At 68.2% G+C, this 47821-nt stretch carries 49 protein-coding genes and 1 pseudogene; 16 read left to right on the top strand and 34 right to left on the bottom strand.

Going from position 1 to position 47821, the window contains the following annotated elements; genetic code table 11:
• The 11 genes and pseudogenes from ACFXKA_RS37065 to ACFXKA_RS37115 form a co-directional block, all read right to left on the bottom strand.
• A pseudogene (locus ACFXKA_RS37065) lies at positions 1-425 on the bottom strand (phosphoenolpyruvate carboxykinase); the annotation flags it as partial.
• 99 nt (positions 426-524) lie between these two features.
• Complete coding sequence (locus ACFXKA_RS37070; protein ID WP_379430939.1) at positions 525-854, bottom strand: ArsR/SmtB family transcription factor; 330 nt, start codon at positions 852-854, stop codon at positions 525-527.
• Positions 855-946: 92 nt separating this feature from the next.
• Complete coding sequence (locus ACFXKA_RS37075) at positions 947-2410, bottom strand: NADH-quinone oxidoreductase subunit C (RefSeq protein WP_379430972.1); 1464 nt, start codon at positions 2408-2410, stop codon at positions 947-949.
• Between the two features lie 20 nt (positions 2411-2430).
• Positions 2431-3897 (bottom strand): proton-conducting transporter membrane subunit, encoded by a 1467-nt coding sequence (locus tag ACFXKA_RS37080; protein WP_379430940.1) that lies wholly within the window; start codon positions 3895-3897, stop codon positions 2431-2433.
• Positions 3897-4559, bottom strand: a complete 663-nt coding sequence (locus tag ACFXKA_RS37085) for a hypothetical protein (RefSeq protein ID WP_379430941.1) — start codon at positions 4557-4559, stop codon at positions 3897-3899. The genes ACFXKA_RS37080 and ACFXKA_RS37085 overlap by 1 nt, the downstream gene beginning before the upstream one ends.
• Positions 4556-5521 (bottom strand): NADH-quinone oxidoreductase subunit H, encoded by a 966-nt coding sequence (locus ACFXKA_RS37090; protein ID WP_354848346.1) that lies wholly within the window; start codon positions 5519-5521, stop codon positions 4556-4558. The genes ACFXKA_RS37085 and ACFXKA_RS37090 overlap by 4 nt, the downstream gene beginning before the upstream one ends.
• On the bottom strand, positions 5518-7545 hold the full coding sequence (locus tag ACFXKA_RS37095; RefSeq protein ID WP_379430942.1) for a proton-conducting transporter membrane subunit: 2028 nt from the start codon (positions 7543-7545) through the stop codon (positions 5518-5520). Before ACFXKA_RS37095 ends, ACFXKA_RS37090 begins: the two co-directional genes overlap by 4 nt.
• Positions 7488-7964 (bottom strand): oxidoreductase, encoded by a 477-nt coding sequence (locus ACFXKA_RS37100; protein ID WP_354848340.1) that lies wholly within the window; start codon positions 7962-7964, stop codon positions 7488-7490. The genes ACFXKA_RS37095 and ACFXKA_RS37100 overlap by 58 nt, the downstream gene beginning before the upstream one ends.
• A 146-nt stretch (positions 7965-8110) precedes the next feature.
• Positions 8111-8461 (bottom strand): zinc ribbon domain-containing protein YjdM, encoded by a 351-nt coding sequence (locus tag ACFXKA_RS37105; RefSeq protein ID WP_354848337.1) that lies wholly within the window; start codon positions 8459-8461, stop codon positions 8111-8113.
• A 29-nt stretch (positions 8462-8490) separates the two neighbouring features.
• Complete coding sequence (locus ACFXKA_RS37110; protein ID WP_379430943.1) at positions 8491-9300, bottom strand: alpha/beta fold hydrolase; 810 nt, start codon at positions 9298-9300, stop codon at positions 8491-8493.
• 159 nt (positions 9301-9459) lie between these two features.
• Entirely contained in the window at positions 9460-9663 is a 204-nt protein-coding gene (locus ACFXKA_RS37115) for a hypothetical protein (RefSeq protein ID WP_354848332.1), read from the bottom strand.
• A gap of 705 nt (positions 9664-10368) precedes the next feature.
• On the opposite strand from ACFXKA_RS37115, the gene ACFXKA_RS37120 reads away from it, so the two are divergent.
• The gene (locus ACFXKA_RS37120) at positions 10369-11064 is read left to right on the top strand and encodes a cupin domain-containing protein (protein ID WP_379430944.1); all 696 of its coding nucleotides are present in this window, start codon (positions 10369-10371) and stop codon (positions 11062-11064) included.
• A gap of 6 nt (positions 11065-11070) precedes the next feature.
• Here ACFXKA_RS37120 and ACFXKA_RS37125 read toward each other — a convergent pair whose 3' ends face one another.
• Together ACFXKA_RS37125 and ACFXKA_RS37130 are read right to left on the bottom strand one after the other, a co-directional pair.
• Positions 11071-13014: a glycoside hydrolase family 15 protein gene (locus tag ACFXKA_RS37125; protein WP_379430945.1), complete on the bottom strand. Its 1944-nt coding sequence runs from the start codon at positions 13012-13014 to the stop codon at positions 11071-11073.
• Between the two features lie 49 nt (positions 13015-13063).
• Complete coding sequence (locus ACFXKA_RS37130; RefSeq protein WP_354848324.1) at positions 13064-14020, bottom strand: LysR family transcriptional regulator; 957 nt, start codon at positions 14018-14020, stop codon at positions 13064-13066.
• 64 nt (positions 14021-14084) lie between these two features.
• Between ACFXKA_RS37130 and ACFXKA_RS37135 the strand changes: the two genes are divergently transcribed.
• From ACFXKA_RS37135 to ACFXKA_RS37180, 10 genes are all read left to right on the top strand, one after another.
• Positions 14085-15218, top strand: coding sequence for an XdhC/CoxI family protein (locus tag ACFXKA_RS37135; RefSeq protein WP_354848321.1), 1134 nt, complete (start codon positions 14085-14087; stop codon positions 15216-15218).
• Between the two features lie 80 nt (positions 15219-15298).
• Positions 15299-16189, top strand: a complete 891-nt coding sequence (locus ACFXKA_RS37140) for a xanthine dehydrogenase family protein subunit M (RefSeq protein ID WP_354848318.1) — start codon at positions 15299-15301, stop codon at positions 16187-16189.
• Between the two features lie 2 nt (positions 16190-16191).
• A complete protein-coding gene (locus ACFXKA_RS37145; protein WP_379430946.1) occupies positions 16192-16710 on the top strand; it encodes a (2Fe-2S)-binding protein in 519 nt (172 codons plus the stop codon).
• Complete coding sequence (locus ACFXKA_RS37150; RefSeq protein WP_379430947.1) at positions 16707-19097, top strand: aerobic carbon-monoxide dehydrogenase large subunit; 2391 nt, start codon at positions 16707-16709, stop codon at positions 19095-19097. Before ACFXKA_RS37145 ends, ACFXKA_RS37150 begins: the two co-directional genes overlap by 4 nt.
• A 17-nt stretch (positions 19098-19114) precedes the next feature.
• Positions 19115-20008: an XdhC family protein gene (locus ACFXKA_RS37155; RefSeq protein WP_379430948.1), complete on the top strand. Its 894-nt coding sequence runs from the start codon at positions 19115-19117 to the stop codon at positions 20006-20008.
• A complete protein-coding gene (locus ACFXKA_RS37160) occupies positions 20005-20598 on the top strand; it encodes an NTP transferase domain-containing protein (protein WP_379430950.1) in 594 nt (197 codons plus the stop codon). Before ACFXKA_RS37155 ends, ACFXKA_RS37160 begins: the two co-directional genes overlap by 4 nt.
• Complete coding sequence (locus tag ACFXKA_RS37165) at positions 20595-21482, top strand: MoxR family ATPase (RefSeq protein WP_354848305.1); 888 nt, start codon at positions 20595-20597, stop codon at positions 21480-21482. Before ACFXKA_RS37160 ends, ACFXKA_RS37165 begins: the two co-directional genes overlap by 4 nt.
• 13 nt (positions 21483-21495) lie before the next feature.
• On the top strand, positions 21496-22146 hold the full coding sequence (locus tag ACFXKA_RS37170) for an SRPBCC family protein (protein WP_379430951.1): 651 nt from the start codon (positions 21496-21498) through the stop codon (positions 22144-22146).
• Positions 22143-23339 (top strand): VWA domain-containing protein, encoded by a 1197-nt coding sequence (locus ACFXKA_RS37175; RefSeq protein WP_379430952.1) that lies wholly within the window; start codon positions 22143-22145, stop codon positions 23337-23339. Before ACFXKA_RS37170 ends, ACFXKA_RS37175 begins: the two co-directional genes overlap by 4 nt.
• Positions 23340-23548: 209 nt before the next feature.
• On the top strand, positions 23549-24277 hold the full coding sequence (locus ACFXKA_RS37180) for an enoyl-CoA hydratase/isomerase family protein (RefSeq protein WP_379430953.1): 729 nt from the start codon (positions 23549-23551) through the stop codon (positions 24275-24277).
• Between the two features lie 137 nt (positions 24278-24414).
• Here ACFXKA_RS37180 and ACFXKA_RS37185 read toward each other — a convergent pair whose 3' ends face one another.
• The 9 genes from ACFXKA_RS37185 to ACFXKA_RS37225 form a co-directional block, all read right to left on the bottom strand.
• Positions 24415-25635: an RNA polymerase sigma factor gene (locus ACFXKA_RS37185; protein WP_379430954.1), complete on the bottom strand. Its 1221-nt coding sequence runs from the start codon at positions 25633-25635 to the stop codon at positions 24415-24417.
• A gap of 1 nt (position 25636) precedes the next feature.
• On the bottom strand, positions 25637-25978 hold the full coding sequence (locus tag ACFXKA_RS37190) for a YciI family protein (RefSeq protein ID WP_379430955.1): 342 nt from the start codon (positions 25976-25978) through the stop codon (positions 25637-25639).
• Entirely contained in the window at positions 25975-26577 is a 603-nt protein-coding gene (locus tag ACFXKA_RS37195; RefSeq protein WP_379430956.1) for a dihydrofolate reductase family protein, read from the bottom strand. The genes ACFXKA_RS37190 and ACFXKA_RS37195 overlap by 4 nt, the downstream gene beginning before the upstream one ends.
• A gap of 174 nt (positions 26578-26751) precedes the next feature.
• Positions 26752-27084: a DUF732 domain-containing protein gene (locus ACFXKA_RS37200; protein WP_354848287.1), complete on the bottom strand. Its 333-nt coding sequence runs from the start codon at positions 27082-27084 to the stop codon at positions 26752-26754.
• 97 nt (positions 27085-27181) lie between these two features.
• On the bottom strand, positions 27182-28186 hold the full coding sequence (locus ACFXKA_RS37205; protein ID WP_379430957.1) for a hypothetical protein: 1005 nt from the start codon (positions 28184-28186) through the stop codon (positions 27182-27184).
• On the bottom strand, positions 28183-28542 hold the full coding sequence (locus tag ACFXKA_RS37210; RefSeq protein WP_354848281.1) for a RidA family protein: 360 nt from the start codon (positions 28540-28542) through the stop codon (positions 28183-28185). Before ACFXKA_RS37210 ends, ACFXKA_RS37205 begins: the two co-directional genes overlap by 4 nt.
• Positions 28539-29636 (bottom strand): alpha-hydroxy acid oxidase, encoded by a 1098-nt coding sequence (locus ACFXKA_RS37215; RefSeq protein ID WP_354848279.1) that lies wholly within the window; start codon positions 29634-29636, stop codon positions 28539-28541. The genes ACFXKA_RS37210 and ACFXKA_RS37215 overlap by 4 nt, the downstream gene beginning before the upstream one ends.
• The gene (locus ACFXKA_RS37220) at positions 29633-31135 is read right to left on the bottom strand and encodes an amino acid permease (protein WP_379430958.1); all 1503 of its coding nucleotides are present in this window, start codon (positions 31133-31135) and stop codon (positions 29633-29635) included. Before ACFXKA_RS37220 ends, ACFXKA_RS37215 begins: the two co-directional genes overlap by 4 nt.
• 222 nt (positions 31136-31357) lie before the next feature.
• Complete coding sequence (locus tag ACFXKA_RS37225; protein WP_379430959.1) at positions 31358-32524, bottom strand: hypothetical protein; 1167 nt, start codon at positions 32522-32524, stop codon at positions 31358-31360.
• A 119-nt stretch (positions 32525-32643) separates the two neighbouring features.
• Between ACFXKA_RS37225 and ACFXKA_RS37230 the strand changes: the two genes are divergently transcribed.
• Entirely contained in the window at positions 32644-33225 is a 582-nt protein-coding gene (locus ACFXKA_RS37230) for a TetR family transcriptional regulator (RefSeq protein ID WP_354848271.1), read from the top strand.
• Positions 33226-33231: 6 nt separating this feature from the next.
• On the opposite strand, the gene chrA is transcribed toward ACFXKA_RS37230, so the two are convergent.
• From chrA to ACFXKA_RS37245, 3 genes are all read right to left on the bottom strand, one after another.
• Positions 33232-34371: a chromate efflux transporter gene (chrA, locus tag ACFXKA_RS37235; RefSeq protein ID WP_379430960.1), complete on the bottom strand. Its 1140-nt coding sequence runs from the start codon at positions 34369-34371 to the stop codon at positions 33232-33234.
• Positions 34372-34452: 81 nt separating this feature from the next.
• Complete coding sequence (locus ACFXKA_RS37240; RefSeq protein WP_379430961.1) at positions 34453-35376, bottom strand: hypothetical protein; 924 nt, start codon at positions 35374-35376, stop codon at positions 34453-34455.
• 388 nt (positions 35377-35764) lie between these two features.
• Positions 35765-36187 carry a hypothetical protein gene (locus tag ACFXKA_RS37245; protein WP_379430962.1) on the bottom strand — a complete coding sequence of 141 codons (423 nt, stop codon included), beginning with the start codon at positions 36185-36187 and terminating at the stop codon, positions 35765-35767.
• Positions 36188-36354: 167 nt separating this feature from the next.
• Between ACFXKA_RS37245 and ACFXKA_RS37250 the strand changes: the two genes are divergently transcribed.
• Together ACFXKA_RS37250 and ACFXKA_RS37255 are read left to right on the top strand one after the other, a co-directional pair.
• Positions 36355-36990, top strand: a complete 636-nt coding sequence (locus tag ACFXKA_RS37250; RefSeq protein ID WP_379430963.1) for a hypothetical protein — start codon at positions 36355-36357, stop codon at positions 36988-36990.
• Positions 36991-37061: 71 nt separating this feature from the next.
• Entirely contained in the window at positions 37062-37718 is a 657-nt protein-coding gene (locus ACFXKA_RS37255) for a hypothetical protein (RefSeq protein ID WP_379430964.1), read from the top strand.
• 62 nt (positions 37719-37780) lie between these two features.
• On the opposite strand, the gene ACFXKA_RS37260 is transcribed toward ACFXKA_RS37255, so the two are convergent.
• A complete protein-coding gene (locus ACFXKA_RS37260; protein ID WP_379430965.1) occupies positions 37781-38794 on the bottom strand; it encodes an NADP-dependent oxidoreductase in 1014 nt (337 codons plus the stop codon).
• 133 nt (positions 38795-38927) lie between these two features.
• On the bottom strand, positions 38928-39251 hold the full coding sequence (locus tag ACFXKA_RS37265) for an antibiotic biosynthesis monooxygenase (protein WP_354848251.1): 324 nt from the start codon (positions 39249-39251) through the stop codon (positions 38928-38930).
• Between the two features lie 291 nt (positions 39252-39542).
• Between ACFXKA_RS37265 and ACFXKA_RS37270 the strand changes: the two genes are divergently transcribed.
• A complete protein-coding gene (locus tag ACFXKA_RS37270) occupies positions 39543-40793 on the top strand; it encodes a lipopolysaccharide biosynthesis protein (RefSeq protein ID WP_379430973.1) in 1251 nt (416 codons plus the stop codon).
• Here the strand turns inward: ACFXKA_RS37270 and ACFXKA_RS37275 are convergent.
• The 7 genes from ACFXKA_RS37275 to ACFXKA_RS37305 form a co-directional block, all read right to left on the bottom strand.
• Positions 40769-41983 (bottom strand): Ig-like domain-containing protein, encoded by a 1215-nt coding sequence (locus ACFXKA_RS37275; protein WP_379430966.1) that lies wholly within the window; start codon positions 41981-41983, stop codon positions 40769-40771. The genes ACFXKA_RS37270 and ACFXKA_RS37275 overlap by 25 nt on opposite strands.
• 160 nt (positions 41984-42143) lie before the next feature.
• Positions 42144-43046, bottom strand: coding sequence for a metallophosphoesterase family protein (locus tag ACFXKA_RS37280; RefSeq protein WP_379430974.1), 903 nt, complete (start codon positions 43044-43046; stop codon positions 42144-42146).
• A gap of 68 nt (positions 43047-43114) precedes the next feature.
• Positions 43115-43612, bottom strand: a complete 498-nt coding sequence (locus ACFXKA_RS37285; RefSeq protein ID WP_379430967.1) for a cupredoxin family copper-binding protein — start codon at positions 43610-43612, stop codon at positions 43115-43117.
• A gap of 114 nt (positions 43613-43726) precedes the next feature.
• The gene (locus ACFXKA_RS37290) at positions 43727-44422 is read right to left on the bottom strand and encodes a Rieske (2Fe-2S) protein (RefSeq protein ID WP_379430968.1); all 696 of its coding nucleotides are present in this window, start codon (positions 44420-44422) and stop codon (positions 43727-43729) included.
• Complete coding sequence (locus ACFXKA_RS37295; protein ID WP_354848240.1) at positions 44419-44991, bottom strand: sigma-70 family RNA polymerase sigma factor; 573 nt, start codon at positions 44989-44991, stop codon at positions 44419-44421. Before ACFXKA_RS37295 ends, ACFXKA_RS37290 begins: the two co-directional genes overlap by 4 nt.
• Before the next feature lie 161 nt (positions 44992-45152).
• On the bottom strand, positions 45153-46301 hold the full coding sequence (locus tag ACFXKA_RS37300) for a TDT family transporter (RefSeq protein WP_379430969.1): 1149 nt from the start codon (positions 46299-46301) through the stop codon (positions 45153-45155).
• Positions 46302-46418: 117 nt separating this feature from the next.
• Positions 46419-46985: a DJ-1/PfpI family protein gene (locus tag ACFXKA_RS37305; protein ID WP_379430970.1), complete on the bottom strand. Its 567-nt coding sequence runs from the start codon at positions 46983-46985 to the stop codon at positions 46419-46421.
• A gap of 347 nt (positions 46986-47332) precedes the next feature.
• Between ACFXKA_RS37305 and ACFXKA_RS37310 the strand changes: the two genes are divergently transcribed.
• A partial coding sequence (locus ACFXKA_RS37310; protein ID WP_379430971.1) for a DUF1254 domain-containing protein occupies positions 47333-47821 on the top strand: 489 nt, incomplete at its 3' end.

Raw genomic sequence — 47821 nt, forward strand, 5'->3', positions numbered from 1 at the left:
TATTTCGGCTCGGCGGCATCCAGCGGGCCCATGCAGAAGGCGATCACGTACATGGTGCGCCCGGCCATCGCCCCACGGTAGTGCTCGGTCATGACGGTGCGCATGTCGACCGGATCCACCCAGTTGTTGGTCGGCCCGGCGTCGGCCTCGTTCTCCGAGCAGATGAAGGTCCGATCCTCCACCCGTGCCACGTCATCGGGATCGGAGACGCACCAGAACGAGTTGGGTTTGGCCGAGAGCGGAACGAAGGTGCCGTTGGCCACCAGCTCGGCGGTGAGCCGATCCCATTCGCCGCGAGACCCGTCGCAGTAGACGATGCGCTCGGGCGCGGTCAGTTCAGCGACCTCGGCGACCCAGGCCAGGATGTCCTCGTGGTCGGTCGGCGCCTGCACGGTCCCGGTGACGGTGATGGACTGTTCGGTCACGGCGACTATCTCCTTCGCGAAACTACTAGGTAATGAGTTTAGAAAACCTGCAATTAGTGACGGCGCACACACCCACCCATTGGGGGTGCGCGGGTTCGATCAGGCGGACTGTTCCAGGGCTTCGGCCTGCCCGGCCACGACGCCGGTAAGAATGGCCCGGGCGGCCGCGAGCAGTTCTGCGACCTCGGGGGAGGTGAGCTCGTAGGTCACTGAAAGTCCCTCGCGGCGGGCCGTGACCAGACCGGCGCGGCGCAGGATGGACAGCTGCTGCGACAGGTTGGCCGGTTCGACGCCGATCTCGACGAGCATTTCGGCGACGGGGCGGTCACGCTGGCTGAGCAGTTCGAGGACGCGGATGCGTACGGGGTGGCCGAGAGTTTTGAAGAAGTCGGCTTTCATCTGGTAGAGCGGCCGTTGCTGTTCTGGCATGTGCGCCACTCCTTCCACTGTGGCGGAATTCGTACCTATGACCGCCTTCTGATTGCAGAGTTTAGCAAACAGCGCAATCGCCTGGAGTCGAGCTATAGGTCGTTTCCCGCGTAGGAGAGGTTGAAACTCTTGTTGACCAGCGGGAAGTCCGGGACGATCGTCTCGCTCATCGCGACCGGCAAGGCCGGCCAGTTGAACCACGACGGGTCGACGATCTTGGCGCGCGTCAGCCGTCCGGCCGCGTCGACCTCCACACGGTGCACGATGGTGCCGCGCCAGCCCTCTACGATCCCGACCCCGCTGGCCGGCCTCTGGTGGTTCGGTGGCGCCGTGAATTCGAATGGGCCGCCCGGTGATTCGGCCAGCGCGGTGACAAGGGCGATGGATGCGGCGAATTCGTCTCGGCGCGTGGTGAAGCGGGCGAGCACGTCCCCGGTATCGGCGCGGACCTCGGTGACGGGCAGCTCGACGAAAGGATGGTCCAGGCGCGCGTCGGTGGTCAGACCGCTGGCGCGCGCGGGGTAGCCGAGGCAGCCGAGCGCACGGGCGTCGTCACCGGTGAGGATGCCGGTGCCGGCGAATCGGTCGAAGACCACCCCATTCCGCAGGGTGAGTTTGGCGATTTCGGCGAGATCGGTTGCCAGCGAACGCAACTCGCGCGCATCGGGCATCGCGCGCAGTGCAACTCCACCCGGCGCGATCGCGCCACGCAGCAAGCGATGCCCGGTCACGGCGGCGTTCATCCGCAGCACACGCTCGCGAATGCGCAGGGCGTGGGCGTTGGCCAGTCCGTATCCGACGTCATTGGCCAGCGCGCCGAGGTCGGTGGCGTGGTTGTAGAGCCGCTCCATCTCGACCAGCATCGCGCGCAGCCGATGAACGTCGTCGGGCACGGTGATCGCGCAGGCTTCCTCGACCGCGAGGCTGTGGGCCAGCGCGTGACCGGCGGAGGTGTCGCCGCTGACGCGCTCGGCGAGATCGACCGCGCCGGTCGCGGCCCGTCCGTGGAACAGCCGCTCGATGCCGCGATGGACGTACCAGAGGCGGGCCTTGAGCCGCACCACGGTCTCCCCGACGACGGAGAACCGGAAATGGCCGGGTCCGATCATCCCCGCGTGCACCGGGCCGACCGGGATCTCGTACACACCGCTGCCGCCGACGGTGAGGAATCGCAGTTCACCGGCCCCTTCGAAAACCGGCCTGTCCTGTGCGTCCGCGCGCATGGGGTACCAGTCATCGGGCCAGTGCGCGTGCCTGACCAGGCGGCGTGGGCGCGGATGGCCGAGCAGGCGAATACCGTAGAGGTCCATCATTTCCCGCTCGAACCGGCCTGCCGGAAACGACATGTACGCGAGTGACGGGAGCGCCGGATCATGCGCGGGCAGAGGGCATTCCAGCTCCACCCGGCGGTCCGGCCGTCCCGCGAGGAACAGGTACACGACGCGCAGCCCGCCGTCGCCGTCGTCATGGGCGGCGACCAGCCCCAATCGGTGGCCGTCCACGAACAGGTCTTCGGCGGCGTCGCGGAGTTCGCCGGGTGTGACGACGCGGCGTATCCGCTGGGCCTGATCTGAAGTCACCGCGACATCACCTTCTCGGCGGCGGTGGCGAACAGGTTCGTGAGCGGTCCGGCCGTGACGCCGAGTGCTATCGAAAGCGCCACTCCCGCGACCAGCGCCAGTGCCATCGAGACGGGCACCGCGATGGCGGGCGCGCCCTCGGGAACGTCGCCGAGCAGGATGCGACTGGCATTGCGCACCAGGGCGGCGAACGCGATGGCGATCAACAGCAGCGCGAAGCCCAGCACCCACGCCAGGCGCGCGTCGGCCAGCGACCGGGCGATGGCCAGTTCACTGGCGAACATCGCGAACGGCGGCAAACCGAGCAGCACGACGCTCCCCACCGCGAAGGCCACGCCGATCAGCCGGGATCGGGAAGCGACGCCGGTGATGGCGGCGATAGCGGTGGACTGGTGGGCGGCCTGCAGTGGGCCGGTGGACAGGAACAGCACGGTCTTGCCGATCCCGTGGGCGAGGACGTGCAACAGCAGCGCCGCGATCGCCAGCCGGGTTCCCGCCGCGGCGGCGATGGCGATCAGGCCCATGTTCTCCATGGACGAATAGGCCAGCAGCCGTTTGAGATCCCGGGTGACCGTGAGCATGGACGCTGCGATCAGCAGCGTGGCCAAGCCGACGATCAGCAGACCGCCGCGCAGATATCCGGTACCGGTGGCCGCGTCGACGATCGGTTTGATGCGCAGAACGACGGACAGCGCTACCGCCAGCAACACCCCGCTCATCAAGGCCGACACCGGTGCCGGCGCTTGGCTGTGGGCGTCGGCCAGCCAGGTATGGAACGGCACCAGACCTGCTTTGGCGCCGTAGCCGATCAAAAGCAGTCCGCCGGCCAAGCGGGTGACGCTCGGATCGAGATGGCTTGCGTACATGAGCAATACGTTGAGATCCAGCGCTTGCTCACTGGATGCTCCGGCGTGGCGGTCGGCGAAGTACAGCAGCACTGTGCCCAGGAAGGCGACGATGATGCCGACCGAGCAGATCACCGTGTACTTCCAGGTGGCCTCGAGCGCGGTCCGAGTGCGCCGATGCCCGACGAGGAATGCGGTGACCACGGTGGTGGCTTCGACGGCCACCCAGATCACGCCGATATTGTTGGCGCACACCGCGAGTGCCATCGCTGCCAGGAACGCGGGCACCAGCCCAGCGTAGGTGCGTGCCCCGCGCGAATCGGTGTGGCCGTGCGCGAGTTCGGCATCGATATAGTCGGTGCCGGCGCAGGTTGCGAGAGCGCCGACGACGCCGATGACGAGCAGCATGGTCACCGACAGCGCGTCCGCCCGCAGCAACCCGTCGGCCATGACGTGCGTCTGCCCGTGTAGCCGGCCGCCCAGGACTGCCCCGCAGGCCAGGATCGTGAGCGCGCTGAGCGTGGTGAGAACGGCTGTGCCGCGCCGCCATCCGGCGAGGGCGCCGATTGCGGCCGCGCCGACGGGCGCGAGGATCGCGGTGAGGATCAGGGCTGTCATCAGTCGTGCAGCTCCTGTAGCTGGTCGAGGTCGGCGTCGCCGAACGCCCGGCGCAACCTACCGGTGAGGACGCCGATGATGGCGACCGCGAAGAACACATCCAGGGATGCGCCCAGCTCGACGATCAGCGGAACACCGGCGGTGAGCAGGAACGCCGTGGCGGCGATCCCGTTGTCCAGCATGAGGAATCCGGCCGCCTGCGAGACGGCGTGGCGGCGGGTGGCCATCACCAGCAGCGCGATCAGGATGACCGCGAACGCCGCCGGGACCGCGGCCGACTCGGGGGTCGTCTCGAGGTTCACCAGCGGCCGGGTGACGCCGAACGCTGTCACCGTCAACGCGGCCGCGATCAGCAGTGAGGCCGCGGTGTTCACCAGTGGCGTGGCCTCCCGGTATTCGCGGCGCTCGGCGCCGATCGCCCGCGCCAGCAGCCACGGCAGCACCCCGGCGCGCAACACCAGGACAGCCGTCCCCACCCCGAGCAGCGGGCCGTCGCAGTGGTGGATGCCCTGCACGATCGGGATGATCGCCAGCGCGGCGCCCTGCGCGCCGAGCAGCCAGGCGATCGCGCGCAGGTCGCGGCGCCACACCACGAACACCGCCGCGAGTACCAGTGCACCCGCGGCGAAGTCGAGCACACTCGCGTATCCGGCCTCGCTCACGCTCCTCCTCGGGAGGTGAAGAAGCTGGCGGCGGTGACCGCCAGCAGCGCCAACAGGAAAGAGCCCGCCAGCAACTCGGGTACCCGGAACAGTCGGAGCTTGGCGATGAACACCTCCGCGAAGGCGAGCAGCATCGCCAGCACCGATACCTTGACCGCGATGGCGACCACGCCCACGGCGACGGCGATCACGCCGGGCTGACCGCCCGCGATTCCCCATGGCAGGAACAGGTTCGCCAGCAGGGCGAGCAGCACGGTCAACCGCATGGCCGACGCCCACTCGACCAATGCCATTCTGGGCCCGGCGTATTCGAGCACCATCGCCTCGTGCACCATGGTCAGCTCCAAGTGGGTGGCCGGGTTGTCAACCGGTAGTCGCCCCGTCTCGGCGATAATCACGACCACCAGTGCCGCCGCGGCCAGGACCGCGCTCAACGACAGCACCTGGCCGGGGTGATCGAGGGTATTCGCCACCAGCGCACCGAGATTCGACGAGCCGCCGGGAATCGACAGCGCGAACACCGACAGCAGGATGGTTGGCTCGACCAGCGCCGCGATCACCGTCTCCCGGCTGGCCCCCATCCCGCCGAACGCGGTGCCGGTGTCGATGCCGCCCAGCGCCAATGCCACCGTGCCGACGAACAGCAGTCCCACCACGGCGAACAGATCGGCCGTCCCGTCCAGTGGCGACCCGGTCGCCACCAGCGGCGCGACCGCGGCGATCACCAGTGTCGTCGCCGCCAGCACCAGCGGCGCGGCGGCGAAGACGAGCGTGGTGCCGACCGGCGTGATCGACTGTTTGCTCAGTTGTTTGCGCAGATCTCGCCATGGTTGCAGGATCCCGGCCCCGGCCCGCCCTTCTGCCCGCGCGCGGACCTGCCGCATGGCGCCGAGAACCAGTGGCGCACCGGCGATGACGCCACCGATCTGCACGGCCCCGGCCGCATACGCTGTCGCGCTCACCGTGAGACCACCAGGACGATCAGCACTCCGAGCGCGCCATAGGCGAGGTACAGGTGCACGTTGCCGGTGTGCGCGCGAGCAACCGTCAGCGCCGCCAGTCGGATCGCCCGGACGACGGGACGGTACAGCCGGTCCTCGACCGCGTCCGCGATCCGCGCGCGATAGGCGACCTTCTCCACCAGATACCGGGACTCGGCCAGAGGCGTGACCTCGATATCGGTGTCCGGGCGCAGTACGTCGTCGAACACCCGCTGCAGCGGCTCCGCGAATGACGTTGCCGTGTACTGCATCCGCGCGGTCGGCTGATCCGCGCCGCACGCCCACAAGGGCAGCTCCGCCGACGCCGGGTTGTTCCGCGCACGCCACCGCATCAGGACCGCGACCGCCACGACGGCGACGACGACCACGGCGGCGATCCCGGCGGGCGCGATACTGCCCGCGAGCCCCGGCAGGCGAATCGTCCAGCCCAGACCGGTGAATTCGTTCATCCGCGACGCGGGCAGGGAACCGGTCACGGCACGAATCGCCGGCCCGGCGACCAACGGCAGCACGGCCAGGACCACGCATGCCCCGGCGGCGACCGTCATCCCCGCCGTCATCGACGCCGAGGACTCGCGAGCCTCGGCGGCCTGCGGTGAGCGCGGTCGGGCGAGGAATCCGATGCCGAACGCCTTCACCATCGTCGCCACACCCAAACCGGCGGTCAGTGCGGCCGCGCCGACCGCCAGTGGAGCCGCCAACGCCACCACCGAATCACTCTGTGTCCGTGTGTGGATCAACGACTGGATCAGCAGCCATTCGCTGACGAAGCCTGCGCCCAGCGGCAACCCGGACGCTCCGAGCGCCGCGATGCCGAACAGCGTTGTGGTGGCGGGCATCCGCCGCGCCAGCCCGCCGAGCCGGTCCAGATCCCGCAGTCCGGTCGCGGCCAGCACCGAACCCGCGGCGAGAAATCCGAGGCATTTGAACGCCGCGTGTGCGATCAGATGCAGCATCGCCGCCGCCATGGCCACGGTGGCGGCCGAGGTCGCGCCCGCGTCGGAGAACAGGGTCGCGGTCCCCAGCGCGAGGATGATCAAGCCCATGTTCTCGGTGGTCGAAAACGCCAGCAGTCGTTTGAGATCCGACTGCACCGACGCCTGCAACACCCCGTACACGGCGGTCACGCCGCCGACGATCATCAGCGTCAGACCCCACCAGCGCGGACCCGGGCCCAGCAGCTGCAGATCGAAGCGGACGATGCCGTAGACCCCGAGATTCACCATTGCCGCGCTCATCAGCGCCGACACCGGGCTCGGAGCTTCGGGATGCGCGCGCGGCAACCACGCGTGCAACGGCACCAGCCCGGCCTTGGAACCGAAGCCCGCCACGGTCAGCGTGAATACGACCGCTCGCGCTCCTTCGGAGACGCCGGTGAGCCGGTCGAACCGATCCGCCCCGCCCGCCGAAGCGGAGGCCACCATCAACCCGGCGAGGATCGCGACGAAACCCAACTGGGTCATCACCGCATAGAACACACCCGACCGCCGCGCGACAGGCCGGCGATGTTCGGTGAATACCAGCACCAGCGACGCAATCGCCATCGACTCCCAGGCAAGCAGGAACGTCGTCATCGACCCGGCCGCGGGAACCAGCAGCATCGCCCCCACGAACAGCGGCACCACCGCGAGGGGCACCGGCCCCAGATGCTCCCGCCGGGTATAACCGATCAGATAGATGCCCACCGGGATCGCCACCGCGCCGATCAGCGCCAGGAAGAAACCACCGACACGATCCAGCTGCAGAGATACCCCCGACAGCGGTAGCAACCAGCCGATACTCAGCGAACGCGCCGGGCCGAACACGCCACCGAGACCCGCGGCCACCCCGAGCGCCCCCAGCACACTCGTGACGACGCCCGCCGTTGAGGCGCTGAAAGTGTTGCGGCGCACGGGAACCGATGCCGCTGTCGCCTCGACTGTTGCCGTCACCGTCCGGTCGCCGAACGCAGCGCGGCCACGATCGCCTCCGGCGGCGGCGGGCATCCGGGAATACCGATATCGACGGCCGCCACCTCGCCGACCGCGCCCGCCACCCCGTATGCGTCGGCGAATACGCCCCGGTTCAACGCACAGTCGCCACAGGCGATCACGACCTTCGGGTCGGGTGTCGCGGCGTGCGTGCGGCGCAGGGCCTCGGCCATGTTCCGGGTGACCACCCCGGTGACCAGCAGCCCATCGGCATGACGTGGGGAGGCGACCAGCCGTGCGCCGTAGCGCTCCGCGTCGTACACGGGCCCGAACACGCTGGTGATCTCCACCTCGCAGCCATTGCACGAGCCCGCGTCCACATGCCGCAACTGCAGTGAACCACGCACCTCCGCGGGCGCATCCGCCCGCGGAGGCAGGTCGGGTCGTGGCTCGGCGACCCGACCGATCCGCAGCATCTTCCGCACCCAGCCCACGGCGCGCTACCGCCGGTCCGGCGCGTCGACGAGAACCTCGATGAGAACTTCGCCCACGGGTAGAAGGTTTATCAGAAACTGCTTCAGGACTCTACTGATTGCGAAATGCCGAAATTATGAAGCCTGGGTGGTTCAGGTATTTCGCGTCAGACCTTCTTGACCACACTGGACTTGAGCTGCATCGCGCCGAATCCGTCCACCTTGCAGTCGATGTCGTGGTCCCCGACGCCCTGGACCAGGCGGATGTTGCGGACCTTCGTCCCCGCCTTGATCGGGTTCGGGCTGCCCTTGACCTTGAGGCTCTTGATCACCGTGACCGTGTCACCGTCGGTGAGGACATTGCCGACCGAGTCCCGGATCACGCCCTCCTCGGCGTCGTCGGTGTCCGAACTCGGCGCGGCGGTCCACTCGTGCGCGCACTCCGGGCAGGTCAGCAGCGACCCGATCTCGTAGGTGTACTCGCTCGAGCATTCGGGGCAGGGCGGTAGGGCGGTCATGGGTCTCCTGTTCGGGGTGGATTCGAACCTCAGCCGGCGGTGAGGAATTCGATGAGGACGCGATTGACCTCGTCGGGCTGTTCGAGATAGCCGTAGTGCCCGCACTTGTCGATCTCGGTGAAGCGTGCGCCGGGTATGGCGGTGGCGACCTCGCGGCACAACGCGGGCGGGACCATCCGGTCGTCGGCGAATCCCACCACCAGGCAGGGCCTTCCGATGCGCCCGTAGTCGGCCAGCCGATCGCGGGAACGGTCCATGCCCAGCTGCGCTCGCACGCCCGCCGTCGGCTTTGCGCTCGAGCTGTAGTCGAAGATGTCCAGCCACTGCTGGGCGCGCTCGTCGTCACTGAGCGTATGCGGGGACAAGTTGAGGATCGCCTTGATCGCGGCTGCGTATTGTGGTGGCAGCGAGACGCTTTCGTCGATCAGCGCCTGCTCGCCGCGATTGAGCGTCTGGGCGACCGGATCCGGGCGGCCTGTCGCCGCCAGCAGAACGGCCTTGCCGACCAGATCCGGCCGAGACAGGGCCAGCTCGGCGACCACTCGAGCGCCCATCGATGTACCGACGACGTGAGCAGGTGCGCCACCGAGGTACTCGATCAACGCGGCAGTATCGGCCACCAGATCGGCCATGGTAATGCCGTCCGCGCATTCGTCCGAGGGCGCGATGCCGCGGTTGTCGAAGGTCGCCACCCGGAATCCCGCCTTGACCAGAGCCGGTACCTGATAGGTCCGCCAGACGCGCCCGGGGCTTCCGGATCCCATCACCAGGACGACGAGGGGACCAGTTCCAGCGACGTCGTAGTTCAGTCGGATCCCGTTGAGGGTTGCGGTGGGCATGGTCCTTCTTCCAGTTGCTCATATGTTCGGTTGCGAACATTAGCAATCAGCTACGCGGGTGGCGGCAGCGGTCGGATGCTGAAGCCGCTCGTATCCGATCGGCCGCGGCGTTGTCGTCTCGCTATCGGTGCGCTGGTTGCGGACCTGGACCGGGGTAGTTCATACGTCGTTCCGGGTGGGCTGCGGTGGGCTGCATTCGCTGCCGTACCGCCCCGACGTACTGATGATCACCAGCGGGTGCGCGTGGCACCGCGGGCAGGAGTCGTCGCCGGGGCGGAGGGCGGCGGGCTTGCACAGCAGACCGCAGTCATAGCAGCGCAGGATCTGCCCGCGGACCAGCGAGCTGATCGGCGTCGAACGCATTCCTAACCTCTTTCGTTGCCGGCCGAGTTCTTTGATCGGACGATCTCGGCCTTGTTCAGTGGATCCTGAGGGCGCGCACGGGTCCGGCCCGTCGAGGTAGATCGAACTGGCTGAACCTGCGTCGCGCGGGGCGGTCGGATGGTGATGGTGATGTCGTCGTTGGCGGACGGCTCCTGTTCTGTTGCTCAACGGTGGGCCGGACGCTGTTTGCGGGGAAGTGAATTCGGCGCTGTCGTCCTATCTCGCTAAAGTATTAACTTTAGAAAAATTGCAACTAATCCGGCGTATTTGGGGACTATAGACCAATCAGCACCGTTCGGGCAGCGAAAACCGCCTCCGATCGGCAGTGCGCGAGCCGGCTCGGGATCATGCGGGAGGTCATCGGCCGCAGTCCGAAACCTGCCTGATCAGAGGCGGTTTCGAGGGGATGCCCGCCTGGGGTGTCCCCTTCGGCTCGGGTGAAACGGACTCGATAGCGGGCGGCCTCGGAAAGGTCATCAAATGCTCAGTGCCACAACAGGAATCGACGTCTTCTCCGCAGCGCCACGCAAATCGTTGCTGTTCCACTCACTCCCGGCGGGTTCATCTGTTCGAGAGTTGCTGCATTGCCGGCGGCGCACTCCTGGGTACGCTTCCATGTCGAGCGCCCCCGTCGATGCATTTGCCCGGAGTTGACCGCGACGAATCTGTGTGGAACGGAGCGACATGTCGAGCGATCGTCCCCACGAAACACCGGCGGTGACCCGCCGCGCCGCCATCGGGACCGGCGCGGCCGCGTTGGGCGGGGCGGCGCTCGGTGCGGGTTTGACAGCCGCCGCGGCCTGCGCCGAGTCTGTGCGGACCGAACTACCCAGTGCCGGCAGTATCGATGCCAATCTGAACAAGTCCGCGCATCTGTTCCACCTCACCGCCGCTGAACCGGACCGTTACGACGGCGGCACGCTGCAGGGAGCCCACGAACAGAACTTCCCGGTGCTGGCCGGCCAGAACGGTGCGGTGTACTTCGTGCGGCTCGAGCCCGGAGGCGTCCGCGAACCGCACTGGCACCCCACGGCGTGGGAACTCAACTACCACATCTCCGGCAGCGCGAAATGGACGGTCATGGGTACCCATCCGGACGGCAGCTACCACAACGATGTGTTCGAAGCACACGCGGGCGACCTGGTCTTCGCCCCGCAGGGGTTCTTTCACTACTTCGAAAATGCCCGCGCCGACGCCCCACTCGAACTACTTATCGTCTTCAACACCAGCGCCCCGGAGACAAGCGACGATATCGGCATTCTCGCTGCCCTGAATTCGATTCCGCGGGAGGTCGCCGCCAGTGTTCTCGGCATCCCGGTATCGGCGCTGGATGGTATTCCCACCGAGATCAAACCGGTCGTGATCACCAAACGCCACTGAGCCCGCCTAGCGGATGTATCCCAGCGAGAATGATGCATCGTCGAGTCGCGGGGAGATCGATTCCCCGCCGAGTGCCTGCCGCGTGACGGCTTGTTCGTCCTGGATGACGTGCATGACGGCGTTGATCAGCGCGAGGTGGGTGAACGCCTGGGGGAAGTTGCCCCAGTGCCGGCCGGTTCGGGGGTTGATCTCCTCGGCGTAGAGGCCGAGGGGGCTGGCGTAGGCGAGCAGTTTCTCGCACAGTTGTTTGGCTCGTTTCTTTTCGCCGATCTCCGACAATGCCGAGACCAGCCAGAACGAGCAGATCGTGAAGGCGCCTTCTTCCCCCGCGCATCCATCGTCGGTTTCATCGACTCGGTACCGCAATACGAGGCCGTCGTCGGTCAATTCGTCGGCGATGGCCAACACCGTGTTGCGTACCCGCTCGTCGTCGGGAGGCAGGAACCGAACCAGCGGGATGAGCAGGGCCGAAGCATCCAGCGCCGTACTGCCGTAGTACTGGGTGAACACCTGCCGGGAGTCGACCGCATGAGCGCATATGTCGGCGTGGATTTCGTCCGCGGCCTGTTGCCAGCGATGCGCGCGTTCGAAGTCCTGGTGGATGCGGGCCAGCCGGGCACCGCGGTCGGCGGCAACCCAGCACATCACCTTGCTGGAGGTGAAGTGCTGGGGCTTACCGCGCACTTCCCAGATGCCGTGGTCGGGCTCGCGCCAGTAGGTGAGGGCGCTCTTGACCGCCCGGCCCAGCACCGGCCAGGCGCGCGCGTCGATTCGGTCCTGGTTGCGCGCGTAGAGGTAGACCGCGTCCAGCGCAGCGCCCCACACATCGTGCTGGCGTTGCCGGTACGCGTCGTTGCCGATGCGCACGGGGCTGGCATTCTCGTAGCCGCGCAGGTGGGTGAGAGTCTGCTCGGTGAGGTCGCTTTCGCCGCCGATGCCGTAGACGATCTGCATGTCGCGGACGCCTTCGGTCAAGTTCGTGATGTAGGAGAAGAAGTCGTTCGCCTCCCAGCTGAAGCCCAGGGTGTACAGGCCCCACAGCGCGAAGGCGGAGTCACGGATCCACGAGTAGCGATAGTCCCAATTGCGTTGTCCACCTGGTGTTTCGGGTAGTGAAGTGGTGGCAGCGGCGCTGATGGCACCGGTGGGTGCGAAGGTAAGCCCCTTGAGGGTCAGCGCGCTGCGGGTCAGCTGGGCCGCCCATGGATGGTCCGGAAACCGCCCGCCGGCGAGCCAGTGCCGCCAATGGTGGATCGTCCGCAGCAGCCTTTCCTCGGCCTCGTCGACGGCGGTGGGCGCGTTGCGACTACCCCAGGAGAGCGCGCAGAAGCGGGTGTCGCCCGCCTTCAGCAGGGTGCGCGCAAGCGCGTGCGTACCCTCCAGTCCCAAGCGCATGTCGGTGCTGAGCGTCAGCTCCAGATCGGTCCCGTCGGCGCTGGCCTGCGCGAGGTAGTAACTGTCGAGGTACTCCCAATGGGCATGATTCTTGCCGTAGTCGAAGGACGGCTGGCAGTCGAGCCCGAACTGGATTTGCCCGGTCTCACAGTGCACCGTCCGCAGCAATATGTGCTCGGCGTCGTAGTCGGTGGGGGTTCGACGATGGGCGCTGTGGCCGGGTGTCTGATGCCGCCAGGGCCCGACCAGCAGCGCATCGCGAACCGTCGCCCACCCTTCGCCACTGCGCCAACTCGTCTCCATGACCATCGTCCCGGGGACATAGCGGCGATCGGTGGGCACCATGAATTCGACCGGGGCGAACCGGAACGAACCGGCGGAGCGATCCAGTATGGCCGCAAACACACTGGCGGAGTCGATACGAGGCAGACACATCCACTCGATGGCCCCGCTGGGGGCGATCAGCGCAGTGACCTCGCAGTCGGAGATGAAACCGTAGTCGTCGATGCGCGGGAAGGCCGTGAGACGCGGCGTGCGTTCGAACTCGTCGTCCATGTGCTGCTCCCTCGTTGTCTCGGCGCGGAAATCTGGCCGGTCAGTAGGGTCAACTCCACAACGTCACATGCACTTTCGGGCGGAACCGGGTGACTCCGACCCCCGACCCGCGGATCATCGCCTGGATGCATCGCGGGGTGGCGATGAACCGCAGCAGTTCCGATACCGCGGGCTGCCGGGTGTCGGGTGGCAGAGTGGTCGCGCACCACTCGTCGGATACCTGAAGGCCGGCTCCTTTGATGCGGGTCAACCTACCGGCCGCGAGGTCGGAGGAGACGGCGAAGCCGATCGCGAGGGTGATGCCCCCGACCCGGCGGACCTCTTCGAGGGCGGCCGCGTCGCTCTGGAAGATCCGCTGGTGTGATTCGGGAATCGCCAACTCGCGCAGCATCGTCGCGATACGCCCGTCGACACTGCCGGCGCCGGGGCCCAGCATCCACTGCTGCTCCCGCAGCAGCGCCGGATACGGTGCGACGTCCGCCAGCGGGCTGTCCGGGCGCGCGACCGAAATGATCTGGTACTTCAGGAACGGCCGGGTGGTGATGGCCGCGTCGGTGTCGTTCTGCCCGGGTCCCAGCGCGATGTCCACCGCACGGGTCTCGATCAAGCTGCGGAACTGGCTGGTGGGATGAACACTCAGCTCGACCGACAGATCTTTCGCCCGCGCCGCGAACAGGTCGATGAGGCCGGGCGCGGCATGTTCGGCGAACGCGCTCGAGGCCGCGATCCGGAGCAGCCGCCGGCCGTGCGCCGCCTCGCTCACCTCGATGGCGGTCTGGCGCTGCAGTCCGAGAATCTCGATCGCCCGGCTGGCCAGGCGTAACCCACCGGGCGTGAAGGCCAGCCCGGCCGCCGTGCGAGTGAACAGCGGGTCGTCGAGCTCTTTACGCAGCTGCGCGATGTGCGTCGAGACACCGGCGTCGGATATCCCCAGCTCTCTGGCCGCCGCATGGACGGAGCCGAGCCGCACCACCGTCGAGTAGGCCCGAAGCTGGGCGGGCGTCACAACCCGAGTCTAGTTTGGAGGTGGACGCGGTGCCTACAGCCGCATCGCGCCCGGAGGACGCACCATGCAGGACGTGCTCACGGATCTGATGAAAACCTGGAACGGCGGGGGCACGGCGGGGGTCGCTACGGTCGTGCGGACCTTCCGTTCGGCGCCGCGACCGCCGGGCGCGGCCATGGTGGTCGCCTCGGACGGGACGGTCGGCGGTTCGGTCTCCGGTGGCTGCGTCGAAGGCGCGGTCTACGAACTCGCCACCGACGTCATCCGGACCGGTCGTCCGGTGCTGGAGCGGTTCGGCATCTCCGACGACGATGCCTTCGCCGTCGGTCTCACCTGCGGCGGCATCATCGACATCTTCGTCGAGGCGGTCTCGCGGGCAACGTTTCCGGAGCTCGGCGAGGTCGCCGCGGAGATCGCCGCTGACCGCCCGGTCGCGGTCGCGACCGTCATCGAGCATCCCGACGCCGCCCGGATCGGGCGACGGCTGCTGATCCGGCCGGGCACCGCGCACGGCACCCTGGGGTCGGCGCGCGCCGACGATGCGGTGATCGATGACGCACGCGGGCTGCTCGCGGCAGGCCGCAGCGAGGTGCTGTCCTACGGCCCGGACGGGCAGCGCCGCGGCGAGGGCATGGCGGTTTTCGTCGCCAGCTATGCCCGGCAGCCGCGGATGCTGGTGTTCGGGGCGATCGATTTCGCGGCCGCCCTGGCACAGCAGGGATCGTTCCTCGGGTACCGGGTGACGGTGTGCGACGCCCGGCCGGTGTTCGCCACCTCCGCCCGGTTCCCGACCGCCGACGAGGTCGTCGTCGACTGGCCGCACCGCTACCTGGCCGCGCAGATCGCGGCCGGTGCGATCGATTCGCAGACCGTCGTCTGCGTGCTGACCCACGATCCCAAGTTCGACGTCCCGCTGCTCGAGGTGGCCCTGCGCGCGCCGGAGATCGGCTATGTCGGTGCCATGGGGTCCCGCCGCACGCACGACGAACGGCTGGCCCGGCTGCGACAGGCAGGTCTCACCGACGAGCAACTCGCCCGGCTCGCCAGCCCGATCGGGCTGGATCTGGGCGGCCGGACACCCGAGGAGACGGCGGTGTCCATCGCGGCGGAGATCATCGCGCGCCGCTGGGGCGGACACGGTCGGTCCCTGACCCGGACCGGCGGCCGCATCCACCACCGGGCGCAAACAGCCAGTTAAGCGATTGCTTAACTCGGTCTTGACGACCGCATCAGCGGGACAGAGGCTGAGCTTCTTCCCATTGATGTGAGGTAGATCACGTGCAAGTTCCTGGGCCATTCGAATATGAGCGCGCAACGGGCGTGGATCACGCCATCGGACTGCTGGACCGGCTCGGCGACGAGGCACGCATCGTGGCGGGCGGGCACAGCCTGCTACCGATGATGAAGCTGCGGTTGGCCAATCCGGAATATCTCATCGACATCAACGACCTGGCTGCCGAACTGGGCTACATCGTCACCGATCCGACCCTGGTGCGCATCGGTGCGATGGTCCGGCATCGGTATCTGCTCGAGTCCGACGATCTCGCCACGGTGTGCCCGATCTTCCGTGACGCCGAGCGCGTGATCGCCGATCCGGTCGTGCGCAATCGCGGCACGATCGGCGGCTCGCTGTGCCAGGCCGATCCCGCCGAGGATCTCACCACCGTCTGCACGGTCCTCGGCGCCACCTGCCTGGTGCGCGGACCGTCCGGCGACCGGGAGATCGCCATGGACGACTTCCTGGTCGGCCCGTACGAAACCGCCATGGCGCACAACGAACTTCTGATCGAGATCCGAATTCCGGTGCGGCATCGGACCTCGAGTGCCTACGCGAAGGTGGAGCGCCGGGTCGGCGACTGGGCGATCGCGGCGGCCGGGGCGACCGTGACACTGCGCGGCGAGACGATAGCGGCCGCACGGATCGGTCTGACCGCGGTCAACCCCGATCCGGCGGCGCTGGCCGGCGCAGTCGACGCACTCGTCGGCGGGCCGCCCACCGAAGACGCTTTCGCGGAGGCGGGCCGCCGCGCGAGCGCGGCGTGCTCACCTGTCACCGATGCCCGCGGCAGTGCGGACTACAAGCGCCATCTCGCGTCCGAACTGACGATTCGCGTGCTGCGTACCGCGGTCGAGCGCGTCCTGAACGAATCTGCGCCGGAAGGGAATTAGCCATGCAGGTAACCATGACCGTCAACGGCGAGCACGTGACCGCGGAGGTCGAGCCACGTATCCTGCTGGTGCATTTCCTGCGAGATCAGTTGCGGCTCACCGGAACCCACTGGGGGTGTGACACCAGCAACTGCGGCACCTGTGTGGTGGAGGTCGACGGCGAACCGGTGAAGTCGTGCACGATGCTGGCCGTCATGGCCGACGGCCACGCGGTGCGCACTGTCGAGGGGCTCGAGGTGGACGGCCGGCTCGATCCTGTGCAGGAGGGCTTCATGCAATGTCACGGGTTGCAGTGCGGCTTCTGCACGCCGGGAATGATGATCACTGCCCGCGCTCTGCTCGACCGTGATCCGAATCCCGACGAGCAGACCATTCGCGAGGCGATCTCGGGCCAGATCTGCCGCTGCACCGGATATACGACCATCGTGCGGTCGATCCAGTGGGCCGCTGCGAAGCAACGAGGCGAAGCGGTGGAGCCCGAACCCGCTGCCACGCCGACCCCGGTAGGGAGCACGTCATGACCGCCGTGGAGCCCCGGCCCGAAGACCGGGTCGACAACGACCGCAAGCCGTGCGGTCACGGCAGGATGCTCCGCAAGGAGGATCCGCGGTTCATTCGCGGGCGCGGCAACTACGTCGACGACGTGCAGCTGCCCGGGATGCTGCATATGGCGATACTGCGTTCCCCGTTCGCGCACGCGCGGATCGTGAGCGTCGATGTGTCAGCGGCACAGGCACATCCGAAGGTCAAGGCGGTCGTCACCGGTGCGGATCTCGCCGCGAAGGGTCTGGCCTGGATGCCGACGCTGTCCAACGATGTGCAGGCCGTGCTGGCGACGGACAAGGTCCGATTCCAGGGCCAAGAGGTGGCCTTCGTCGTCGCCGAGGATCGCTACTCCGCGCGTGATGCGTTGGAGCTCATCAATGTCGAGTACGAGATGCTCGATCCGGTGATCGATGCCCGGACCGCACTGGCGCCCGATACGCCGGTGATCCGCGACGATCTCGAGGGCAAGCGGGACAATCACTGCTTCGACTGGGAGACAGGCGATGCCGCCGCGACCGAGGCGGTGTTCGCGCGCGCCGATGTCGTGGTCGAGCAGGAGATCGTCTATCCGCGAGTGCATCCCGCCCCGATGGAAACCTGCGGCGCCGTCGCCGATCTCGATCCCGTGACGGGGAAGCTCACGCTGTGGTCGACGAGCCAAGCGCCGCACGCCCACCGCACGATCTACGCGATGGTGGCCGGACTGCCCGAACACAAGATCCGGGTGATCTCACCCGATATCGGCGGCGGGTTCGGCAACAAGGTGCCCATCTATCCGGGATACGTCTGCGCCATCGTCGGGTCGCTGTTGCTGGGCAAACCGGTGAAGTGGATGGAGGATCGCAGTGAGAACCTCACCAGCACCGGATTCGCCCGCGACTACATCATGGTCGGCGAAATCGCGGCCACCACCGACGGCAAGATCCTGGCCATCCGGTCGACCGTGCTCGCCGATCACGGCGCCTTCAACGGCACGGCCGCGCCGCTGAAGTATCCGGCGGGCTTCTTCGGCGTCTTCACCGGTAGCTATGACATCGAGGCCGCCTACTGCAAGATGACCGCGGTCTACACCAACAAGGCCCCCGGCGGCGTCGCCTACGCGTGCTCGTTCCGGGTCACCGAGGCCGTCTACTTCGTCGAGCGGTTGGTGGACTGCCTCGCCTACGAGCTGAAGATGGATCCGGCCGAGCTGCGGCTGCGGAATCTTCTTCGCGCCGAGCAATTCCCGTACAGGAGCAAGACCGGCTGGGTCTACGACTCCGGCGACTACGAGAAGACCATGCGTCTGGCGATGGACATGATCGGCTATGACGCCTTGCGTAAGGAACAGCGGGACAGGCGCGCCCGCGGCGAGTTGATGGGCATCGGGATGTCCTTCTTCACCGAGGCCGCGGGCGCGGGTCCGCGCAAGGATATGGACATCCTCGGACTCGGGATGGCCGACGGGTGCGAACTGCGCGTCCATCCGACCGGCAAAGCCGTTGTGCGGCTGTCGGTTCAGACTCAGGGGCAGGGGCACGAGACGACGTTCGCCCAGATCGTCGCCGAGGAACTCGGCATCCCGCCCGACGACATCGAGGTTGTGCACGGCGACACCGATCAGACCCCGTTCGGCCTCGGCACCTACGGCAGCCGGTCGACGCCGGTCTCGGGCGCCGCTGCCGCACTGGTGGCGCGGAAGGTGCGTGACAAGGCGCGCATCATCGCGTCGGGCATGCTCGAGGTCTCCGTCGCCGACCTCGAGTGGGAGAAGGGCTCGTTCCACGTCAAGGGCGATCCGTCCGCGGCCGTGACGATCCAGCAGATCGCGATGCGCGCACACGGCGCCGGTGATCTGCCCGAGGGGATCGAGGGCGGACTCGACGCGCAGATCTGTTACAACCCGGAGAATCTCACCTTCCCCTACGGTGCGTACTTCTGCGTCGTCGACATCGACCCGGGGACGGCCGTGGTGAAGGTGCGGCGCTTCCTCGCCGTCGACGACTGCGGCACCCGGATCAATCCCATGATCATCGAGGGTCAAGTGCACGGCGGCATCACCGATGGCATCGGCATGGCGCTGATGGAGATCATGGCCTTCGACGAGGACGGCAACTGCCTCGGCGGATCGCTGATGGACTACCTCATCCCGACGGCGCTCGAGGTTCCGCATTTCGAGACCGGGTACACGGTCACGCCGTCGCCGCATCATCCGATCGGCGCGAAGGGCATCGGCGAATCGGCCACGGTCGGATCGCCGGCGGCGGTGGTCAACGCGGTGGTGGATGCGCTGGCGCCGTTCGGGGTTCGGCATGCCGACATGCCGTTGACGCCGTCGCGGGTGTGGGACGCGATGCAGGGCCGGGCCACACCGCCCATCTGAGTGGGATGGGATCACCGATGAAGATGAACGATCGTGCCCAGGAGTTGGTCCGCACCCGGACCCCGTTCGTGCACGCGACCGTCGTGCGCGCCCAGCAGCCGACCTCGGCGCACGCCGGGGATGAGGCGATCCTGTTGCAGGACGGGACGATCGAAGGTTTCGTCGGCGGCCAGTGCGCCCAGAACTCGGTCCGCAAGGCGGCGCTGGGTGCCCTGCAGTCCCACGAGAGTGTGCTGCTGCGCGTATTGCCCGACGGCGATCTGCATTTTCCCGAAGCGCCCGGCGCGGCGGTGGTGGTGAATCCCTGTCTGTCCGGTGGAGCGCTGGAGATCTTCCTGGAGCCGCAGATCCCGGCGCCGCTGGTCCGCATCTGCGGCGCGACACCCATCGCGGATGCCTTGGCCGACATGTGCGAACTGGTGGGTTTCGGGGTGCGGCGCGGTGCTGCCGACTCCGGCTCGCTGGATTCGCTGGCCGATACGACGGTGGTGGTGATCGCCAGCCACGGTGGCCCGGAGGCGGAGATGATCCGCGTCGCGCTCGACGCGGGTGTCGGGTACATCGGCTTGGTGGCCAGCACGATTCGGGGCGCGTCGATCCTCGACGACCTCGAATTGACCGACGCCGAGCGGGCTCGCATCCGCACCCCGGTGGGTTTGCCGATCGGCGCCAAGACGTCCGCGGAGATAGCGGTGTCGATTGTCGCGGAAGTGATCCAGGCGATCCGTAAAGGCGGCCTGGCCGTCACGCCCCGCACGGCGAAGGTCGCGATCGAGGTGCTCGATCCGGTGTGCGGCATGACCGTGACCGTCGGGCCGGACACCCCGCATCTCACCGTCGACGGTGTCGACCACTGGTTCTGCAGCTCCGGCTGCCGCACCTCCTTCGCAGCGACGAGGACCGGCTCATGACGAACGGGGTCGTCACCGGAGTGGTGCTCGCCGCGGGAACCTCAGAGCGTCTCGGCACGGCGAAACAGCTACTGCCGTACCGGAATACGACGGTTCTCGGCGCCACCCTCGACATGGTGCGGTTCTGCGCGTTCGATCAGATCATCGTCACGCTCGGCGGCGCGGCGGCGGCGGTGGCCCAGCAGGTCGATCTCACCGGGGTGGAGGTCGTCCTGGCCGAGGATTTCCGTTCGGGCTGTTCGTCGTCGTTGCGTTCGGCCCTGAACCTGGTACATCCTCGGGCCGCCGGAATCGTGCTGATGCTCGGTGATCAACCGGGTCTGCCGGCGGCGCTCGTCGAGCGGCTGATCGCCGAGGGAACGTCCGCCGTGATCACGGTCTGCCGCTACCACGACGGTGTCGGGCATCCATTTTGGCTGAGTCGCAGCATATTCGGCGAGTTGGCGCGATTGCACGGCGACAAGGCCGTGTGGAAGATCATCGAGTCGGGCCGCGTCCCGGTGTCGCAACTCGACGTCGACGCACCGATGCCCTTGGACGTCGACACCTGGGACGACTACCAGCGCCTGCGCGCCGCGACGTCGCCATGATGTCGCCGTTCGACGATATCGAGGACGTGGTGCGGCGATTCGACGCCGACGACTACCTGCTCGATACCGGAACCGCCGCCGCCTTCTATCTGGCCACCACGTTGGGCCGGCCACTGCTGCTGGAAGGTGAACCGGGAGTGGGCAAGACGACGGCGGCGAAGACCCTGGCCACCGTGCTGGGCGCACCGCTGATCCGCCTGCAGTGCTACGAGGGCCTCACCGTGAGCGAAGCGCTGTACGACTGGAACTACCAGCGTCAGCTGCTCAGCATCCGGCTCGCCGAGGCGCGCGGCGCCGAGCTCACCGAAGCCGACCTGTTCACCGAGGCATATCTGGTCGACCGCCCGATCCTGCGCTGTGTGCGATATCGAGGCCCGACGCCCCCGGTGCTGCTGATCGACGAAATCGACCGTGCGGATGACGAATTCGAAGCGCTGCTGCTCGAATTCCTCGGTGAGGCCACGGTGACCGTTCCCGAACTCGGGACCTTCGTCACCGAACATCCGCCGCTCGCCGTGCTGACCTCGAACCGCAGTCGTGACCTGCACGACGCGCTGCGGCGGCGCTGCCTCTACCACTGGATCGACTACCCGGAACCGGCCCGCGCGGTGGCGATCGTGCGACGCACCGTGCCCGGGGCCACCGACGCGCTGATCGAGCACGCCACCCAATTCGTGGGCCGCGCTCGCGATCTCGATCTCGACAAGCCGCCCGGCGTCGCCGAGACCATCGACTGGATCGCCGCGCTGGTGACGCTCGACGTCGCCGACCTCACCGCGCCGGAGGCGGTCGCCGCGCTCAGCGCACTGGCGAAAACACCCGACGATCGCACCACGGTCCACGAGGCATTCGCCGAATTCACCCGAAGCCTGGCTACCGGATGAGAGGGATACTCCGATGAAGATCGCCAATGAATTCACCGTCCACGCACCCCTCGAGCAGGCCTGGGCGGTGCTGACCGATCTCGAACAGGTGGTTCCGCTCATGCCCGGGGCACAACTGGTCGGCTGGGAAGGCGAGGACTTCCTCGGCAAGCTGAAGGTCAAAGTCGGCCCGGTGACCAGTGAATTCACCGGGAAGGCGAATTTCGTCGAGCGCGACGAACACGACCATCGCGCCGTCATCACCGGCAGCGGCCGGGATTCACGCGGATCCGGAAACGCGGCGGCGACCATCACCACGCAACTGCGCGAAGACGGCGACGAAACCCGCGTCACCGTGGACACCGACCTCAAGATCGTCGGCAAGCTCGCCCAGTTCGGCAGCGGGATGTTGCAGCAGGTGTCGGAGAAGATGATCGGTCAGTTCGTCGCCTCTCTGGAAGAGAAGCTCGCAGCGGGCGATTCGGCCGCCACAGCAGCGACGGCCGGACCGGACAGCCGAGCGGCACGGCCGCAACCGGTCGCGGAAACCGAGCCGGCGCCGCTCGATCTGGTCGAGCTCGTCGGGCCCGCGATGATCAAGAAGTACGCGCCCGTCATCGCGTTCGTGCTCGCGGCCGTGCTCGGAATCATCCTGGTACGCAGGCAGATGCGCGGGAAGCGATGACGCGAGCGGCACTGCTGCGGGTCGATCTGGCCGCGTTCGCTGTCGCGGTGGTCGCGCGGCTGCGGCGTGGTGGCGTCGCGGTGGCGCCGAGCGGGCCCGCACTGTTCGTGCAGGCCTTGCGTCGCATGGCGCCGCGGTCGCGCACCGAACTCTATTGGGCTGCGCGACTCACGCTCGTCGATCGCATGCAGGATCTCGCCGCCTTCGACGCGGTCTTCGCGACGGTGTTCGCCGACGCGGTGCGGGGTGTGGACCCGCCGAGCCGAACGCACGGACTGCCGACCGAACGGGCGCCGGCGCCGGGCACGAGCGGTCGCGGGCAGTCCGGGCAGGGCGGTGAAGTCCCTTGGGCGACACTGCAATCAGCGACGGGCGCCGACCGATCGACCGACCGGAGCGTGGCGCTGCCGGACGTGCTGCCGAGCCGGTTCGCGGCCCGGGAACAGGAACCGTTCGCCAGCTTCGATCCGGACGACCTGCGGACGGTCGGCGCCTGGCTGGAGCAGGCGTCGGCGCGGTGGCCGCAGCGTCGGAGCAGGCGCTACGCACACGATCCGCACGGCAAGCGGATCGACTTCCGGGCGACGATGGACCACTCCCGCCGCACCGGCTGGGAGCCGGCGGTACTGGTCCGCACTCGTCACCGGCGCCGCCCGCGCCGAATCGTCATGATCTGCGACGTCAGCCGCTCGATGCAGCCGTATTCGACGCTCTACCTGCACCTGATGCGGGCAGCGATGCAGCGCCGTTCGCCCGACCGCCCCGAGGTGTTCGCCTTCTCCACCTCGCTGACCAGGCTGACCTCGGTGCTGGCGCACCGTTCCCCGGATGTCGCGGTGGCCCGGGCCAACGACAAGGTGGCCGACCGCTACGGCGGCACGCATATCGGCCGGTGCTTCGGTACGTTGCTCGCGACTCCGTCCGGCAACGCTGTGCGCGGCGCTGTCGTCGTCATCGCATCGGACGGCTGGGACAGCGACACACCCGACGTCCTCGCCCGCGCGATGGCCCGGCTCCGACGCCGGGCCTGGCGCGTCATCTGGCTCAATCCCCGTGCCGGCGACCCCCGATTCCAGCCGGCCACCGGTGCGATGGCGGCGGCGCTGCCGTTCTGCGACATCATGATGCCGGCGCACACGCTGGCGGGCATCCATGCGTTCATGCAAACCCTGACATCGACGATCGTCACCTGATGGCAAGTGTGCGTGGGACTCGTCGGACCAGAGGTTCGTGCAATTCGGCAGGCAAGTGCCACCTCGGATCGCCAGTGCGCGAGCCCACCTGAGCTCCTGAAGGAGATCATCGGCCGTAGCCTGAAGCCGGACTGAGACAGTCGAATTCGGTATCCGGTCGATGGCGTGCGCGTCGGCGGCCGGATACGGTCGAAGGAAAGGCAATTCTCATGAGTGCTGAGCTCGTGCTCCGGACAGTCGAGGATGGCATCGCCACCCTGACCCTGAACCGTCCCGAGAAGTTGAACGCACTGACGGCGGCCTCGTTCGAGGAGCTGGCGGCGCATCTGGACGCGCTGGCCGGCGCGGACGTCCGGTGCGTGATCCTGACCGGTGCGGGCCGATCCTTCTGCGCCGGACACGATCTGGAGTCGCTCGCCGCCGGCGACGCGCTGGCGTCCCGTTACCATGAGTCGGAGACCATTGCCCGGCTCGAGGCGTTCCCGGCGCCGGTGATCGGCAAGATCCGCGGGCACTGCTTCACCGGTGGGCTCGAACTGGCCCTGGCCTGCGACCTGCTGGTCGCGGGGAAGAACGCGCAATTCGGGGATACGCACAGTCAGTGGGGGCTGGCTCCGCTGTGGGGCATGTCGGTGCGGCTGCCGGAGCGGGTGGGCATGGCCCGGGCCAAGGAACTCAGCTTCACCGCCCGGCGGTTCAGTGGTGTCGAGGCCGCGGACATGGGCCTGGTGAACCACGCGGTGCCCGACGAGGGGCTGGACGAATTCGTGGCCCACCTGGCCACGCAGATCACCGCCAACTCGGCCGGTTCGAACCGAATCTACAAGTCGCTCTACGCGAATTCGCGGGAACTCGGACGCGCCGAGGCGTTGAAGGCGGAGACGGACATGCAGTTCGGGCTGCCGGACGACTCGGTGGAGCGCCTGACCAAGCGCTGAGGGTGACCCACCGAGGACAGCGAGCCTGGCGCACCGGGACCGCTGAGCGCGATGTGCCGAGTAGCACCCGGCCGGGGTGAGCAGACTCGGTCCATTGGGTCGGGCTGGGTGCGTCGGGACAGGTCGGGTCCATCGGGTCAGGCAGGGCGTGCCGCCTCGGCGCGGGCGATGAGGAACTCGCGTTCGGTGTCGTTGCGGGCGTGGGCGATTGCGGCGCGGTATGCCTGTGCGGCTTCGGCATTCCGGCCGAGGCGGTGCAGGAGATCGGCGCGGACGGCATGGAAGAGGTGCTGGTCGTCGAGGTCCAACTGGTCCAGTTCGGTCAGCGCGGCTGCGGGTCCGGCGACCTCGGCGACGGCCACCGCGCGGTTGAGCCGCACCACCGGGCTCGGGGTGAAGGTGAGGAGCTGGTCGTAGAGTTGGAGGATCTGCGGCCAGTCGGTGTCGGCGGCGGTGCGGGCGTCGGTGTGGACGGCGTTGACCGCGGCCTGGATCTGGTACGGGCCGGGCTGGTTGCGCCGCAGGCATTCTCGGACCAGAGCGTGGCCCTCGGCGATCAGGGCTGTGTCCCAGAGACTTCGATCCTGCTCCGGGAGGGGCATGAGCTCGCCGGTCCCGGAGGTGCGTGCGGCACTGCGTGATTCGCTGAGCAAGAGCAGCGCGAGCAGGCCGTGGACCTCGGGTTCGTCCGGCATGAGTTCGGCCAGCACCCGGGTCAGCCGGATGGCCTCGGCGCACAGGTCGGCGCGGGTCAGGCGCTCACCGGCGGTGGCGGTGTGACCCTCGGTATAGATCAGGTAGACGACCGCGAGCACGGCGTCGAGCCGGGCGGGCAGTTCGGCGTCGGACGGCACCCGATACGGGATCCGGGCATCGCGAATCTTGCCCTTGGCCCGGGTGAGGCGTTGCGCCATGGTCGTTTCCGGAACCAGGAAGGCCCGGGCGACCTCCGCCGTGGACAGCCCGCCCAGCAGGCGGAGGGTCAATGCCACCTGAGCCTGGCGGGACAGCGCCGGATGACAGCAGGTGAACATCAAGCGCAGCCGGTCGTCGCGCACCGCGCCCTCCTCGATCGGTTCGCCCTCTGCCCGGAGCAGCGCGGCCTGGGCGTACTTGTCCGCGCGGGCGGCCTCGCGGCGCAGCCGGTCCACCCCGCGATTACGGGCCGTGGTGATGATCCAGCCGGGTGGACTCGGCGGCAGCCCATCGCGCGGCCAGCGCTGCACGGCGGTGGCGAAGGCGTCCTGCACCGCGTCTTCGGCGATATCGACATCGCCGAAGACGCGGATCAGGGAGGCCACCGCGCGGCCGTAGTGCTCGGCGAAGACGGCCGCGACATCGACTGTGCCGGAAGGCATGTCAGCTGTCCTGGATAGGCCGGACCTCGATCGGCAGCCCGATGACGCGTGCCATGCGGCGACCCCAGTCCAGCGCCTCGTCCAGGTCGGCGGCGCGGATGACGGTGAAACCGCCGATGTGCTCCTTGCTTTCGGCAAAGGGCCCGTCGGTGACGAGTACCTCCGAGCCCTGCGCGCGCAGCACGGTGGCGGTACTCGGCGCGTGCAGCCCGGCCGCGAACACCCATACCCCGGACTCCCGCATCTCCGCATCGAGTGCCGTCAGCTCGCTCATGATCTCGTCGAGGTTGTCCGGCGGCGCGGTGTCATCGGGCTGGTAGACGCTGAGCAGGTACTCGGTCAACGCGACTCCTCTCCGGCGGGACGATAGGTGGCGATGAGGACACCGGTCGTCGTGGTGACGCTGTCGGTCAGCCGCAGCGGGCCCGCGTCGACGCCGTCGAACAGGCGCGCGCCGGGACCGACCGTCAACGGGTGGATCGAGAGCAGGTACTCGTCGATCATGCCCGCGCGCATGAGGGAGCGCAGCAACTCGCCGCTGCCGAGGACCACCAGATCCAGGTCCGGCCGCCCGGCGCGGAGCGCGCGCACGGCCGCGACCCCATCGCCGGCCAGCAGGGTCGAGTTCTGCCACGGCAACGGTTCGTCGAGGGTGCGGGAGCAGACGAACTTCTCCGCCTTGTCCAGCACCTCGGTGAACGGATTGTCCGTCTGGTGCGGCCAGAATCCGAAGAAGTCCTGATAGGTGCGACGGCCGAACAGCAGGCCGCCGTCGCTGTGCGCGGCCATGTGCTCGCCCATGACGCGGCCCTGGACCGGGTCCGCGTACCGGTGTGCCCAGCCGCCGCCGGTGAATCCGTTCCGGGTGTCCTCGTCGGCCCGGCCCGGCGCCTGCATGACGCCGTCGAGGGTGAGGTTGACGACCGCGATGATCCTGCCCATGTTCGCTCCTTGGCTGCGACCCGGCCAGATTGCCGGGCTCACCCTCTACACGAACGGGCTGCCGCGATCACGACACCGCCGCGGAAATCAGTCGGACCCGTCCGGGCCCGGAAAAACCTGCGGGCGCCGCCGTTTCCGGCAGCGCCCGCAGGCTCGTCACGTCCGCGGCTCAGCTCAGCCGCACAGGCTCCCCGGCGCGGTGGCCGCGTCGAGGAACAGCACGGCCTCCTCCTTCTCGGCCGCCCCACCCGGAAGCTGTTCGGACAGCTGCTCCTTGGTCATGCCCGAAGCGATGGCCGCGCAGTCGGCCTTGCCGACATCGATGGCCGCGAGCTGCTGATCCTGATCGGTCAGCAGCTCACCGCGCTCCTGCAGGTAGCTCACGAACACCTGCTCCGGCGCGGTCAGTGCCCGCTCCGCCCCGGCCACTCCCGCGGCCGCCCCCAGCAACGCGACCCCTGCAGCCATCACTCCGAAACCCGAAGCGAGACGGCTCTTTTTACCCACGAACTCTCCTTCAACATCGAACGAACCCGGCGAGCCTACCCCGGGCCGGCCCCGGCCATGCGTGAAGCCGACCGGAGCTCTGGCCGGGGAATTCGGGTCAGTCGCGTTCCAGAATGCTGGTCACCAGCATGGTGTGATCCTCGAGCCGCCGCCGCACGGACCAGCCGAGTTCGGCGAAGGCCTGCTCGTACTCCTGGCGCGTCCACAGTCGCACGCCGGTGACCGCGTGATAGATCTCGTAGGTGGGCGAGAACCACGGCTGCTGTGTCCAATACGGGGCCTCGAGCAGATAGCCGTCGCCGATCACCAGCCGCCGCAGGTTGGGGAACCAGTCCATCCAGCCGCGCAGCACCGCGGCGATGCCGTCACCGTCGCTGGCCAATTGGTGCAGCAGGAAGAACGACATGGCGGTGGTGACGGCATCGCGGTCGACGGCGGCCAGCCAGGCGGGTGGTTCCGGTTCGGGCTGCACCGATCCGGCGAGCAGGGTGATGCGGTCGCCGAGCCCGCGCGCGGTGAGTTCGGCGGTGGCCGAGGCGATCACGCCGTCCTCGATGTCGACGCCGAGGAACCGTTCTCGCTCGGCGATTCCGGCCAGCGCGAGCACCCGCCCGGCGTCGGCGCAGCCGAGATCGATGGTGCAGCCGGGTGTTCCGGCCGCGATGGCGTGCCCGATGGCCTCGAAGATTTCCGGCCGCCGCCGCGCGATGTCGGTGCAGCCGCGAGCCACCTCGCCGGGTTCGGTGGCGGCGGGAATGTATTCGCGGTGCGGGCTGTCCGACAGCTGACGGAAGGTGGGTTCCCACCCGCGCACGGCCACCCGCACGAAGCCGCGGTTCTTGCCGACATCGTGGCCGGTGTGGGTGAGCTGGTAGCGGCGCCCGCGCCGGAGCAGGAAGCCGGCGCGCACCAGCCCCTCGGCGACGGTCTGCTGGATGCCGGTGGTGGGCGCGACGGTGTCGCCGCCCAGCAGGGTGACCCACCAGCCCCAGTCGTCGGCGGCGACGATGAGCTGGCCGGCGGTCTGGCCCTCGATGACGTCTCGGATGGTGAAATCGCCGAGGGCGGACTGCGGTTGGACGAGCGGGGTGACTGCGGTCATGATCGATCTTCCTGAGCGGTGGCGACGGCGATCGCCTGGATTTCGATGAGCAGCCCGTCGATGGGCAGGGTGGTGACGGTGGTGATCCGCGCCGGTGCGGCCGTCGGGAAATGCGTGCGGAAGGCGGAGTTCCAGCCGGGGAACCAGCGGCGATCGGACAGGTAGCAGTCCAGCCGCAGTACGTGCGCGCGGCCGCTGCCCGCAGCGGTGAGGGCGGCGTCGAGCTGCCGGAAGACCTCGGCGGTCTGGCCCTCGAAGGATGCGGTGGTGACGGTCAGGGTGTCCGGGTCGACGGCGGCCAGGCCGGAAGTGAACACGAGCCCGGACGCGGTGCGGGCCAACGGGAATGCGCTCACGGGGCGGCTCGCATGACCCGGGTGGCGTCGATCTCGGCGAGGGTGGCCGCGCCGGACAGGATCATCAGGGTGCGCAGCTCCTCGGTGAGCAGCTCCAGCACCCGATCCACTCCGGCCTCCCCGGCCGCGGCCAGGCCGTAGATGGCCGCGCGGCCCAGGATCACCGCGTCCGCGCCCAGCGCGAGCGCCAGGTACACATCGCTGCCGGTGCGGATGCCGCTGTCCAGCAGGATGGGTGTCTCCGGGCCCACCGCGGCGCGAATGCGCGGCAGCATGTCCAGGCTCGCCGGGGCCGGATCGACTTGGCGGCCACCGTGATTGGAGACGACCAGGGCGCTCGCGCCGATGGCCAGAGCGCGTTCGGCCGCGGCGGGGGTGAGCACGCCCTTGGCGATCCAGGGCAGCCCGAACCCGGTGGCGGCGCCGGCCAGCTCGGCCCAATCCCACACCATGTCACCGCGTTTGAGCAGCTGCCCGAAGATCTCCGCCACGCCGGGAGCGCCGTCCTCGCCGGTCAGGTTCCCGCCGAAGTGCCGCTGATCGGGGTCGAAGCGATTGGCCATATTCCGGGTGCGGAAGCCGCCGACCGGGCAGTCGAGGGTGACGCACAGCGCGTCGTAGCCCAGTCGCGCCACCCGGTCCGCGACCGCGGCCGCGTGCCCGAAGGGATGCACCTGCGCGATCCGGGCGGCGCGGGGTGCGGCGGCGCGTACCCGCTGATAGGAGAAGCTGCCCGCCTCCGGCACGACGGACAGCGCTCCCCGGGCCTGCGCGGCCCGGGCCACGGCCGGATGCCCGTCCGGATGGAACAGCGCGTCACCGCCGAACGGTGCGGTGAGAAGCGGTGTCTCCAGGGGCATTCCGAGGAATTCGGTGCGGATCGAGGGCGCGCCCACCCCGCTCATCGGCGCGGGCAGTATGCGCCAGCGGTCGAAGGCGAGCCGGTTCTCCCGCAGGGTGATCTCCTTACCCGCGCCGCCCTCCATGAAGTCCAGGACGTCGGCGGGGAGCGCGGTCGCGGCCGCGTGACGGATCTCGTCGAGGGTGCCGAAGTCGACGCGGGTCGGGTAGAAGCTGTCGAGTTGCGCGGTCACGCCGCACCTCCGGTGGTCACCGTCGCGGTAGTGGTCAGTGCGCTCGAATCGGCCGTCGCCGGGGTGGGATCGGGTGCCGGGCTCGGATCGGGCACCCGGGGTGGATCGAGCGCCGTGGCGGTCGGGCCGTGGACGGCGGTCGCGTGGCTGCGACCGTAGAACAGATACAGTGCGACTCCCGCCGCGCTCCAGATCACGAACCGCAACCAGGTCAGCGCCTCGAATGTGGTTGCCAGCCAGACGCATCCGGCGATGGCGCAGACAGCCACCACGGGCAGGAAGGGTACCCGGAAAGGACGCGGGCGGCCGGGTGCGGTGCGGCGCAGGACGAGCACGCCCACGGCCACGATCACGAACGCGAACAGCGCGCCGATATTGACCAGTTCCGCGACCGTGCCGATGGGTAGCAGCCCGGCCACCGCGGCGACGACCGTGCCGAGCAGCAGGCTCAGCCGGACGGGCGTGCCCCGGGAACCGGTGCGGCACAGCGCCTTCGGGACCATGCCGTCCCGGCTCATGGCGAACACCAGGCGGGTCGGGCCGTAGCACACCATGAGCAGTCCCTTGGTGAGCGCGACCACCGAGGCCACCAGGATCACCTTGCCGATCCATCCGGCCCCCACGGCGGCCAGTGCGGTCGCCACCGGTGCGGCATTGCCGAGGGTGGAATACGGTGCGACACCGGTCAATACAGCGCTCACGGCCACGTAGAGGGCGGTGGCGACGACGACCGAGCCGATGATGCCCCACGGCAGATCACGGCGCGGATCGCGGGTCTCCTCGGCGGAGGTGGCGACGACATCGAAACCGAGATACGCGAAGAACGCCAGTGCCGCGCCGGCCGCGATGCCGTGCACGCCGAAGGGCAGGAACGGCGACCAGTTGCTGGGATGCAGATGGGGCGCGCCCACCGCGATCACCAGCACGAGGACGCCGATGGTCAAGGCCACCAGAGTTTTCACCACGACGGCGGTGAGTCTGACCTCGAGCACGAGCACACCGATCAGCGCCGCGACAATGAGGACCGCCGGAAGATTGATGACGCCACCGTCACTCGGGCCCGCGGAAATCGCCTTGGGCAGTGTCACTCCGAACAAGGAATCCAGGGCGGCCCCGAACAATCCGGACCAGCCGATCGCGATGGCCGATGCCGCCACCGCGTATTCGAGCAGCAGATTCCAGCCGACCAGAAACGCGGGCACCTCGCCCAGCGTGCCGCGGGTATAGGTGTACGCGCTTCCGGAGAGCGGCGTCATGGACGCGAGTTCGCTGTAGCACAGCGCCACCAGCGCGCAGATGGCCCCGGCCAGCACGAACGACAGCACGATGGCCGGTCCCGCCTTGGTCGCGGCGGCAATGCCGGTGGTGACGAAGATGCCCGCGCCCACGATGGTGCCGACGCCCATGGCGATGAGGTCCACCCGGCCGAGGCTGCGGGTGAGCGTTCCGCCGTCGGCCGGGGTTGCCGGAGTCGCGCCGGCCCGAGTTTGTGCTGCCATTTCTGGAATCCATTCGGAGAGAATGTCTTTGGACCTGATGTATTCCAGTGAAACGGCCGGAGTTTATGTGGCGGTGAACTCGCGTAACGACTTCGTTTCGTCGAAATCTGGAGTATTCGGCAATGTAAAGCATTGCGGGCATGCTGAATTGCACGCGATCGGAATTCGCGCGCGATCAATTCTGCCGTTCCATTCGATGCGTCGAATATGGCGGCGGAAGAATTATGCGGTTGTCGAGATCTGCGGAGTGGGAACGGAGTCCGTGGCACGCGCCGTTGCGCGCCGACGGACGACTGCGGTGGTCGTGGCCACCAGAACGAGGACGACCGCGGCGGCGAGCACCGCGTCGCGCATGGACGCCACGGTCGCGATGGCTCCGAAGCCCACCGTCGCGACCGCCGCGCACGCGTAGGCCACGCCCGCGAAGCGCGCGGCGGCCCGAGCGTGCTGATCGGGAGGTGTTGCGGCACTGACGATCCGGAGCCCGGAGCGATAGGCGATGCCCTGCCCGAAACCGGCCACCGCGCCGCCGCACAGCAGCAGCGCCGGGCTGGGCAGCCAGGACACGGCCGCCGCGAGCGCGACACCGGCGATGATGATCCACTGCGCCGCAACGGGTTCGGCGGCGAGTCCGGCCGGCGCGATCAGGCGTTGCGCCAGCCAGGCGCTCACCAGATACAGCGTGACGGGCAGTGCCAGCAGGGCGAGATTCTTCGTGCCCAGCAGTTCCGCACCGTAGCTCGGCAGCAGGGCGACGACCAGTCCCGCGGACACCCAGGCGGCAATGCCGCTGAGGTATCCGGCGATTCGCGGTTCGGCGGTCTCGGGGGCCGCGGCCGCGCGCCCGGCGATCGCCGGGCGCGCCGCACGATCGCTCAGCACCGCCATCGCGGTCACCGCGAGCAGGATCGCGTGGCCCATATAGACGGTCGCCCCGGGTGCGGGCAGATACTGCGCCACGACCGCGGCCGCGATCGTCCCCAGCGCCGAGCCGAGCACGGTCGCCACCGCCAGGGCCGTGCGCCCGCGTTCGCCCTTGTGTTCCAGGATCAATCCGGCCAGCGAGCCGGTCACCAACCCCACCGACAGCCCAGCGCAGATCCGCGCGGCGACCACCGGCCACGGCGAATGTGCCACGGCCATGGCCACATCCGCGGCGATGCCGAACCCGCCGCCCATCCCGATGCGCCACCACCAGCCCCGTCGGGTGGGCGGCGTGCCCACCAGTGCGAGCGCCGGGGTCAGCGCGAACAGGTAGGCGGCGAAGATCACGGTGATGAGCAGGGGTGCGAGCGTCCAGGCGTGCCGGTAGTACGGCATCATCCCGGTGGCCATGTTCGGCTGCGCCATGATCAGCACCAGCAGCACACCCGGTGCGGCTGCCCGCATCCCGGCCTCCTAACTGAGGAGATCTTCTCTGTTAGAGGATACGAAACTGAGAAGAACTTCTCTACTCGAGTGCCGTGCACCGATACCGCGTCGCGCTCGCGCAGGATGGAGACGTGCCCGTGAACACCCGCAGTGACGCCCAGCGCAGCCGCGTGCTGCTGGTCGACGCGGTCCAGAGCCTGCTGGAGGCGGGCCGGATCGGTTTCTCCATCCCGGAACTCGCCGCCGCGGCGGGTGTCGGCGTGGCCACCGCGTACCGGCATTTCCCGACTCCGCAGGACGCCCTGCAGGCCTTCCACCGCCGCGCCATCGAACATCTGGTGCAGGCGCTGGCCGCCGTCGACGCCGGCCCCGATCCGGTGGAACGGTTCCACCGCTGCTGCCGTACCTGGGTGGACCAGGCCGGGCAGTGGGGTCCGGCCGTGCGCTACATCCGCAGCTCCCGGGGCTTCATCGAACGGCTGGCCGACGGCGACGAGTCCATCACCGCCCTGCACGACATGCTCGCCGAGGTGCTCAATGCCCTCGCGCTGCAGGGCAAGACAGCCGAATACGACCTCACCTACGCGGTGCTGCTGTGGATCACCATCTTCGACGAGCGCGTGGTCTACGACCTCACCGAGCACCGCCACTGGAGCCGCGCCCAGGTGACCGACCACCTCACCCGCGCGGTCGCCGGAGCACTCGGCATCACGGTCTGACGCACATCAGCCGACCGGCCAGCCCGCCAGCGCCGCGGTCACCCCGAGCGCGCCCGCGCCCAGCAGGGCGCTCACCACACCGCGGCGCGCCGCCAATAGCCACGCCGCGGCAGCCGCGAGCACCGCGAACTGCCAGAGGTGGTGCAGCGCAAGGGCGAGCGGGATCGCGGAGCCCGCGATCGCCCCGATGACCGCAGGTCCGGCACCGGTGAAGAACGCCTGTACGCGCTGGTCGGCCCGCAGCCGGTCGAAGTACTTGCCGCCGGCCAGCACGAAGGCGAACGACGGCGCGAAAGCGACCGCGGCGGCCAGCAATCCGCCCGGCACACCCGCGGCCGCGTACCCGACCACCGCCACCGTCTGCACCACCGGGCCCGGCGTGATCTGGCCGAGCGCAACGGCATTGAGGAATTGCGCTCCGGTCATCCAGCCGTAGCGGTCGACCGCATCGGCCTGCATGAGCGGAATGATGACGAAGCCCCCGCCGTAGGACAGCGCGCCCACCTTGAAGGCCACCCAGCACAGCGCTGCCAGGCCGCCGATGGCCGGCCCGGCCGCCGATGCCAGCGGCCACGCGGATACCCGGCTCGCGGACAGGCCGCCGCGTATCCCCACCTCGACCAGCCCGGCCCCGATCAAGACCAGGACCAGCCACGGTCCCAGGACCCCGGCCGAGACGATTCCCAGTGCGGCATAGGCGATCCAGCGGGCCCGAGCGGCTCGGCCGTTGCCCGCGCGCCTCCAGCCGGCCGGAAGCAGGCCCATCGCAGCATGCACCGCGACGGCGGCGACCGCCGCGCCCGCCCCGGCCGCGGCGCCCCGCACCCACACCGGGCTGCCCGCCGCCAGGAATACCGCGGCCAGGATCAGAATCAGTGCCAAACCCGGTGCGATGAAACAGCATCCGCCGACGAGCGCCCCTGCGGTGCCGCGCAGTCGCCAGGCGGTATAGATCGCCAGCTGCGTCGAGGCCGGTCCGGGAAGCAGATTGGTCGCGGCGATGGCGTCCTCGAACTCCCCCGCGTCGAGCCAGCCGCGCCTCCGCACGCACAGGTCCCGGAGCAGGGCGATGTGTGCGGGTGGCCCGCCGAAGCCGAGGCAGCCGATGCGCCCCCACTCGCGGGCGATCGTCCACAGCGTGACCACTCCGGCTGCTCCTCCGTCTCGAATCCGACGGCCGACCTTAACCCTCGGTCGGCGACGATGCTCGGTACGGCGTCGGCGGGCTCACTTCAGGGTGGCGTGCAGCAGGGTCACCCCGGCGGTGAGGGCCGCGCCCGCCACCGACCAGCTGGTGCCCGCGGGCTGAGTGGACAGCACCGCCACGGCATAGCGGTAGGGCTGATCGGGGGAGGGGGAGACCAGACCGGTGGTGTCCAGGGTGGTCGAGGAGTCCAGATCCATCCAGCCCTGTTTGACCGCCCAGGTCGCACCGGTGAGGGCATCGGGGATTCCGAAGTACTGGTCGGTGCCGTCGGCGGCGGTCTCGGAGGCGTTGTGCAGCGCGCCGACGATCAGGTCCCGGGCCGGGGCCGGGATCGCGGTGGTGATGTAGTGGAAGACGGAGACCACATCTCGTGGCGTGGTGAGGGTTTCGCCCCATTGGGCGGTGTCGTCCGGCGCGGTGGTCGCGGACAGTCCGATGGCGGCGACCATGCGATCGATGATGGCGTTGTTGCCGCCGTTGTCCCACATCTCGTCGGCGATGTCGTCGTCACTGGTGGACAGCATCCGGGTGATCTGGGTCATGGTGTCCGGATCCGGTTGCCAGTTCTGGGTTTTCAACGCGTCCAGGGCGATGAGCAGCTTGACCACCGAGGCGGTGTAGAACTGCTCGTCGGCATTGAGACTGGCGATGGCCGCCCCGGTGGTGGTGTCCACCACGTCGATGCCGACACTGGTGCCGGGCGAGGCCGCCTGGATGGCGGTCTGCATCTGCTGGGCGATGGCCGTCACCGAAATGGGGTGCGGAGCAATCACAGTCGCGCTGGGTGCCGTGATCTCGGGTACCTGGCCGACGCCGGCCTGATCATGAGACGTGGCGAACGCAGTGGGAGCGCTGAGGGCTGCCAGGGAGATCACGGCGACGAAACTGCCGGCCGCGATCCAGAACCACCGTGCGTGCGGTGAAGGGGCCTGAATCGGGGTCATAGACAATTACATCGACACGAACCTCGAGACATTTCCAGCGGAAAGCTGTCAATTTCCTGTTAACTGGGGCGCATTCGGATCTCGGTTCGGAGACGGTTCGGACCGGCTATTTCACCGCGAACCCAGATCATTTCCGGGTCGGGATTCATCCGCCCTGGAGACAGTGACGGGTACCCGTCGTGAGATTGCTCGAAATGCCCTCGTAAAGACCCTCGCTCCCCTCGGTTTCGGGGTTCGGCTCGTGACCGTCCCGGTCCTCGCCCACGCTGACACGGACTATGACAACGGATGTGTTCTGTTATCCGACAACACATCAGCAACTGTGGATTCGCTACGGTTCAGATTCATGCTGGGCGGCAGCGGTCCGCTCGGGTGGGCGCACGCCCGGTCACACGCCGCGGTAGATCTTGCGGGCGGTCGTGATCAGCGGAATCTGGAGCGGGAGGCGCAGCAGCGCGCCGATTTTCAGCGGCAGCGGGCGATTGCTGCGCAGCCAGTCGGCGGCCATGAACAGGTTGCCGGGGAAGACAGCGAGGAAGATCAGCGCGGCCAGGCGCGCGCCCAGGCCGCGAGTGCGCGGCAGTACGAGCAGCGCGCCGGAAGCCAGTTCGGCCACGCCCGAAACCTGGGTGTAGGTGCGGGGTTTGCCCGGGAGCTGGGGTGGGATCAGGGTGTCGTAGGGCTTGGGTGCGACGAAGTGCAGGACGCCCGAGCCCAGCAGCAGGGCGGCCAGCGCGAGGGCGCGGGCCCGAATGCCATTGGAGCCGACTGGTTGGATTGCCGCGGGGGAGTGCGACAGATCTGCTGCCATCGTCGCAGCATAACCGGTCGGTATGTATTGTCCGGCGGGTAACCGGGTTCCGCATCTCTGCTCGGAGTGTCGCCGTGGCGGGTGGCCGATCCCCAAGGGATAGCGCACAATTAGGCGGCTATCCGGCTCGAGCAGGGGAAGTTATGAAGGCGCACAAAGGGGTTGCGATGGCCCTGCTGGTCCTGGGTTTGACGGTCGCGTGCTCGAAGGGGGAGGCCACCCATCCGGCCAATGCACCGGCACAAGCGGTTCCGCAGCCCGCGCCCAAGGAGAAGGAGGGCACGATTCCGGTCGGCCCCGGTCCCCAGGGCACGTACACGGTGGCTGCGCAGCCCGCGCCCGGCAGCTGCCACTACCGCAAGACCGCCGACGGCCAGCCGCTGCCCGACCCGAACTGCACCCCGGGCGCGACGAATCCCACAGTGACAGCGGCGAATCTGGCCGTCACCATCTGTAAGTCGGGCTATACCGCCTCGATTCGGCCCAACACGTCGATCACGAATCCGGAGAAGGCCGCCAATATCAAGTCCTACGACTACACCGGCGACCCCCGCGATGCCGAGTACGACCACCTGATCTCGCTGGAGCTGGGCGGCGACCCCAATGATCCGCGCAATATCTGGGTCGAGCCGCCGTCACCGGGCCACCAGGCCGGCGCCGGGCCGAACAATCCGAAGGACGGCGTGGAGACCAAGCTGCACACCCTGATCTGCACTGGCAAGGTGGCACTGGTCGACGCCCAGGTGGCGATCGCCGCCGACTGGACCACCGCGCTGGCGAAGGTCGGCTTCCCCAATAGCTAGGGGCGCGTCACGTCCGGCGTGCCGGGCCGAAACCGCCGCTGGACTCGAACCCGCGGGCCTACGATCGAACGATGTCAGCGCCGCAGGAGCCCTCGACGATGATCGAGGGCCGGGTCGTGCACAAGGTGAGCAACGCACTGAAGATCACCTTCAGTACCGGCCCCGGTGACCCGCTGGCCACCGGGGTGCAGGGCGCGGGCAATGGTCTCGCGGCCAAGGCCGCCATCCTGTTCGGCTTCAAGAACGGCGGCACCGGCAAGCACCGCATCACCTACGCCGACGGGTCGGTGGTGTGGGTGGAGTCCAAGGACTCCGCGCCCACCGTGCTCAGCCGGGGCGACGGGACCTCGCTGGCCACCATTCAGCGCGCCGACACCTCGACCGCCGTGGGATCCACGGCGGGAACGCTTTTCCACTTCGTACCCGATCCGGAGGAGGCCCGGACCCCGGAACTCTTCCGCATCGTGGTGCTCGACCGCATGGGACAGGAGACCGGCCGCCTCGACGTGGTGCGCACGGTCGGCGGCTGGAGCCTGCGCCGTATCGCGAACGATCTCTACAACGAGTCCTTCTGGTGGGATCGGGCCGGGCAGCCGCTTCCCGTCCCGATCCTGGGCACCCGGCTCTGGCTCGAGCACCCGCTCGACCCGGTGGAGCGGGACGTGCTGCTGGGTGTCTGTGTGGACATCGCCCTGGGATTGCGGCCGTACATCGCGGTCATGAAGTAGGAGAACGGCTTCCGGGACTTCCGCCCGCCGGTACGGGAGTCCCGGAGGTCCGGGGTCGGCCGTCAGTCGGAGACCTTGATGACCAGCTTGCCGAGATTCGTGCCGGTGAGCAGGCCCTGGAACGCCGCGACGGCATGGTCGAGGCCGTCGACCACATCTTCGAGGTAAACGAGCTTGCCCTCCGCGATCCACTGTGTCGCCGCCGGATAGAACTCACCGGCCTGGCTCGCGAACTCGGACACGATGAAGCCGCGCACGGTCAGGCTCCGGCGCAGGATGCTCGACATGAGCAGCGGCAGCCGGTCGGGGCCCGGCGGCAGGTCGGTGTCGTTGTAGTTGGCGATCAAGCCGCACACCGGAATTCGGGCGAATTGATTGAGCCGGGGCAGGACGGCGTCGAAGACCGCGCCGCCGACATTCTCGAAGTAGACGTCGATGCCGTCCGGGGTGGCGGCGGCCAGCTGCTCGGCGAAGTCGGGGGCGCGGTGGTCGACGGCGGCGTCGAAGCCGAAGCGCTCGCGCAGCAGGGCGACCTTCTCCGGGCCGCCTGCGATGCCGACGGCTCGCGCGCCCTTGATCCTGGCGATCTGGCCGACGGTCGAACCGACCGGTCCGGTGGCGGCGGCGACCACCACGGTCTCGCCCGGCTTCGGCTGCCCGATGGTGAGCAGACCGGAGTACGCGGTCAGACCCGGCATGCCCAGCACACCGAGGGCGGTCGTGAGCGGCGCGGCGCTCGGGTCCAGTTTCTGCAGAGCCCGCACATGCTCGACCGAGTGCGTCTGCCAGCCGCCCCAGCCCAGCACGATATCGCCGGGCCGCAGTGCGGGATCGGTGGATTCGAGGACGCGGGAGACGGTCGCGCCGCACATGGTCTCGTCGATCTCGACCGGCGGGGCGTAGGAGGGCGCGTCGCTCATGCGGCCGCGCATGTACGGGTCCAGCGACAGGTACAACGTCTGCAGCAACGCCTCGCCCGGCTGCGGCGGGTCCAGTTCGACCGTCTCGGTGCGGAAATTCTCCGGCTGCGGCATACCGGTCGGGCGGGAGGCCAGGACTATACGGGTGGACTTCATCGTCGGAACGACCTTTCGATGGACAACCCCTTCATTCTGGACATTGTGGACCCACGTCAGGTCTGTTCCGCGCGCCAGGTATCGAAACTGGTCATGATGTGACAGCGGATTCCCGGGGCGGCGGGAATTCTTGTTACTCGGGGGTGTGGCCTTGTGCGTGGACGGTGTTGCCGTAGAAGCCCTCGGGTTGCCGGGCCAGGAGTGGCGGGAGTTGGCGGGTGATGGCGGCCACCGGCTCGGAGCGGGTGGTTGCGTCGTGGGCGGGTTTGTTGATCCAGAGTTGGGTGAGCCAGACGGTGTCGGGGTCGTCGGGGGCCGTGTTGATGGTGTAGGTGAGCAGGCCGCTGGTGGGGCCGCCGGCGCGGAATCCGTTCAGGAGCAAGGTGATCAGGTCGTCGCGGCGGCCGGGGAGGGCGGTCATTCGGCCGTAGACGCTGAACATGGTGTCGTCGGACATCGGGTCACCCTTTCGGTTGGGCGGTGCGTCGTCGAGCCTACGTTGGAACCCGTTGCACAGGTTGGTGGTTGGTGCCCGGCACTCGACGGCCGCAGCCGCGGTGAATCAGGCTGGGTGACTGGGCGATTGATTTGAATGCGGGGTTACGTTTTGCGGTGGGTCGGGGGTTTGGGGTGGCGGGGGTGGGGAGGGGGCAGGAGAATTTCGGGGTCTGGCCGGAGTGCGCGGTCGGGGAGAAAGAGGACCGCTATGGCGGGACGGCGACTGGTGGGGACGGCGCTGGTCGGGCGGATGCGCGCGAAGGTGGCCGAGGATGGGCTGCTGCCGGTCTTGCGGGACATCGGGTTCGTCAGTCTCGGGAAGTACGGGCAGTTCCTGGTGACCGCGGTGACCGTGCCTTTGACCGCGCGGACGCTCGGGGTGAGCGGGGTCGGGCTGCTGGCCATCGGGATGTCGGCGTATTTTCTGGGCTCGCTGCTGGTGGACCTCGGCATCAATACGTTTCTGGCCGCGCTGCTGAACGAGGAGGGGCTCGACGAACTGCGGGGGAGTTACCTCGCGGTGCGGGGCGCGGGGCTGAGCATCATCGCGGTGGCGCTCACGGCCGGGCTCGCCGTCGGCGCCGGCCCGCACCTGCGCATGATCCTGCTGGGGCTGTTCGTGGGCGGATTCCTGTCCATGTCCGAGGACTGGCTGCTGGTGGGGCAGGCCAGATTCGGGGCCTCGATGACCTATCAGATCGCCGGCCGCGTGGTGTACCTCGTGCTGCTGGTCGCGGTGCTGCCACGACTTCCGCACGCCGAGGTGGTGCTGCTGTGCCTGCTGCTGTCGTCCGTGATCACCGTCGCGCTGACCTGGCGGGACGCCCACACCCGGTTCGGCCGCCCGGGACGCCCCACCAAGGTCGTGATGATCCTGCGCACCGGTGCGCCCGTGCTCGCGTCACGGCTGCTGGTGACCAGCTACGGCCAGGGCACCGCCACCGTCTACTCCTCGGTGCTGGACGCCGCCTCGCTCGGGTTGTATTCGGCGAGTGACAAACTCGTGCGCGCTTTGCAGTCGCTGCTCGATCCGATCGGGCTGGCGCTGCTGCCCCGCATGGCGCGCGAGCGCACCGATCCGGGTTTCTGGCGGCACGAGATGCGCGCACTGGCCGCCTGCGTGATCGTGGCCGCCGTTGCGGTGGTGGGGATCTGGGTGACCGCCCCGTTCGCCGTGCAGCTCATCTACGACGAGGATTTCCGCGCCGTGGTGCCGATCCTGCGCGTGGAGGTCTGCATTCTGGTCGCCACCGCCACCACCTCGTTCGTCACCACCGCCGTCCTGCCGGTGCGTCAGGACACCGCCGGCATCATGATCGGCGCGGTGATCGGAACAGCGGTGGCGGCCACCGCGCTGCTCCTCACCCTGCGCACCCACTCGGTGTGGACGCTGGTGTGGGGCACCGTGGCCGCCGAATTCTGTGTCGCCGCCTGGTATCTCGCGCGGACCGGTCAGCTGGCCGCGCGCGAGCGGGTTCAGGCGCTACCGGCCAGCCACTGATCCCAGCTCAGCGTCCAGTCGCCGTTCTGCCACACCTCGAGCGGAGCACCGCCGGTATTGTGCACCTCCACCACGTCACCGGGCTGCGCGAAGTTGAAGAACCACTGCGCGTTCTCGGCATTGAGGTTGAGGCACCCGTGCGAGGTGTCGGTATTGCCCTGCGCCCACACCGTGGAATCCAGCTGGTGCAGATAGATGCCGTCGGTGCTGATGCGCGTGGCCCAGCCGATGGCCTCCTTGTATCCGAGCCGTGAATTGACGGGCAGACCGTAGGTCGAGGAGTCCATGATGACCGGGTTGGCCTTGTCCATGACCGTGTACGTGCCCGGCATGGTCCAGAACGTGAACGTCTTGCCGGCGATGGTCTCGCTGCCGCCGCGGCCCATGGAGGTGGGCATGGTGCGGATCAACTGACCGTTCTCGAACACCTGCACCTGATGGGTGTTGTCGTCGGCGATCGACACGTGCGACGGGCCGATGACGAAGTTGGCCTTGGAGTCCTCCTGGCCGAACAGGCCGTTGCCGACCTCGACGCCGTAGAGGTTGGCCGCCACGTTCACCTTGGTGCCGGTCTTCCAGTACTCCTTGGGCCGCCAGTGCGCATTGCGGTTGTCCATCCAGTACCAGGCGCCGTCGACCGGCGGATCGGTGGTGACGACCAGACGCTTCTGCGCCGCGGCCCGGTCGGAGATGTCCTCGTCGAAGTGCGCGACGATGACCATGCCCACGCCGTAGCTGTTGCCGTCGACGATCGCCTGCCCGCCCGTGGTGTTCAGATACACCTTGGTCTGGTTCTTCGGGGCGATGGTGGTGAAGCTGGAGGTGACCGGACCGGTGGGACCGGTCACGTCCATGCCCGAGGCCTTCAGCGTGTACGTGCGGCTGTAGCCCAGTTGATCGTTCGGCTTCCATGCCGTCTTGTCCGGCGTGAAGGTGCCCTCGATGACCTTGCCGTCCTCATTGGTGAGCGACACATCGGTCAGCACGCCGCTGGAGGTGCTCACCTTCACCGGCGCCGACGGATCCACCTTGTCCGTGCCCTGTGCGGGGGTGATGGTGATGGACTGCGCGACCGGTGTGCGCGGACCCACATTCCCGCTCGGGAGATTGGACGAGCAGGCCGCCAGCACCAGCACCAATGCGATCAATACGCTCGCTGCGGCGTTCGTCCGAAAACGGCGGGGTGGCATAGCTTCCCTCCTGTAATCGCCGTGCGCCGCACTGCTGCACAGCATCTTGTTACTGCCCAGCGTAGTAGATTACCCTCCGTTCTAGATCTTCCATCGCCAGGTCGTGCTGACGAAATGACAACGATGTGAGACCCACGTGCGACACACCGTTGGGCAGTGGTCATTTCAGCGATTGTTCTTTGATAGCGAGTTGCTGTTGACCCTTCTGATACGTGACTTCGCGGATGCCGAGGGCGTCGTGCAGCTTGCCCGCGGGCAGCGTCACCGGCTTGGGTGCAGGCCCGTCACCGGGTTTCGGCAGCGGATACGCCGTGGTGGTGCCGCTGTAGAACGTCACATTGCCCTCGGTCTTCGTGAACAGTTGGTGCACATGACCGTTGAGGCAGGTCACCGAGGAGAACCGCTTCATGTAGCTGAGCGCCTGGGTGGCATCGTCTGTGCCCCAGCCCCATTGGGGGTACATGGCGAACAGCGGAATGTGGCTGAACACGATGATCGGTGTGTCACTGGACAATCCGGCCACGTCCTTCTGCACGAAGTCCAGCTGGTCCTGCCCGAGGTGTCCGAGATCCTTGAGATTGAGCGTATTCACCAACCCGATCACGTGGGCGCCGGCGATGTCGAAGCTGTACCAGCCGTCCCCGCGGGTGCCGTTCCCGAACGTCGACCGGTATCGGGAACCGCCCTCGTCACTCGAATCGTGTTCTCCCGGAACGGTGAACACGTGCGGAGTCTTGATCCCCTGCATCATCTGATGGACCTGATCGAACTGCTCGGCCGTGGCCAGATGCGTGAGATCGCCGGTGTGGATGACGAAGTCGGGCTCGTAGCCCAGCGAATTCACCTGTGAGATGGCCTCGGTGAAGGTATCGGTCACGCTGGTGTTGGCGGTTCCGGTGAAGCCGATGTGACTGTCACTGACCTGAGCGAACCGCAGCGTGGGCCGGGCGGGCGCGGCCAGCGCGGTGCCGGCCACGTGCGAGACCACCTCGCCGCCCACCACCGCCAGGCCCACGGCCGCGCCGAACCAGGCGGAGTGCCGCATGAGCTGGCGGCGGGTCATCTTCTGCGGATCGCGGGCCGCGTCCTCGTCCTCGAAGTCCGCGTATCGGTCGTCCGGGTTGCGAGTGTTCATTGGGTCACCACCACGGTCGCGTGCATGAAGGGATGAATCGAGCAGACATAGGCGAAGCTGCCCGCTTTCGAGAAGGTGAAGGTGTAGGTCGCGTTGTTGCCCAGCGTCGGCGAGCGGAAGCTGCCGTCGCTGGCGACCACTGTGTGCGGTTCCTCGTCCTTGTTTGTCCAGGTCACCGTGGTGCCGACCTTGACGGTCAGGGAGCTGGGCCCGAAGGCGAAATTGTCGATGTTGACAGCATTCGGGCCGGCCGGTGCCGCCGCCGCGGCGGACGAGCTCGGCATGGACATGCCGGGCATACCGGCCGGCCCGCTGCCGTCCGGCACCATGCCGGGCGTAGCGGTGCCGGAAGCGAAGGTGAAGCCGGGGGCGGCATTGTCCGTGGCTTTGCCGCCGCCGTTCGAGCTGCACGCGCTCGCCGTCAACAGGGCTGCCGCGGCGACGGTGACGGCGACGGCGACGGCTGCGCGCCGCCGGCTGCGGGTGGGTGTCATGGGGTCCGGGCCTCCATCCGGGATGGTTCCGTTCGCTGCTGCGAACCGGTCATCCATAGATAGGGGCGGGGGTTACATCGGACGGAAACCGCTGTGCACCAGCACTATTGGAGGCTAAGCGGGTTCGGTGGGCGCGAAAACCTCGATGGTGCCGTTGTTCTCGCGGACCTGGACGGTGGGCAAGGGAGCGGGCGCCACCGGCAGTTGATGGGTGACCACCTCGCCCTGGATGGAGAAGGAGGTGGAGTGGCACGGGCAGCGCAGGCGCTCGGCCGGGGCATCGAGCCACAGCTTGCAGCCCTGATGCGTGCACACGCCGGAAACCGCGACCGGATTCCCCTTGTCGCGGCGCACGAATCCATTGACGGTGCCGACATCGAACGCGATCGTCGCGCCCTCCGGCAGATCCGCGGAGCGGGCGATCGGCAGCCACGCGCCCGTATTGGGGGACAGCGGGGCCTGCTTGGCGGCGGGCGGGGAACCCGGCTGCCCGTGCCCGATCAGGGTCCGATCCACCACCGCGCCGACCGTGGCGGCGGCCGCGGCCGCGGAGGTGCCGATCAGCAGGTTCCGGCGGCGGTAACCGTTCGCCGGGTGCAAGGGGGTCGGCTCCTCGTCCATCTCGGCCGCGAGCCGGCGCTGCAGACTGCTCAGGAACTCCTCGCTGGGCGCGTCGCTGCCCAGGCGCGCGGCCCGCAGTTCGATGGCCGTGCGCATCTCCTCGGCCTCGGCCTCATCGGGCCGGAAGCCCGTGGACTTCTTGCCGGCCAGTAGTTCATCGACGAACCGCCGCACTTCCCGCCCGCTCACCGCACACCTCGCTCATTCAGCTGGGACGCCATCTGTAACGCCCGATGCTGCAACACCTTCGCATTCGCCACCGTGACACCGAGGCTCTGCGCCGACTCCCGGACCGAAAGCCCCTGGAGAAAGCGCAGTTCCAGAATGCGGCGGTAGCGGTCCGGGAGTTCGGCCAGCACCGCCTTGGCGCGGGCCTCCGCCCCGGAGTCGTGGAACTCCTCGGGCGGATCATCGGGGATGTCGCCCTCGATGGTGGTGATCTCCCGGCCCATTCGCGCCTTCCAGTGCGCGGCCAGCACCGTGCGCGCGGTGGCGCGCAGGTAGGCCCGCACCTCCGGGGCGCTCGCCGTGATGCGCAGCGGTTTGAGCGCTGCCGTGAACACCTCGGCGGTGAGATCCTCGGCGTCGGCCCGGTTGCCGACCTTGCCGAACATCAACGCGTACACCCAGGTGACATTGTCCCGGTACACCGCTTCCCAGCTGGCGTAGCTGTCACCGGACACCAGCCGCAACTCCCGACCCGAGCTCGAGCTCGAGACAGGCTGCGTCCGGTGCTCGGATTCGACCCGTCGCACCATGAACCGCCGCTTCCCGCATCCAACGAATACAACGACGCGTGTTCACGTCTGTCAGTAGATAGCGCCCGGGGTTACAGCGGGGACTTTTCGGTGGTATCGCAACGAATTCGTCCCCGGGTGGATCCGGCCGGATCCACCCGGGACGTACGCTGATCGCGCTGTCAGCGCACGGGTCGCAGCAGATCGCCCCGCAGCACGCCCTGCACGGTCCTGGCGGCGACCACGGCCCAGGCGGCGACCAGCAGGGTGTACAGGCCCACGGCGGTGACGGCGAACAGGTCGGCGCCGGTGTGCAGGTAGAGCGCGGTGCTGCCGGTGACGCAGCAGCCGAGCGGGAAGGTGAAGCCCCACCAGGTCAGGTTGAACGGCATGGAGGTGCGGGCGTGCCGGGTGACGGCAATGGCCAGCGCCAGCCACAGCATGGCGAATCCCCAGGTGGGAACGCCGTAGAGGACGGCGAAGACATCGAGCCCGGCGGCTGTGCGGTCATCCACGACGCCGGGGGCGACATTGGCCAGGCTGCCCGCGGCGGTCACCGACTGACCCAGGGGACCGAGCACCAGCCAGACGGTGGCGACCATCCCGGCCGGCGGCAGGCCGTGATGCAGCAGCCGCGACCAGATCAAGGTGATGGTGACCAGCGAGGCGATCAGACTCAGTCCGAACATGGCCAGACAGGCCACGAACATGGTCAGCCGCAGCTGCCCGGCCGGAGTGTGCGGCACCAGCAGTGCGCCCAGCGCGGCGGACACCATCGGCGGCACCAGGGGCATCAGCCAGCCGCCGAAGGCCGAGTCGGGATCGAACGTGTGCCGGGTGATCATCCGGTAGGGAATGGCGGCGGCGGTCATCAGCCCGAAAACCGTTCCGGCCGACCACAACACCCAGTCGACGGTCACCGCGGCGGTCGGGCCGATGATGTCCTTGCCGAGCAGCAGGGTGCCCGCGCCCACTGTCAGCAGGGCCATCGGCGGCGCGCCGTAGAACTGCATCATGATCGGGTGCAGCCCGTGTCCACGGGCCTCCTGCGGATACCGCCGCCAGTGCAGGACCCAGGCCCCGGCCAGCACGGTCAGCAGCAGCGCGGCCAGCGCCCACACCAGGGTGGCGACGCCCTTCAATCCGGGGAACTGCATCGGCAGGGTGGCGGCGGCATTGGCGATGATGCCGGTGCCCATCACCGCGGCGAACCAGTTCGGCGCCAGGTACCGCAGCGGCTGCCGCCCCTCGCCCGCGCCCGCCGCCGTCGGGGTACTCACCTGTGCGGCGGAAGCTGCGGCAGCGGTTCGGCGGAAGGTCACGGTGGTCATGCCTCAACCCTCGCGGACCGGCACTGCCCCCGGTAGCGCTCATAATTCGATGGATGCATAGATCGGTTCTATGCCCGACCCCGGTCCAGTTCTATGCCGCCACGATGTGCTGGATTGTCAGGCGGTGGGCGGAGCGGATTTGCGCAGCACGTCGAGGAAGGCGCGCATCCATTGCGGATGGTCGGGCCAGGCGCGCCCGGTGATCAGATTGCCGTCGACATGGTCCGGGCTGTCGACCCATTGCCCTCCGGCCGCCACCACATCGGGTTCGAGCGCCGGGTAACTGCTCGCGGACCGGTCCCGCAGCACGCCCGCGGCGGCCAGGATCAGCGGCCCGTGACACAGTGCCGCGATCGGCTTGTCCGTTTCCGCGAAGTGCTGGACGATCCGCCGGCAGTCCTGGTCCCCGCGTAGATACTCCGGCGCCCGCCCGCCTGGAATCACCAGCGCCGTATACCGGCTCGGATCAACCTCCGCGAACGCCAGATCAGCAGGCCAGGTCCGTCCCAGCTTCTCGGTATAGGTGTCGAACCCCTCGGTGAAGTCGTGGACCACGAACTGCAACTGTTTCCGAGCCGGAGCCGCGATATCGACCTCGTACCCCTCTTCCAGCAATCGCTGATAGGGATACATCACCTCGAGGTCCTCGGCGGCATCCCCGGTGATCAAGAGCACCTTCGTCATGGCGCACCTCCCAGAGAATGGTATCGAGACCGCTCATCACCCAACCCCTTTTCGGAACACCTGATCGCATGATCCGGTGCCGTATCGCGATTCGGACGCGGCGGTCACGCGGGCTGGATGGCGGGGAGCTTCCAGGACGAAGGCTCGCCAATGATTCGCTATGAAGGTCGTATCTGATCGATAGGCAACCACGATGGGGCGATCGCGGGTATGGAAGCACAGATCATGTATGGAATCCGAAACATCTATTTCGACATGGCCTTCCAGATCCCTGGGTATTTAGCTAATGATTGGCTACCGTGCGGGAACGGCCTTTTCAGGTTCCCATACCGACAGGAGCGGCAGCCATGCCCGACGGTGTTCCCGGATTCCCGATCTCGCGACGCGGATTGTTCGGTGCCGCAGCCGGATTGGCGGCTACGGCCGCGCTGGCGGCGTGCGGCAGCTCGAAGGATTCGTCCACGTCGTCTACCACCACCGCCGCCGCGGGCGGTAGCGATCCGAAGTCGATCGCGACCGACGCCTACATCTTCGGCTACCCGCTGGTCCTCATGGACGCCACCCGCGCCACCGCCGCGCCGACCAACACCCTGCTGCGGTTCGACAAGACACCCAGCCCCGACGACAAGACCGTCGTCACCCCGAATGTCGACACCCTCTACAGCCAAGCGTGGCTGGACCTGCGCGCCGAGCCGATGGTGTTGCAGATTCCGGTCATGCCCGACGGGGCTGCTGCAGGGTTAGGTGACAACCGAGATGGCTTGCCGAGAGGCGGGCCTGAGAGGATGTCGCAGTGCCCAAGCCGTATCCGAAAGAGTTCCGCGACGATGTCGTGC

It is taken from the genome of Nocardia sp. NPDC059228 (genome assembly GCF_042754245.1).
Taxonomy (GTDB): domain Bacteria; phylum Actinomycetota; class Actinomycetes; order Mycobacteriales; family Mycobacteriaceae; genus Nocardia.

Excerpts from the sequence above, each read along its gene's own strand:
- ACFXKA_RS37170 (WP_379430951.1), top strand. The coding sequence starts at position 21,496 with ATGAAGATCGCCAATGAATTCACCGTCCACGCACCCCTCGAGCAGGCC.
- ACFXKA_RS37135 (WP_354848321.1), top strand. The coding sequence starts at position 14,085 with ATGCAGGACGTGCTCACGGATCTGATGAAAACCTGGAACGGCGGGGGC.
- ACFXKA_RS37180 (WP_379430953.1), top strand. The coding sequence starts at position 23,549 with ATGAGTGCTGAGCTCGTGCTCCGGACAGTCGAGGATGGCATCGCCACC.
- ACFXKA_RS37250 (WP_379430963.1), top strand. The coding sequence starts at position 36,355 with ATGGCCCTGCTGGTCCTGGGTTTGACGGTCGCGTGCTCGAAGGGGGAG.
- ACFXKA_RS37195 (WP_379430956.1), bottom strand. The coding sequence starts at position 26,577 with ATGGGCAGGATCATCGCGGTCGTCAACCTCACCCTCGACGGCGTCATG.
- ACFXKA_RS37225 (WP_379430959.1), bottom strand. The coding sequence starts at position 32,524 with ATGCGGGCAGCCGCACCGGGTGTGCTGCTGGTGCTGATCATGGCGCAG.
- ACFXKA_RS37240 (WP_379430961.1), bottom strand. The coding sequence starts at position 35,376 with ATGACCCCGATTCAGGCCCCTTCACCGCACGCACGGTGGTTCTGGATC.
- ACFXKA_RS37205 (WP_379430957.1), bottom strand. The coding sequence starts at position 28,186 with ATGACCGCAGTCACCCCGCTCGTCCAACCGCAGTCCGCCCTCGGCGAT.
- ACFXKA_RS37275 (WP_379430966.1), bottom strand. The coding sequence starts at position 41,983 with ATGCCACCCCGCCGTTTTCGGACGAACGCCGCAGCGAGCGTATTGATC.
- ACFXKA_RS37245 (WP_379430962.1), bottom strand. The coding sequence starts at position 36,187 with ATGGCAGCAGATCTGTCGCACTCCCCCGCGGCAATCCAACCAGTCGGC.
- ACFXKA_RS37220 (WP_379430958.1), bottom strand. The coding sequence starts at position 31,135 with ATGGCAGCACAAACTCGGGCCGGCGCGACTCCGGCAACCCCGGCCGAC.
- ACFXKA_RS37270 (WP_379430973.1), top strand. The coding sequence starts at position 39,543 with ATGCGCGCGAAGGTGGCCGAGGATGGGCTGCTGCCGGTCTTGCGGGAC.
- ACFXKA_RS37110 (WP_379430943.1), bottom strand. The coding sequence starts at position 9,300 with ATGCCCACCGCAACCCTCAACGGGATCCGACTGAACTACGACGTCGCT.
- ACFXKA_RS37285 (WP_379430967.1), bottom strand. The coding sequence starts at position 43,612 with ATGACACCCACCCGCAGCCGGCGGCGCGCAGCCGTCGCCGTCGCCGTC.
- ACFXKA_RS37185 (WP_379430954.1), bottom strand. The coding sequence starts at position 25,635 with ATGCCTTCCGGCACAGTCGATGTCGCGGCCGTCTTCGCCGAGCACTAC.
- ACFXKA_RS37095 (WP_379430942.1), bottom strand. The coding sequence starts at position 7,545 with ATGCCCGCCGCCGCCGGAGGCGATCGTGGCCGCGCTGCGTTCGGCGAC.
- ACFXKA_RS37125 (WP_379430945.1), bottom strand. The coding sequence starts at position 13,014 with ATGGACGACGAGTTCGAACGCACGCCGCGTCTCACGGCCTTCCCGCGC.
- ACFXKA_RS37070 (WP_379430939.1), bottom strand. The coding sequence starts at position 854 with ATGCCAGAACAGCAACGGCCGCTCTACCAGATGAAAGCCGACTTCTTC.
- ACFXKA_RS37155 (WP_379430948.1), top strand. The coding sequence starts at position 19,115 with ATGAAGATGAACGATCGTGCCCAGGAGTTGGTCCGCACCCGGACCCCG.
- ACFXKA_RS37280 (WP_379430974.1), bottom strand. The coding sequence starts at position 43,046 with ATGACCCGCCGCCAGCTCATGCGGCACTCCGCCTGGTTCGGCGCGGCC.
- ACFXKA_RS37120 (WP_379430944.1), top strand. The coding sequence starts at position 10,369 with ATGTCGAGCGATCGTCCCCACGAAACACCGGCGGTGACCCGCCGCGCC.
- ACFXKA_RS37145 (WP_379430946.1), top strand. The coding sequence starts at position 16,192 with ATGCAGGTAACCATGACCGTCAACGGCGAGCACGTGACCGCGGAGGTC.
- ACFXKA_RS37295 (WP_354848240.1), bottom strand. The coding sequence starts at position 44,991 with ATGGTGCGACGGGTCGAATCCGAGCACCGGACGCAGCCTGTCTCGAGC.
- ACFXKA_RS37300 (WP_379430969.1), bottom strand. The coding sequence starts at position 46,301 with ATGACCACCGTGACCTTCCGCCGAACCGCTGCCGCAGCTTCCGCCGCA.
- ACFXKA_RS37165 (WP_354848305.1), top strand. The coding sequence starts at position 20,595 with ATGATGTCGCCGTTCGACGATATCGAGGACGTGGTGCGGCGATTCGAC.
- ACFXKA_RS37175 (WP_379430952.1), top strand. The coding sequence starts at position 22,143 with ATGACGCGAGCGGCACTGCTGCGGGTCGATCTGGCCGCGTTCGCTGTC.
- ACFXKA_RS37260 (WP_379430965.1), bottom strand. The coding sequence starts at position 38,794 with ATGAAGTCCACCCGTATAGTCCTGGCCTCCCGCCCGACCGGTATGCCG.
- ACFXKA_RS37160 (WP_379430950.1), top strand. The coding sequence starts at position 20,005 with ATGACGAACGGGGTCGTCACCGGAGTGGTGCTCGCCGCGGGAACCTCA.
- ACFXKA_RS37150 (WP_379430947.1), top strand. The coding sequence starts at position 16,707 with ATGACCGCCGTGGAGCCCCGGCCCGAAGACCGGGTCGACAACGACCGC.
- ACFXKA_RS37115 (WP_354848332.1), bottom strand. The coding sequence starts at position 9,663 with ATGCGTTCGACGCCGATCAGCTCGCTGGTCCGCGGGCAGATCCTGCGC.
- ACFXKA_RS37305 (WP_379430970.1), bottom strand. The coding sequence starts at position 46,985 with ATGACGAAGGTGCTCTTGATCACCGGGGATGCCGCCGAGGACCTCGAG.
- ACFXKA_RS37255 (WP_379430964.1), top strand. The coding sequence starts at position 37,062 with ATGTCAGCGCCGCAGGAGCCCTCGACGATGATCGAGGGCCGGGTCGTG.
- ACFXKA_RS37265 (WP_354848251.1), bottom strand. The coding sequence starts at position 39,251 with ATGTCCGACGACACCATGTTCAGCGTCTACGGCCGAATGACCGCCCTC.
- ACFXKA_RS37080 (WP_379430940.1), bottom strand. The coding sequence starts at position 3,897 with ATGACAGCCCTGATCCTCACCGCGATCCTCGCGCCCGTCGGCGCGGCC.
- ACFXKA_RS37105 (WP_354848337.1), bottom strand. The coding sequence starts at position 8,461 with ATGACCGCCCTACCGCCCTGCCCCGAATGCTCGAGCGAGTACACCTAC.